The sequence below is a fragment of the Inquilinus sp. 2KB_23 genome (assembly GCF_052115705.1).
GTDB lineage: Bacteria > Pseudomonadota > Alphaproteobacteria > DSM-16000 > Inquilinaceae > Inquilinus > Inquilinus ginsengisoli_A.
Genome location: NZ_JBFRHF010000001.1, coordinates 399,659 through 454,994, shown reverse-complemented (window position 1 = coordinate 454,994; position 55,336 = coordinate 399,659). Strand labels below are relative to the sequence as shown.

The window sequence follows — 55,336 nt, the reverse complement described above, 5'->3', positions numbered from 1 at the left end:
TTCAGCTCGTCGATGATGCGACCGGGCCGCGGCGACATCACGATCAGCCGGGTCGCCAGGAACAGCGCTTCCTCGATGCTGTGGGTGATCAGGAACAGGCTCTTGCCGGTGCGGTGCCACAAATCCAGCAGCAGCTCCTGCATCCGTTCCCGCGTCAGGGCGTCGAGCGCGCCCAGCGGTTCGTCCAGCAGCAGCACCTGCGGATCCGCCGCCAGCGCCCGGGCCAGGCCGACGCGCTGGCGCATGCCGCCCGACAGCTCCCACAGCCGCTGCCGTTCGAAGCCTTCCAGCCCGACCAGCCTCAGGATGCGCCGGGCCCGGTCGTCGCGCTCGGCCGGGGCAATCCCGCGCAGCCGCAGCGCAAAGCCGACATTGCCCAGCACGTCAAGCCAGGGGAACAGGGCGTCGTCCTGAAAGACGACGCCCCGCTCCACCCCAGGTCCGGTCACACGAACGCCGCCGAGTGTGACCGTCCCTGCCTCGGGGGCCAGGAAGCCCGCCATCAGGTTCAGCAGTGTGGTCTTGCCGCATCCCGACTGGCCGAGGGCGACGACGAATTCGCCCGGCTCGATCGCGAGGGAGATCCGGTCCAGCGCACGGATGTCGCCATCCGCCGCGGGATAGGTCACCGAAACGGCATTCACTGCCAGAACCGACATGGCGGGCCTCTCTGCGCCCTGTGTTCAGTTCGTCGTCGCAGCCGCGGCGACGAAACGGGCATCGACATAGGGCGCGTAGTCGGTCAACGCCTGGTCGATTTTACCCTGTTCCTGCAGAAACGTCGCGGTGGCCGTGATCGCCTTGGCCGTGCCGCCACCCAGGAGGTTGGGGCCGGCCTGCTCGGCCGCCACCGGGAAGACGCTGCCCTCCAACAGGGCCGGGATCTCCTCCGGCTTCGCCCCGGTCAGCCGCGCGATCTTGGCGACCTCGTCCGAATTCGCGGTCCACGCCTTGGGGTTGGCGCGGTAGGCCGCGTATTCCTTCAGCGTGACGTCGGCGAAGGCCTGCACGACCTCGGGATGCGCGTCGATCAGGTCGTTGCGGGCGATCCAGGCGTCGAAGGTCGGGGCGCCCCAGCCGGCCACCTCGGTCGAGGTGACCAGGACCTTGCCGTTTTCCTTCAGCTTGCCCAGCGCCGGATCCCAGACATAGGCGGCGTCGATGTCGCCGCGCTGCCAGGCCGCGGCGATCTCCGGCGGGCGCAGGTTCAGGATCTTGACCGACGCCGGGTCGATGCCCCAGTGCTTCAGCGCCGCCAGCAGGCTGTAATGGGTGGTCGAGACGAAGGGCACGGCGATGGTCTTGCCGGCCAAGTCCGCCGGCTTGTCGATGCCGGCGCCGTTGCGCACCACCAGCGCCTCGGCGGCGCCGATCTCGGATGCGATCAGGATGGTGCGGATCGGCAGCTGCTGGCTGGCGGCCGCGGCCAGCGGGCTGGACCCGACATAGCCGATCTGGACCGAGCCCGAGGCGATGGCGGCGATGACGTCGGCGCCGCTGTCGAATTTGCGCCAGGCGATGGTGCGGCCGGTGGCCTTCTCATAGAGGCCGTCGACCTGGGCCACCTTCGACGGTTCGACCGTGGTCTGGTAGGCGATGGTCAGCGGCTCGTCGGCACGGGCGTAGCCGCTGATGACGATGGTGGCGGCACCGGCCAGAAGGGACCATCGCAGGATCTGGATCAGCATGGGAAATGTCCTGGGGCGAGGCGGAAGGCGCACGCTCGGGCCGGTCGCGCAATGCGCGGTTCAGACGGCCGGGGCGCCGGGATGGGAAAGGTGGAAGTCCGGGTCAGGCCGCGCTGCGACAGCGGGGCCGACGGGCGCACCGGGCGACGGGCCGGCTGCCGGGATCGCAGGACAGAGACATGGACGTCGACTCCTCGAGACCACGAACCCGGTGGTGTCGCTTAGCGTTTGATGACGCGGCGCAAGCTGCACGGAAACTTGCCGCGGACGGTCCCCAAGACGGGCTCGACAGGACAGAGGTTTTCACAGCTGAGCAGATCAAGTCAATAAGATTAACATCAACACGCGCTGTTGGTGAATTTAAGAACATAATAAATTAGTATTTACCCGTCCCGATTCCCCTTTCCCGCCGGTACGGCTATGGTCCGGCCATGCCGAAATCCCTCCGCCCTCCGGCGCCGCTCGCCCTGCTCGCCGTCTCCGGCCTCGACCGCCCGGTGGCGCTGCGCCGCAATGCGCGGGCGCGGCGGCTGTCGCTGCGGCTCGACGCGGCGCTGGGCGAGGTGGTGGTGGTCGCACCGCTGCGGGTGTCGACCCAGCTGATCACCGATTTCGTCACCCGCCATGTCGACTGGGTGCGCCACCGCCGCGCCGCCATGCCGGTCCGCACCCCGTTCCTGCCGGGCACCGAGATCCCGATCCTCGGCACCCCGCATCGGATCATCCATGATCCGGCGGCCGGCCGCTCAGCCCGAGTCGTGAACGGTGAGCTGCGGGTCGGCGGCCCGGCCGAACATGTCGGCCCGCGCGTGCTGGCCTGGCTGAAGGCGGAGGCGCGGCGCCAACTGCTGGCCCGCAGCCGGGCGACGGCGCTGCAGCTGGGCGTCAACGTCACCGCCGTGACCGTGCGCGACACCCGCAGCCGCTGGGGCAGCTGCGCCTCCAGCGGCCGCATCAGCTATTCCTGGCGCCTGCTGCTGGCACCCGAGCCGGTGCTCGACTACGTCGTGGCGCATGAGGTCGCGCATCTCGTCGAGATGAACCATTCGGCCCGGTTCTGGGCGGTGGTCGACCGGCTGCACCCCGACTCCGACCGCTGCCGCGCCTGGCTGAAGGCCAAGGGGCAGGACCTGCACCTCTATGGGTGAGCAGGCCGCGGAGAACCGCATCCGGCCGGCCGGGGGCGCCCAGCCCTCGGCCGCCATCGCCGTGGTGCTGACGCTCTTGACCGGCTTCGGGCCGATGTCGACCGACCTGTATTTGCCGTCGCTGCCGGCGCTGGTCACCGCCTTCGGCAGCGATATCGCCACGGTGCAGCTGACGCTCAGCGTCTTCCTGGTCGGCTTCGCCGCGGCGCAGCTCATCTACGGCCCGCTGTCCGACCGCATCGGCCGGCGGCCGGCGATCCTGGCGGGCATCACCATCTTCACCGGCGCCAGCATCGCCTGCGCGCTGGCGACCTCGATCGAGATGCTGATCCTGTGCCGCTTCCTGCAGGCGCTCGGCGCCTGCMGCGGCCCGGTGCTGGGCCGCGCCGTGGTGCGCGACCTGTACGGTCCCGGGCGGTCGGCCCGGATCCTGGCCTACATGTCGATGGCGATGGCGCTGGCGCCGGCGATCGGGCCGATGATCGGCGGCGTGCTGCAGCAGGCCTTCGGCTGGCCGGCGACGTTCTGGCTGCTGGTCGGCTTCGGCGCCGTGATGCTGGTCTCGGTGCTGGCCCTGCTGGGCGAAAGCAACCGCCACCGCGACCCGCTGGCCACCAGCCCGGCCCGGCTGGTGCGCAACTACGGTGCCCTGCTGCGCCACCGCCGCTATGTCGGCTATGTCCTGATCGTCGCCTGCAGCTACAGCGCGATCTTCACCTTTATCTCTGGCTCGTCCTTCGTGCTGTCCGGCATGCTCGGCCTGTCGCCGCCGGTCTACGGCGCTTGCTTCGGCATCGTCTGCGTCGGCTACATCTGCGGCACCTTCGGCGCCGGCCGGCTGACGCTGCGCCTCGGCATCGACCGCATGATCGCGGCCGGGACGCTGGTGATGCTGGCCGGCGCCGCGCTGATGACCGGCCTGGCCGCCGCCGGGGTGTTCACCGTCTGGGCGGTGGTCGGGCCGTTCTTCCTGGTCATGGCCGGCATCGGCCTGACCTTCCCCAACGCCATCGCCGGGGCGATCGGGCCGTTCCCGACCATGGCCGGCACCGCCTCGGCGCTGATGGGCTTCATCCAGATGACGCTGGCGGCGCTGGTCGGCATCGCCATCGGCCAAGCCACCAGCCCGGCGACCGGCGGCCTGCCGATGGCGCTGGCGGTGCTGCTGACGTCGCTGGGCGCCCTGGCGGCGTTCCGGCTGCTGGTCAGGCCTTCGAGCGGACGGCCAGCCGGAACGGCCTGATGTCGATCTCCCGCCATACCCCGCCGGTGACATAGGGATCGGCGGCGATGATGGCGTCGAGAGCGGCCCGGTCCGGCACCTCGTAGATGATGCTGGAGCCGATCATCCGGCCGTCGTCGTCCAGGATCGCGCCGCCGACGACGACCACGCCCTCCTCCGTGTACCGGCGGGCGCCGGCCATATGGGCCTCGCGCACCGCCAGCCGCCGGGCCGGCGCCTCGGCGTCGCTGCCGTCCTTCGCGGTCACCAGGAACTGCATGGCTCTCCTCCCATGTCGAGCCCGCGAGTATAGCGGCGTTCGGCCCGGTCGCAACCGGACCGGCGATCTGCTAGGCAGGGACAGCAATTCGGGTGGAGGATTCCATGAAGGTCGAAGGTCTGGCGGCGGTGGTCACCGGGGCGGGGTCGGGCATGGGGGCGGAGACCGCCCGCGCCCTGGCCGCGGCGGGCGCGAAGGTGGCGCTGCTCGACCTCAACCGCGACGCGGCGGCGGCGGTGGCGGCCGAGATCGGCGGCCTCGCCATCGGCTGCGATGTCGGCGACGGCGAATCGGTCGCGGCGGCGCTGGACCAGGCCCGCGCGGCGCACGGCACGGCGCGGATCGCGGTGGCCTGCGCCGGCATCGCCCCGGGCGCCCGGCTGCTGGGCCGCGACGGGCCGCACGACCCGGCGCTGTTCGAAAAGGTGATCCGGGTCAACCTGCTCGGCACCTTCCACCTGCTGCGCCTGTCGGCGGCGGCGATGGCGGCGGAGGAGCCGCTGCCGGAGGCGGCCAGCGCCTCGGGCGAGCGCGGCCTGATCATCGCCACCGCCTCGGTCGCGGCCTATGAGGGCCAGGTCGGCCAGGTCGCCTATTCCGCCTCCAAGGGCGGGGTGGTCGGGCTGACCCTGCCGGCGGCGCGCGAGCTGGCCAAGAGCGGCATCCGGGTGATGACCGTGGCGCCGGGGCTGATCGGCACCCCGATGATCGCGGCCATGCCGCAGCAGGTGCAGGACAGCCTGGTCGCCACCACCCTGTTCCCGCATCGCCTGGGCCGGCCGGACGAGTTCGCCCAGCTGGTGCTGCACATCGCCGCCAACGAGATGCTGAACGGGTCGGTCATCCGCCTCGACGGCGCCGTCCGCCTGGCGCCGCGATGAGCCCGGCCGACGACGATATCCCGGCCTTCGGCGCCCCGCCGTCGATCGAGGACCTGATCGTGCTGGCGGAGGAGGGCTTCGAGCGGGTCCCGGCGCGGCTGCGCGCCATGGTCCGCGGCGTCGCCATCCAGGTCGTCGACTTCCCGGACGATGACACGCTGGACGAGATGGAGATCGAAAGCCCGTACGACCTGCTCGGCCTCTACACCGGCACGCCGTTCGGGCAGAAGACCCTGGCGGTGGCGACGCGGCCGGACATGATCTTCCTCTACCGCCGCCCGATCCTCGACTATTGGTGCGACACCGGCGAGGACCTCGGCCATGTCGTCCGCCACGTGCTGATCCACGAGATCGGCCACCATTTCGGCTTCTCCGACGCCGACATGGAGGCGCTGGAGCAGGAAGCGGACGAGGGCGAGGCCGAGGAGCGATAGGACGTAGGTTGGGTTCACGTCGGCGAACCCAACATCGCCGAGCCGGAGCCAGTGTGGGTTCGCAAGAGCGAACCCAACCTACACGGCTCACCCCTCCAAGAGGTGTCCCAGCGCGCGTAGCGGCCGCAGGCGGTCGCAGATGATCTTGGTGATGGCCAGCATCGGCACCGCCAGGATGGCGCCGGGCACGCCCCACATCCAGTACCAGAAGATCAGGGCCAGGATCACCGCCACCGGGTTGATGGTGAAGCGCCGGGCCAGCACCATCGGCGTGAACCATTCGCCCTCGGCGACATGGATGGCGAGGTACAGCGCCGCCGGCAGCACCGCCAGCCAGGCCGGCCCTTCGGCGATCAGCCCGACCGCCAGGAACAGCAGCACGCCGAACAGCGGCCCCAGGATCGGCACGAAGTTCAGGCAGAAGGCGACGACGCCCCACAGCACCGGCGCCGGCACGCCGCAGGCCCACAACACCAGCGCGGTGGCGGCGCCGACCAGGGCGTTGATCACGGTCACGGTCAGCAGATAGGCCGACAGGTCGCGCTCGATCTGCTGCGAGATCGACACCGCCTCCCGCTTTTCCAGGAAGTTCGGCAGGATCTCGACGAAGCGGCGCAGGAAGGTTTCGCCGAACACCAGAAGGTAGAACAGGATCAGCAGCGTCTCGAACAGATGCGAGGCGATGGTGCTGGTGCCGGCGAAGATCGTGCTGACGATGGCGGTCGGGTTCTCCAGCAGCGACCCGGCATTGCCGAACCGCACGCCCATCTGCTCCAGCCGCTGCTGCAGGTCGTGCAGCGGGTCGGCCAGGAAGGCGAATTTCGCCTGGATCGCCGGCCATTCGGTCGACAGGTTGCCGGCCCAGGTCGCGGCCGGGCTGGTCAGCAGCGTGCCGAGGCCGACGAAGATCAGCAGCAGCAGCAGGATGGCCGCCAGCGCGCCGATCGCCTTCGGCACCCGCACCCGCTCCAGCAGCCGGACCAGCGGCTGCAGCAGCAGCTTCAGCACCAGGGCCAGCACCACCGGCAGCACGATGTCGCGGGCGATCGACAGGCAGGCCAGCACCGCCAGCAGGCACAGGATGCCGAGGAAGACGGTCTTCGGGTCGTCCGGCAGCGGCATTTCCGGCAGGTGGCCGTTGCCATTGCCGTTGTGGTGCTCGGAGCCCTTGGGCTCGGACGGGGCGGCGAGGTCAATGCTCATCGGGCGATCCTGCGGCGAAACCGGCGGCGGCGATACTGGCTAGCCCGCCAGGGCCGCCGCGGCCCTAACCCGCAGCACCGGCAGAAGTTCGTCATCGAACCATGGGTGGCGCTTCAGCCAGCCGGTGTTGCGCCAGCTGGGATGCGGCAGCGGCAGGAATTCCGGCAGGTAATCGCGCCAGGCGGCCACGGTCCCGGTCATGGTCGGCTGCCGGCGGGCGCCGAGGTAGAAGGCCTGGGCCTGGGCGCCGATCAGCAGCGTCAGCCGGATGCCGGGCATCAGCGGCCGCAGCCGGGGATGCCAGGTCTCGGCGCAGATCTTCGGCGCCGGATAGTCGCCGCCCTTGGGATCGGTGCCCGGGAAGCACAGCCCCATCGACACCAGCGCCACCCGGCTGGCGTCGTAGAAGGTGGCGCCGTCGAAGCCCAGCCAGTGCCGCAGCCGGTCGCCGCTGGGGTCGGTCCAGGACCGGCCGCTGGCATGCACCCGCGCGCCCGGCGCCTGGCCGACCACCAGCAGCCGCGCGGTCGCGCTGGCATGCAGCACCGGGTGCGGCTCGTGCGGCAGCGTGCCGGCGCAGATCCGGCAGGCCCGCGCCGCCGCCAGCACCGCGTCCATGCCCTGCAATCCCGTTTCCATCATGGTTGCGGTCTACCCCGCCCGGCCGGCGGCGCCAAGCGGCTGCGGCGTCAGGTCCCGATCCCGCCGGCCGGCGGTGTCCGATAATGGCGTTGCCTTCCGAATGATGATCATCGTCTTTATAGGATCGGGGCGAGATTTGCCGGGGTGTGACAGCAGATGCGGCTGACCAGGGAGCAGGCGGCACGGAACCGCGAGGCGATCGTCGAGACGGCGGCACGGGTGTTCCGCGCCCGCGGCATCGACGGCGTCGGGCTGGCCGATCTGATGAAGGAGGCCGGCTTCACCCATGGCGGCTTCTACAACCATTTCGAATCGAAGGAGGCGCTGGCGGCCGAGGCGTGCGGTGCCGCCTTCGCCCGCTCGGTCGGCGGCCTGCGGGCGGTGCTTGAGGCGGCGGGGCCGGAGGCCGGGCGGCTTCTGGCCGATACCCTGCAGGGCTACCTGTCGCCGGCGCATCGCGACGCCGGCGACGGCGGCTGCCCCACCGCGGCGATGGTGGCGGATGCGGCGCGCCAGGGCGAACCGGTCCAGGCCGCCTTCGCCGACGGCATCGAGGGCTACCTGGCGCTGCTGGCCGGGACCTTCGCCGCCGGCAGCTCGGACGCGGCCGTCCGCGCCGCGGCGCGGGAGCGCGCCGTCGCCGTGCTCAGCGGCATCATCGGCGCCCTGGTCCTGTCGCGGGCGGTGGCCCGGGCAAACCCGGCGCTGTCGGACGAGATCCTGGCGGTCGGCCGGCGGCGCCTGTCCGACTGAGCGCGGGCCGCGGCTCCCTGTCAGGTGCCGATCGGTCCGCCATCGGCCTTGCGGATCACGATCACCGCCGGCCGCGGCGGCACGCCGTCACGGAAATCCGGCCAGCGCGTGGTCACCGCGTCCAGCGTTTCGGAATCCTCGCCGGGGTGCTGCACCGACAGGAACAGCGTCCGCCCGTCCGGAGTGAAGCAGGGGCCGCTGCATTCCGAACCGCGCGGCGGCGAATAGAACAGCTTCGGCAGGGCGCGGCCCGGCCCGTCGGTATCGAGGACGTAGAGCGCGTCGTTGAAGCCGGCATCCGGCGGCCCGTCGGTGCAGACATACATCCGGCCGTCCGGGTCGAAGGCGATGTTGTCGGGGTCGGTGAACCAGCCATCGGCCGAGGTGGCGGGGTGGTAGCGCGCCCGGGCCTCGGGCTTCGCCGGGTCGCCGCACAGGATGAAGATGTCCCAGCCATAGCGGGCGGCGGTGTGGTCGATCCTGCCGTCGGCGGCCGGGGGCGTCAGCTCCAGCAGATGGCCCTCGGGGTTCGGCGCCCGGGGGTTGGCGGCGTTCACCTGGTCCGGCGCGATGTCCTCGTTCTCGGTCAGGGCGACATAGATCCGGCCGGTGACCGGGTTGACCGAGAAGCCCTCCGGCGCATCCATTGGGGTCGCGCCGACCAGGTCGGCGGCGAGCCGCGTCTTGATCGCGAGATCGCCCGGGTTGGCGAAGCCGTTCTCGGCGGTCAGCTTGCCCTCGCCCTGCACCAGCGGCAGCCAGTCCAGGGTCAGGTCGGCATTGAACCGGGCGACATGCAGCGTGCCCTCGTCCAGCAGGTCGCGGTTGGCGGCGCGGTCCTGCGGGTTCCAGGGCCTGGCGCTGACGAATTTGTAGAGGTAGTCGAAGTCGTGGTCGTCGGCCATGTACACCACCACGCGGCCGTCGGGCGCCACGACGCAGCTGGCATTCTCATGGGTGAAGCGGCCCAGCGCGGTGCGCTTCACCGGCTGCGCCTCGGGGTCGTAGGGGTCGATCTCCACCACCCAGTCGAAGCGGTGCGCCTCGTTCGGCTCGCGCTCGTAATGGAACCGGTCGTGGAAGCGGCCCCAGCCATAGCCGTCCTCCTCCTTGTCGGCGCCGTAGCGGGCCAGCAGCGCCGCATGCTCGGTCTTGGCCGGGTCGCCGCCGAACCAGCCGTCGAACCCCTCCTCGCAGGACAGCACGGTGCCCCAGGGCGTCACCCCGCCATTGCAGTTGTCGAAGGTGCCCAGGACGGTGCGCCCCTCCGGATCGGCCGCGGTGCGCATCAGCGGATGGCCCGCGGCCGGGCCGGAAATCCGCATCGGCGTCGCCGGGCTGATGCGGCGGGCGTAGCGGCTGCCGGCCACCACCTGCCAGCCGGCGCCGTCGTCCTTCACCTCGATCACCGAGCAGCCGATCGCGGCCATGGTGACCGCGACCTGGGCCTCGGTCATCTTCGCCCCGGCATCGTCCTCGGTCAGGCCGGGCCACATCAGCTGCGGGTTGGGATACTCATGGTTGACGAACAGCAGCCCGTGGTCGGAGCGGCCGGAGCCGATCGGCAGCGGCAGGTAGACCAGCAGGTCGTTGTTGGTGCCGAACTGGCGCGCCGCCGCGGCCGCCGTCAGGTTGGCGGGGTCGAACTCCGGTGCGTCGGGCAGCACCTTGTCGCCCCAGCGGATCAGCACCTTGCGGTCGTAGCCGGCGGCGATGTGGTCGTGGTCGTCCATCACCCGCTTCAGCTCGGGGAAGCCGACGCTGGTTTCGGCCGCCGCGGCGCGCTCGCCGGGCAGGGACAGGGCCACCGCGGCGGCCGCGGACCCCAGCAGCAGGCCGCGGCGCGACAGGGTCGCCCGCACCAGGCCGGACAGGACCGGCGCCTCCACCGCGGCGGTCCGCCGGATGATCCGGCCCTTGTCGGTGGTGGCGTAGCGGTCGGCGGGCAGGCCGGCGAGCCGGCGCCGGGCGCGGAGGCGCTTGGTCATGGCGGGGAGATCCTGGCTGGAGGCGGACGCCGGATCCTCCACGGCGTCGGCGATGGCCGGGTGACGGCGCGATGAAGTTTCGATGACGGTGCGGTGTCGGCCTCAGCGGCCGGGGAATTCGCCCGCCAGCAGCCTCTCCACGAACTCCGGCACCAGCTGCGTCGCCGGGCCGCGGCGGCGGATCGCGAACAGGCCGGAGGCCTGGCCCGGCTCCAGGTTCAGCTCGACCGTCAGGGCGCCGGCGTCCAGCGCCTGGTGGACGAAGGCGGCGGCGGGATAGACGGTGCCCGAGGTGCCGATCGACACGAACAGCCGGCAGGCCGCCAGCGCCGCCTCGATCTCCGCCATCGCCAGCGGCATCTCGCCGAACCACACCACGTCGGGCCGCATCCCGCCGGTGGCGCCGCAGGCGGGGCAGGGGGTGTCGACCGACAGGTCGCCGGCCCAGTCCCGGCCGGCGCCGCAGGCCAGGCAGCGGGCCCGCGCCAGCTGGCCATGCATGTGGATCAGGCCGCGGCTGCCCGCCCGCTCGTGCAAATCGTCGACATTCTGGGTGACCAGCAGCACCGGGCCCGGCCAATCGCGCTCCAGCCGCACCAGCGCCGCATGCGCCGGGTTGGGCTGGATGGCCGAGTCGGCCAGGGTGCGGCGGCGGGCGTTGTAGAAGCCGTGCACCAGGTCGGGATCGCGGTCGAAGGCCTCGGGCGTCGCCACATCCTCCAGCCGCACGCGGGTCCAGACCCCGCCGGTGTCGCGGAAGGTGTCGAGGCCGCTCTCCTTCGAGATGCCGGCCCCGGTCAGGATCACGATGGGATCGCCGGGCTGGATGCGCTGCATGGCGCGATCATGGCGATGGCGGCGCCGGGGCTCAACCGCGATCACGCCCTTGCCATCCCGCCGCGGCCCCCAATCTTTCGGGTATGACCACGACCGCCGCGCTGCCCGTCCCGCTGCCCCTGCCGCCCGACGCCATGGCCGAGCTGGCCGCGGCCAAGGCGGTGCTCGACCAGGACACGCTGACCGCGCGGCTGTCCGCCCTGGCCGGCACGCCGGTCGAGGCGCTGAAGCGCAACCTGCCGGCCCACATCCAGTCCGCACTCGACGGCGCCGTCCGCCGCGCCCTGACGACCGCGCTGAAGGCGGCCCTGCGCAGCGGCCCCGGCCGCGGCGTGCCGCGCGGGCCGGAGGCGTGGCTGCATCGCGGTCTGGCGGCGGCCAGCGGCGCCGCCGGCGGCGCCTTCGGCCTGCCCGGCACGCTGCTGGAACTGCCGGTCTCCACCACCCTGCTGCTGCGTCAGATCGCGGCCGMGGCCGCGGCGGCGGGGGAGGATCCGGCCAGCCCGGAAACGGCGGTCGAATGCCTCAAGGTCTTCGCCTTGGGCCGGCCCGACCCGGCCGACGATGCGGTCGAGACCGGCTATCTCGCCACCCGGATCGCCCTGGCCCGGGTGGTGCCCAACGCCACGGCGGCGGTGATGCCGCGCCTGGTCTCGGCGGTCGCGGCGCGGTTCAGCGGCCCGGTGCTGCTGAAGCTGTCGGCCCAGGCCGCCCCGGTGCTGGGCGCCGCGGCCGGCGCCACGGTCAACCTCGCCTTCCTCGAGCATTTCCGGCGGCTGGCGCGAGCCCATTTCACGGTGCGGCGGCTGGAGCGCACCCACGGCCTCGCCGCGGTGCGGCTGGCCTATGACAGCCTGGGGCTGCCGCCGCGCCCCACGCCGCCCCCGGCGCTGCCGGATAAGATCGAGCCGGTGTGACGCGGTCGCGGACTAGGCAAGGATAGGCCGTCTGGTTGAGGAGAGAGCCCAGGGTTGGCCGGCGCTCGCACTGGAGCAACCGCCTCGTCACTGTCACGCCGGGCAATGACAAGATTGGGGAGCGTAAACAGCAATTTACATTTGTTATATAATCCATACCTGAAATTCGGTATGTAAATTTATGGATTGCGCGCTTCCACGCCGTTGATTCAGCCGGCCCGAGGATCCCATGACCACCGCCACCCTCGCCCTTCCGCTGCTCGACCTCGCCCAGCTCGATGCCGGGCCGGCGGCGCGCCGCGCCTTCCTCGACCGACTGCGCACCGCGGCCCGCGACGTCGGCTTCTTCTATCTCGGCGGCCATGGCGTGCCCGAATCGCTGGTCGACCAGGTGCGGGCGGAATCGCGCCGCTTCTTCGCCCTGCCCGAGGCCGACAAGCTGGCGATCGAGATGGTGAACTCGCCGCATTTCCGCGGCTTCACCCGCGCCGCCTGGGAGCTGACGCGCGGCCAGCCGGACTGGCGCGAGCAGCTCGACATCGGCGCCGAACGGCCGGTGATCCCGCAGGGCCCCGGCGTGCCGGCCTGGCTGCGGCTGCAGGGCCCGAACCAGTGGCCGGCGGCGCAGCCGGAGCTGAAGACCGTGCTGCTGCGCTGGCAGGCGGAGCTGACCCGCATCGCCATCCGCCTGCTCGGCGCCTTCGCCGAGGCGCTGGACCAGCCGGCGGACGCGCTGGAGCCGATCTATGGCGACACCCCGAACCAGCACATCAAGATCATCCGCTACCCCGGCCGCGACGCCACCGGCAGCGACCAGGGCGTCGGCGCCCACAAGGATTCCGGGTTCCTGACCCTGCTGCTGCAGGACCAGCAGCGCGGCCTGCAGGTCGAGGGCGAGGACGGGCGCTGGATCGACGCCGAGCCGGTGCCGGGCACCTTCGTGGTCAATATCGGCGAGCTGTTGGAGCTGGCGACCAACGGCTACCTCCGCGCCACGGTGCACCGGGTGATCACGCCGCCGGCCGGGGCCGACCGGCTGTCGGTCGCCTTCTTCCTCGGCGCCCGGCTGGACGCGACGGTGCCGCTGCTCGACTTGCCGCCGGCCCTGGCGGCCGAGGCGCGGGGCCCGGCCAGCGACCCGCAGAACCCGCTGTTCCACGATGTCGGGCCGAACTACCTGAAGGGCCGCCTGCGCTCGCACCCCGACGTGGCCAAGCGCCACTATGCCGACATCCTGGCCGCCCAAGCCGCGACCACCGCCTGACACGCCGCGCCCCCCAAACTTAGAGAAACCCCATGCTTCGCCTCATGACCGCCCGCCTCGCGCGGGCGGCCGCCGCTGCCGCCTTGCCTGTTCTCCTGGCCGGCGCCGCCCTGGCCCAGGACGCGCCGCTGCGCGTCGCCGCCGACGCCGTGCCCCATGCCGAGATCCTGGCCTTCGTCCAGCAACAGGCGCCCGACCTGAAGCTGGAGATCATCGAGCTCAGCACCGCGGTCAACCCGAACGAGCTGCTGGCGCATGGCGACATCGACGCCAACTACTTCCAGCACGTGCCCTATCTGCGCTCGCAGGAACAGGCGCTGGGCCAGAGCTTCGCGGTGGCCGCCACCGTGCATGTCGAGCCGCTGGGCGTCTATTCCCGCCGGCACAAGAGCTTCGCCGAGGTGCCGGACAGCGGCACGGTGGCGGTGCCGAACAACGTCACCAACCTCAGCCGCGCCCTCTACCTGCTGCAGGACCAGAAGCTGATCACGCTGAAGGACGGCTTCGCCGAGCCCGACAAGCAGCTGGCGACGCCGAACGACATCGCCGGCAACCCCAAGCACCTCAAGGTGCTGGGGGTCGAATCGGCGCTGCTGCCGCGCGCGCTCGACGACGTCGACCTGGCGGTGATCAACGGCAACTACGCGCTCGAGGCCGGGCTGACCCCGGCCAAGGACGCGCTGGGGCTGGAGAAGGCCGAGGGCAACCCCTACGGCAACATCCTGGTGACCACGCCGAAGCTGGCGGACGACCCGCGTATCAAGCGCCTGGCCGCGGTGCTGACCTCGCCCGCGGTGGCGAAGTTCATCCGCGACCGCTACCACGGGTCGGTGATTCCGGTGAATGACTGAAGAGCGGCCCCTCTTTCCAAACGCCATCCCCGCTTTCGCGATGCGAAAGCGGGGATGGCGAAGTGGGGAATCCGCAATCCGCCCTATCTCGGCATCAAATTGCGCAGCTGGTCGGCCCCCGGATTGCTCTTCTGGCCGAGGAAGATGGTGCGGGCCGCGGTGCCGAAGCCGTAATAGGCGTCGTTCCGGCCCTGGTCCTCGCTGATGACGGTGCCGTCCAGCGTGCCGCCGGCGAACAGGCCCTTGTTCTGCGAGAAGGCGTACATGTCGGCGTTGGTGTTGAGGCCGGTGGAGGCCCCGACGCCGGCACCCAGGGTGAACAGCGCCCCCGTCAGGTCGGCGCCGACGGTGAAGTTGCTCTGCTCCACCGCCTTCAGGCCCTTTTCGGTCATGATCGTCAGCACCAGCTGCGACACCTGCCCGCCGATCTGCAGCCCGAAGCTGCCGCCGCCGATGCCGTAGAAGGCCGGATAGCTCCAGTTGCCGTCCGCCAGGCGGACCAGCATCAGGGCATTGCCGCCGCGGCCGCCGAAGATGAAGCCGCCACGCAGCAGCGACGGGGAGATTAGCACCGCCTTGGCGCCGCGGATGTAGCGCGGCATCGCCGACAGCTCCTGCGCCGACAGCAGGTCTTGCAGCGCGCCCCGGCTTTCATCCACCAGCAGCTGGGCGTCGCTCTGGGTCGAGGTGCTCGAGCCGCAGGCGGACAGGGTGCCGGATAGGGCCAACCCGGCCGCCGATGCGCCGGTCAGGCGGAAAAACATGCGGCGGTCGATCATGGAGGCTCCCCTCAGATTCCAGATGAAGAATCATGGCCCAGCACTAAACAATCAATACATCTTTTCTGTTCCGGATGGCAGATTTTGGGTGACGATTCGCCAAGATTTACCCCTTGAGGATGACCGGATCAGGTCGAGCCGGGTCAGCGACAGCGTGTCGACCGCCAGGCGCAGCGCGCGTTCGCCGTCGAGATCGAGCGCCAGCGCCACCGCGGCGCGGATGGTGCCGGCATGGGCGACGGCCACGATGTCGCGGCCGGGATGGGCGGCGCCGAGGCCGCGGATCGCCGGCTGCACCCGGGCCATCACCGCGTCGAAGCTTTCGCCGCCCGGCGGGGCGTGGGCGGCCGGATGCGACCAGAACGGGTCGTGGCGGGGCAGCCCGGCATAGACCTCGCGGCTGGGCCGGCCCTGCCAGTCGCCGAAGCTCTGCTCGATCAGCTCCGGCACCGTGACCGGCACGATCGTCTCCCCCATCGCCCCCAGCAGGGCCGCGGCGGTTTCGGCCGTGCGGCGCAGCGGCGAGTGCAGCCACACCGCGCGGCGCGGCAGCCGGGCGGCCAGGGCCGCGATCGCCGCCGTGTCGCCGGTGTCGGCCGCGAGGTCGAGCCGGCCGTAGAGCAGCTTGTCCGGGTTGACCGCCGGAGCGTGGCGGATCCACCACCAGCGGGTGGTGCTCATGACGCCGCCGCGGCGCACAGCACCGCGACCTCGGCCAGCTGTTGCGCCGCGCCCAGCACGTCGCCGGTGTGGCCGCCGATGCGCCGCCGCGCCAGCCCGGCCAGCGCCCAGGCCGGCAAGGCCGCCAGGACCAGGGCGGCCAGGCCATGGCCCAGCCCGAGCAGCAGCAGGGCGAAGCAGGCGGCGAGGCCGAGGGCGACGGCCAGGGCTTCGGACGGCGCCCGCCCGGCCCCGGCGCCCAGCCCGTCGGTCCGGGCCGGCGGCAGCCAGGCCAGCAGCGCCGGACAGGTCGCCCGCGACACCGCCCCGGCCGCGGCCAGCGCCGCGACGCCGGCCCAGGGCGATGCGATGGCCGCCAGGGCCGCCGCGCGCAGCCCGACCGACAGCACCAGGGCCAGGGTGCCGTAGCTGCCGATCCGGCTGTCGCGCATGATCTCGAGGGTGCGGTCGCGGTCGCGCCCGCCGCCGAAGCCGTCGGCGACATCGGCCAGCCCGTCCTCGTGCAGCGCCCCGGTCAGCAGCGCCTGGGCCGCCAGCGCCAGCAGCGCCGCGACCAGATGGGGGGCGCCAAGTCCCAGCGCCAGCGCCCAGGCCAGCCCGGCGGCGAGGCCGATGCCGGCGCCGACCAGCGGGAACACCCGCATCGACCGCGCCAGCGCATCGGCCGGCGCCGCATCCGGCCAGCGCACCGGCAGCCGGGTCAGGAACCCGGTGGCGACGCGGAGCTCGCGCAGGAGATCGTCCATATCGAGCGGGTTAACCGGTTGTCTCGTGGCGGGCAAGAGCGCTCACCCGAACGATCGTGGCGTGATTGAGAACCGTCGCGTCGCCTCTCCCGACACCCTCCCCGTCATTGCGAGCGCAGCGAAGCAATCCATGCCAGGCGGCGCCATGGATTGCTTCGTCGGCTTCGCCTCCTCGCAATGACGACTGAGGGGTGGAAGAGGCAATGCAAAAGCAGCTCAACCGCCTGTCTCAAACCAAGCGGCGGATCGCCTGCTTCCGCCACACCAGCCGGTAGTAGGCCGCCTGGCCCAGGGCCATCACGCCGAAGGCGATGGGATAGGCGATCCAGATGCCGTTGATGCCGATGCTGTGGCTGAGCCACCACGCCACCGGCACCTCGACGCCGAGGATGGCGAAGAGCGAGATCGCCATCGGCGCCAGCACCGTGCCGCTGGCCCGCATCACCCCGGCCACCACGGCGGCAAGGCCGAACATGATGTAGCTCCACAGCGTGATGTGCAGCAGGGTCTGCGCCAGCTCGATCACCGGGCCGCTGGTCAGGAAGAAGCCCATCAGCGTGCGCGAGAACAGGTAGGCGACCGCCACCAGCCCGCCGGTGACGGCGAGGTTGAGCAGGATGCCGGTGCGGGTGATGGCGCCAAGCCGGTCGACCCGGCCGGCGCCGATCGCCTGGGCGCCGAAGATCGAGGCGGTGATGGCGATCGAGATCGCCGGGAACTGGACGTAGCTGACCACCTGGTTGACCGCGCCATAGGCGGCGGTGGCGTCGGAGCCGAAGCCGTTGACGAAGGACAGCACCGCGACCTCGGCCACCGACACCAGCACCAGCTGAACGCCAGAGGGCAGGCCGATGCGCAGCACGGCCCGCAGGATCTTCGGATCGATCCAGAGATGGCGCAGCAGGGCGGCATCGGGCGCCAGCGCATGGCCGCGGCGGCGCAGATGGACCGCCAGCCAGGCCAGGGCGACCAGGAAGGAGACGATCGCGGCATAGGCGCCGCTGAGCACGCCCATCTGCGGCAGCCCGCCCCAGCCGCGGATCAGCGCCGGCGTCAGCAGCAGCCCGATCCCGGTCTGCAGCAGCAGGACGAACAGCGGCGTGACCGTGTCGCCGACGCCGCGCATCATCGACGTCATCAGGATGAAGACGAACAGCCCCGGCATGGCGATCAGCATGATCCGGGCATAGGCGGTGGAATCGGCCAGGATGTCGGGCGGCGTTCCCACCACGGCCAGCAACGACCGGGTGAAGGCGCCGCCGAACAGGGCGACGGCGAGCCCGGCCAGGATGGTCACCGACAGCGTCGTGCCGGCGATCGCCTTGACCTTCTCCGGGTCCCGGGCGCCCCAGGCCTGGCCGATCAGCACCGAGGCACCGCCGCCGAGGCCGATGATGAAGGAGATGAAGAAGAACAGGATCGGGAAGAAGGCCGAGACCGCGGCCAGCGCCCCGACCCCGATCATCTGGCCGAGATAGATGCCGTTGATGGTGCCGGACAGGGCCTGGAGGATGTTGCTGAGCATCATCGGCCCGAGGAACAGCAGGAACGCCTTCCACAGCACCGGCGCCGGGGCCGCGACGGGCAAGGTCGGGACCGGGCGTTGGATCGCTTCGGACATGATGCTCCCCCTCGTTCAGGCCGGCCGCGACACGGCGAAGGCGGCCGCCGCCAGCCGCCGCGCATGGTCGCGGATGTCGGCGGGCCAGGCCCCGTTCAGCGCGTCGAATCGGTCCCGATCATGCGCGAACAGGGCGCGCGACGCCTCCTCGAAACCGGGCAGGTCGCCGGCCATCGCCGCCATGAAGCGGTAGGCCGCCTCCTGCGCCAGGCGCAGCCGGTCCCGTCCCTCGCCGCCGCGCCGGGCCTCCTCGACCAGGCGGCGCAGCGTCACCGAGGCGCCGCCGGGCTGCTGCGACAGCCAGTCCCAATGCCGCGGCAGCAGCGTGACCTCGCGGGCGACGACGCCGAGCCGGGGGCGGCCGGGGCCGCGCGGCGCGGCCGGCGCCGGGACCTCCGGGACGGCCGGCGCCAGGCGGGCCAGCATCTCGGCCTCGCTGCCGCGCAGGTCGATCTCCACCGGCCGGCTGGTGCCGTCGTCGAACACCAGCACCGGCGCCGCCTCGCCGCCCTCGACGGCGCGCTTCACCGCCAGCGCCACCTCGGCCAGCGGGCCGGAGGCGATGCGGCGCGGCCCGGCGAAGGCGGTGCAGGTCGATGGCTCGGAGTTCGCGGTCATGATGCCTTCCTGGCGACACGGCTGGAGCCGCGCCTTATACCCGGGTGAAATTGGCGCGTCAATTACACCCGGGCAAAATACGCATACCAACTTCGAGAAGCATCGCTCCCCGCCCAGAATTCGGCGATATCCCCCCGATCCTGGGGGGTTGAGGCGACTCCCCCAAATCCGGACACTGTAAGAGTACGCGGCACTGCTGTCCGATGGGCAACGATCCCCCGGAAGCGGCCCTCTTGCGGAGGGGCACGTCGCGGCCAGCAGCATACGGCCCGAGGCGATTTCTCGTCATCGTGGACGCGGCACAGGCGGGCGGAACAGCCCGGCTGGATCAAGAAACAGGCCTGTCGGGCGATGGAACCACATGGTTCATCACCGACAAGCATATCCCGAGCGATGGACGCGGTCCGGCCACCACAGGGGACCATCCTGACCACGATACGATCGAGGGGCCGGTCGACGCACGGCTGAAACTCCGGCCGCTGCACCTGCCTCTCAACGGAGCCGGCCCGCTTCCGGTGACGTCGTCACTTTGGCCCGAATTCGCCTCACGCAATCGACGAGGCCGCCAAGCCAACCAAGCATCGGCGCGGCTGCCCGTTCTCACAGGAGATTCAAGTGGCTAATTTCTATGGCAACAGCGGCAACAACCTGTTTTTCGGAACGTCGTTCGCCGACAACATGTATGGCTATGACGGCAACGATACGCTGTATGGCTTCGACGGCAACGACTTCCTGCAAGGTGGCAACGGCGCCGACTGGCTGGATGGTGGCAATGGCATCGACACCGTCGACTACAACGGTGCGGCCGGCGTGTATGTCGACCTGGCCAGCGGCTACGGCTACTATGGCGAGGCCGCCGGCGACCGGCTGTTCAACATCGAAAACGTCCAGGGCACCGGCGGCTACGGCGACACCCTGTACGGCTCCGCCGTCGCCAACGTTCTCTCCGGCTACGGCGGCAACGACTATCTCTACGGTCGCGACGGCAACGACACGCTCTATGGCATGACCGGCAACGACTTCCTGCAAGGCGGCAACGGCGCCGACTGGCTGGACGGCGGCGACGGCGTCGACACCGTCGACTACAACGGCACGACCGGAGTGTATGTGAACCTGGCCACCGGCTACGGCTACTACGGCGAGGCCGCGGGCGACCGGCTGTTCAATATCGAGAACGTCCAGGGCACCGGCGGCTACGGCGACACCCTGATCGGGTCGGCCGCCGACAACGTCCTGTCCGGCTACGGCGGCGACGACTTCCTGCAGGGTGGGGCCGGGGCGGACACGCTCTATGGCGGGTCCGGCACCGACACCGCCGACTACAACGGCACGACCGGAGTGTATGTGAACCTGGCCACCGGCTACGGCTACTACGGCGAGGCCGCGGGCGACCGGCTCTACGACATCGAGAACGTCCAGGGCACCGGCGGCTACGGCGACTCCCTGATCGGGTCGGCCGCCAACAACGTCCTGTCCGGATATGGCGGCGACGACTTCCTGCAGGGTGGGGCCGGGGCGGACACGCTCTATGGCGGGTCCGGCATCGACACCGCCGACTACAACGGCACGGCCGGGGTCTATATCGACCTGGCCAGCGGCTACGGCTATTACGGCGAGGCTGCGGGCGACCGGCTCTACGACATCGAGAACGTCCAGGGCACCGGCGGCTATGCCGACTACCTTTACGGGTCGGCCGTCGCCAACGTCCTCTCCGGCTATGGCGGCAACGACTATCTCTACGGCCGCGACGGCAACGACACGCTCAACGGCATGGACGGCAACGACTTCCTCCAGGGCGGCAACGGGGCGGACACGCTGAACGGCGGCACCGGCATCGACACCATCGACTACAACGGCGCCGCCGGGGTCTATGTCAACCTAGCCACCGGCCAAGGCTTCTACGGCGAGGCCGCGGGCGACGTCATCAGCGGGGTCGAGAACGTCCAGGGCACCACCGGCTACGGCGACACCCTGATCGGATCGGCCGACGCCAATGTCCTGTCCGGCTACGGCGGCGCCGATGGCCTCTACGGCGGCGACGGCAACGACACGCTCAACGGCATGGACGGCGACGACTTCCTGCAGGGCGGCAACGGGGCGGACACGCTGAATGGCGGGGCCGGCATCGACACCATCGACTACAACGGCGCCGCCGGCGTCTCCGTCAACCTGACCACCGGCGTCGGCGTCGGCGGCGAGGCCCAGGGCGATGTCATCTCGGGCGTCGAGAACGTCCAGGGCACCTCCGGCTACAACGACGTCCTGATCGGGTCGGCCGATGCCAACATCCTCTCCGGCTATGGCGGCGGCGACACCCTCGACGGCCAGGCCGGCAACGACACGCTCAATGGCATGGACGGCAACGATATCCTGCGCGGTGGCGTCGGGGCGGACCACATCGACGGCGGCGCCGGCATCGACACCGCGATGTACAGCGAGAGCGCCAGCGCCGTCCTCATCAACCTGGCCGCCGGCACCGCCGCCGGTGGCAATGCCACGGGCGACGTGCTGGTCTCGGTCGAGAACCTCTACGGCAGCAGCTTCAACGATGCGCTGCTCGGCGACGGCGGCGCGAACACCCTGGTCGGCAACGCCGGCAACGACGTGCTGGCAGGGCTCGGCGGCCAGGACATCCTGGCGGGCGGCGCCGGGGCGGACCGCTTCGTCTACGGCAGCGTCGGCCAGAGCCTGGTAGCCAGCGCCGACCGGATCACTGACTTCTCCCATGCCCAGGGTGACCGGATCGACCTGGTCGGGATCGACGCCAACACCACGGTCGCCGGCGACCAGGCCTTCAACTTCATCGGCGCCGGTGCCTTCACCCACCATGCCGGCGAGTTGCATGCGACCGTGTCCGGCGGCTTCACCGTCGTCAGTGGGGACGTCAATGGAGACGCGGTGGCCGACTTCGCCATCGTCCTGACCGGCGCCATGGCGCTGGTCGCGGCGGACTTCATGCTCTAGCCGTTCGCTCCTCAGTACAGCAAATAATCCCAAGGGTCTTCTTGGAATGCTCAATCCAAAGCAGAACTCAGGGCAGAATATCCAAATCAATCCTTGCCGCCACTGAAAGACCACAAACTTCACTATAATAACTCATGCTCGTCCGCTGCGCTTAAGGCAGCGGACGAGCCTTACATATTCATATATGGCTGAATCATTATGTTGAATGAAGGCATTCTCGATGATTTGATCGGCCGGGCTTATGATGCCGCAGTCGGCCATGGCGACTGGGAGGCCGTTCTCGACCTCCTCTCGCAAGTCCTCGATGGCCGGAGAATGGCGGTTCATCGGTTCTGTCCAGCGCAACACCTCTTCCGCACAGCCTCGGCCGAAGCCGGCCCCCGGGACGACCGACGGTCCGGACCGTCGGCATGGCCGAAACTGCCGGCCTGGTCGGTCTTCATCGATGGCGTGCCGATGCCGGAGACGGCTGGCGCCTGGATGGATTTCCACACTGATTTCCTGAAGCCGCAGGGCCTGCACAGCAGCCTGTGCCTGGTCAGGGCCGACCGGCAGGAGCCCGCCGTCGCCGTCGCGATCTGGCGGCCGCGCCAGGGATTCGGCTGGGGCGAGGAGCAGGCGCGCTTCCTGCGCTATGTCGCCCCGCATCTCGGCCGGGCGCTCGACATCGAGCGGCGTCTCGCCGCCGCGGAGGCGCAGCGCGTGGCCGCCAGCCTGTCGCAGGCGGCGGCGACCCTGACCCGCCGGGAGAAGGACTGCCTGGCCTTGGTGGCCCGCGGCGCCTCGAACAAGGAGGCCGCCCGCCGGCTGGGCCTGTCGGTCTACACGGTCGAGGACCACGTCAAATCCCTGATCCGCAAGCTGCAGGCCTCCAGCCGGACCGAGGCCGTGGCCACCGCGCTGGGCCTCGGCCTGCTCGCCGGCTAGGAGCCGTCGCCGTCCGTGACCCGGCTGGCCAGCAATTCGCCCGAGCGTTCGAGCACGGGATAGGCGGCGGCGGACACGATGTGGCCGTTGACCCGCTTCATGTCGCGCAGCAGGTCGAGATGCATCGCGCTGGTCTCCGCCGTGTCGCGCCGGCCGGTGCGCAGCCGCTCGAAATGCGACTGGGTCGCCGCCGCCTCGAGGTCGCGGAACGTCACCTTCTCCTCGACCAGCATCCGCGCCGCGCGGCGGTCGTCGGTCATGAACAGCGAGGCGGCGGTGCGCAAATTGGTGGCCAGGCGGTCCATCATCGACAGCAGTTCGGCCTCGCCCTCCTTGGAGAATTCGAGGCCCCGCTTCAGCCGCTTGGCCGCATGCGGCAGCAGGTTGCCCTCCACCACGTCGCCCGCCTGCTCCATGTTCATGGCGAAGTGCAGGATCTCGCCCAGCCGGCGGTGGTCGGCCGGGCTGAGCGCATCGGGGTCGAGCGAGGTGAGGTAGCCCTTGATCGCGGTGTTGAGATGGTCGAGCACGTCGTCCATCCGCTTGGTCTCGGCGATCACCTTGCGGTCGCCCTTCTGCAGCGCGTCGCGGGCGCCGTGCAGCATCGCCTCCAGCACGTCGGCCAGGCGCATCGCCTCGCGCGCGGCACCCCCCAAGGCGACGATCGGCGTCTCCCGCGCGGCGGCGTCGAGATACAGCGGCCGCGACGGGTCAGAGGGGTCGACGCGCCGCGGCAGCAGGCGCTGCAGCAGCTTCGCGTAGGGCGTCAGCAGCGGGAAGAACACCACCGCCAGAGCCAGGTTGAACAGGGTGTGGAAATCGGCCACGGCGCGGGCGTTGTCGGGCTCGATCCGGACCATCAGCTCGCCGAGCGGCCCCAGCGCCGCCAGCGCCAGCAGCACGCCGAGCGTGCGGTTGAGCAGGTTGCCGATCGGCAGCCGCTTGGCCGCCGGGTCCTCGCTGGACACGCCCTCGATCACCGGGTTGATCGCGGTGCCGAGATTGGCGCCCAGCACCAGGGCGAAGGCGGCCTCGGGCGGCACCACGCCGTTGGCGGCCAGCGACATGATCAGCAGCACCACGGCGACGCTGGAATGCGCCGCCCAGGTGAAGGCGGCGGCCAGCAGCACGTCCAGCACCGGCGTGGTCGAGACCGCGCCGAGCAGCATGCGCAGGCTGGGCGCGTCCTCATAGGGCGTCATCAGCGCCAGCAGCTGGTGCAGCGCCAGCAGCATCAGGCCGAGGCCGATGAAGACCCGGCCGAGATCATGCGACTGGGTGGAGGAATCGCGGCGGAACAGCAGGAAGCCGATCAGGATCAGGGCCGGCGAGGCCGCGGCGACGTCGAAGGACAGCACCTGGACGATCAGCGTGGTGCCGACATTGGCGCCGAGCATCACCGCCAGCGCCGGTACCAGGTCGACCAGCCCGCCGGCGGCGAAGCCGGAGACCATCAGCCCGGTCGCCGTGCTGCTCTGCAGCACCGCAGTCACGCCGATGCCGGCGAAGAAGGCACGAAACCGGTTCTTGAGCGCGGTGCCGAGGATGGCGCGCAGCTTCGGGCCGAAGGTGCGCTGGATTCCCGTCTGCACCATGTGCGTGCCCCACAGCAGCAGGGCGATGGACCCGGCGAGATCGATCAAGGTGACGGGAAAGCTCATTCTCGGGACGGTCCTTCACGGTCGGGCATGATGATGGGTCGCCACCTCCCGCGTCTTGACCTAGGCTTCGGTCGGGCCTGCCGAACGAGTCGATCGTTCCCGATTTACCCGGGGGGATCAAGGCCCGCCTGGAATTCGGGGTCAGGGGGGACAGTGGCGGGCAAATCCAAGGCGATCCGCATCCAGCAAGGGGCCCTGCCCTACCGCTTCCGGCCGGACGGATCGCTCGAGATCCTGCTCGTCACCTCGCGCCAGACGCGGCGCTGGATCATCCCCAAGGGCTGGCCGATCAAGGGGCTGAAGCCGGCCAAGTCCGCCGCCCGCGAGGCCTATGAGGAGGCCGGGGTGCGCGGCGCCGTGGCCGCCAAGTCGATCGGCAGCTTCGTCTACGACAAATGGCTGGAGGACGGGGTCAGCGTGCCCTGCGAGGTCCGCGTCTTCCCGCTGCAGGTCGAACGGCAGCACAAGAGCTGGCCCGAGCGCGACCAGCGCGAGACGCGCTGGCTGGACCCGGACGCGGCGCTGGCGCTGCTGGACGACCCCGGGCTGCGCGACGTGGTCGCCACCTTCGCCGCCCGACTGGCGGCGCGGAAGGCGGCGGAATAGGCGCGTCGCATCTTCCCTCCCTCGTCATTGCAAGCGCAGCGAAGCAATCCATGCCAGGCGGGTCCATGGATTGCTTCGTCGGCTTCGCCTCCCCCGCAATGACGGAAAGGGAGCACCGCCCATCCCGCCCCGCATCGGTTTTGACGCCACGGCGCTTTGGTGGCAGGGTCCGCGCTCCCGCAACCGGAAGCCCGCCATGTCCCAGCTTCAGCCGCCCGACACGCTCGACGAAATGCGCGCTTTGCTGCGCCATCTGCCCGGCCCCGACCTGGAGGCGGGCACCGCAGTGCGCGAGCGCGACCGGCAGCTGACCAAGCCGCCGGGGTCGCTCGGCCGGCTGGAGGACCTGACCGAATGGATGGCGGTATGGCAGGGCAAGGCCCCGCCGCAGCTGCGCCGGCCGCGGGTGGCGGTGTTCGCCGGCAACCACGGCGTCGCCGTGGCCCAGGGCGTGTCGGCCTATCCGGTCGCGGTCACCGCCCAGATGGTGCAGAACTTCGTCGCCGGCGGCGCCGCGGTGAACCAGCTGTGCCAGGTCGCGGACAGCGACCTCCGGGTCTATGAGCTGGACCTCGACCGCCCGACCGCCGACTTCACCATCGCCCCGGCGATGACCGAGGCCGACTGCGCCCGCGCCATGGCCTACGGCATGATGGCGGTGGAGCCGGGGCTGGACCTGCTGTGCCTGGGCGAGATGGGGATCGGCAACACCACCTCCGGCGCCGCCCTGGCCACCGCGCTGTTCGGCGGCGACCCGGCCGATTGGGTCGGGCCCGGCACCGGGGTCGACGCCGCGGGAGTCAGGCGCAAGGCCGAGGTGGTGGCCCAGGGCCTGGCCGTCCATCGCGCGGCGCTGACCGACCCGTTCGAGATCCTGCGTCATTTCGGCGGGCTGGAGCTGGCGGCGATCGTCGGCGCGGTGCTGGCGGCGCGGATGGCGCGGATCCCGGTGCTGCTGGACGGCTACACCTGCACCGCCGCCGCGGCGGTGCTGTGGGCGGCCGACCGCCATGCGCTCGACCATTGCCAGATCGCCCATGTCTCGGCCGAGCCGGGGCATCGCCGGCTGCTGGACAAGCTGGGCCGCACCGCGCTGCTGGACCTCGGCATGCGGCTGGGCGAGGGCTCCGGCGCCGCCCTGGCGATCGGCCTGGTTCGCGGCGCCCTGGCCTGCCACGAGGGCATGGCCACCTTCGCCCAGGCCGGGGTGAGCAACAAGGACTGATCCCTTGAGCCCTCCGATCCCGAAGGACCCGGCCTTCCGGGCTCGCATCCAGGCCAGCTTCGACAAGCAGGGGCTGATGCGCACCCTCGGCGCATCGATCCTGCGCATCGAGCCAGGAGCGGTCGGGATCGCGCTGCCGGCGAGCCCCGCCGTGTCGCAGCAGCATGGCTTCGTCCATGCCGGCGCGGTGGCGGCCATCGCGGACACCGCCGCGGGCTATGCCGCGCTGACCCTGATGCCGCCGGGGGCCGGGGTGCTGACCACCGAGTTCAAGATCAACCTGGTGGCGCCCGCGGCCGGCGAGCGCATCCTGGCCCGCGGCCGCGTCATCAAGGCCGGGCGCACCCTGACCCTGGCGCAGGCGGAGGTCTTCGCCGAGACCGCGGGGCAGGAGAAGCTGGTCGCCTTCCTGACCGCCACCCTGATGGCGATCGAAGGCCGCGACGGGATGGCGGATTAGCCCCGCATGGACTCAGGCGCGCCGGGGCCGGTAAGCTGCCGGCAGCGCGAACCAGGCGGGGGCCTCTCTTGAGCAGCGACCGCGTGACCCGCAGGCTGGTCGCCATCCTGGCGATCGACATGGTCGGCTATTCCCGCCATGTCGGGGCCGACGAGGCCGGCACCATCGCCCGCCAGAGGGCCCATCGCCGCGACCTGATCGACCCGGTGCTGCAAGCCTATGGCGGCCGCATCGTCAAGACCACCGGCGACGGGCTGCTGGTCGAGTTCGGCAGCGTGGTCGACGCGCTGGACAGCGCCGTGCGGATCCAGCGCGCGGTCCTGGAGGCCGAGGCCGGGCTGCCCGCCGAGCGCCGCATCCAGTACCGCGCCGGCATCAATCTCGGCGACATCGTGATCGACGGCGACGACATCCTGGGCGACGGCGTCAACATCGCCGCCCGGCTGGAGGGCATGGCCGAGCCCGGCGGCATCTCGATCACCGCCAGCGTGTTCGACCAGGTCATCGGCAAGCTCGACCTCGCCTTCGACGACCTCGGCCAGCAGCAGCTGAAGAACATCCGCAAACCGGTGCGGGTGTACCGCGTCCGGCTGGAGGCGGCGGACGATGCCGGAAGCGGCGCATCCGGCGGCGCCGCGGCCGCCGCCAAGCCGTCGATCGCGGTGCTGCCGTTCCAGGACATGAGCGCCGACCGCGACCAGGAGTACTTCGCCGACGGCATCGCCGAGGACATCATCACCGGCCTGTCGAAGCACAACGGCTTCTTGGTCATCGCCCGCAACTCGTCCTTCACCTACAAGGGCCGGCCGGTCGATGTGAAGCAGGTGGCCGCCGAGCTGGGCGTCCGCTACGTGCTGGAGGGCAGCGTGCGCAAGGGCGGCAGCCGGGTGCGCATCACCGGCCAGCTGATCGACGCCGCCACCGGCGCCCATGTCTGGGCCGAGCGCTACGACCGCGAGATCCACGACCTGTTCGCGGTGCAGGACGAGATCACCGACAGCATCGTCGGCGTGGTGGCGCCGGAGCTGATCGGCGCCGAGATGCAGCGCGCCCGGCGGCAGGACCCCGCCAGCATGGACGCCTGGGACTGCGTGATGCGCGCCGGCTGGCACGCCTGGCGCCTGACCGCGGCGGACGGCGCCCAGGCCCGCACCTTCGCCGCCCAGGCCATCGCGCTGGATCCCGGCATCGCCCGGGCCCGGGTGGTGCACGCCATGTGCGACGTGTGGGACGTGCTGTTCGGGCGCAGCGCCGACCCCGCCCGGTCGCTGGGCGACGCCGATGCGATGGCGCGCCAAGCGGTCGACCTGGACCCACGCGACGCCGAGGCCCAGACCGTGCTGGGCATGGTCGCCCTGTTCCTGCGCCGCTTCGACGAATCGCAGCGGCGGCTGGAGACGGCGCTGGCGCTGAACCCCAACCTGGCCTTCGCCCATATGCTGGGCGGCGGCTACTACGCCCTGGCGGGCGACAGCGAGACGGCCCGGCATACGCTGCAGACCGCGCTGCGGCTGAGTCCGCGCGACCCGGCCAACCACTGGGTCCACGCCTTCCTCGGCCTCGCCGCCTTCGCCGCGGGCGATGACGACGGCGCGGCGGAATGGGCGCGCCAGGCGATCCACCTGTACCCGGCCTTCCCGGTGGCCCACCGGCTGCTGGCGGCCAGCCTGTCGGCGCTGGGCCAGGCCGACAAGGCCAAGGCAGCACTGGCCGGGCTGCTGGCGGTGGCGCCCGGCGCCACAATCGCCAACACCCGCGCCGGCGTGCCGTGGAAGCAGCCCGAGGTGATGGAGCGCTACCTCGACGCCCTGCGCCGCGCGGGGCTGCCGGACTAGGGCCGGGCCGCGGCGCGGGACGGGATCACCGGCAGTTCACTGCCAGCGCTGTTCCTTCAGCTTCATCGGACCTGACGGCCCGACGATCGTGCCATCCAGGGCAAATTCGTAGCGCCTGTCCTTGGCCCGGAACCCTGCTTTGGTCGGGTCGTTGAGCCGCGTACCGCCCGACTTGTGGCCGTTCACGACGGCGCCGAGTTTCAACTCGTCGAGGTAGCCATAGACCGTGACCTTGTCGTGGGTCTTATGCAGCAGGCTGGCGACCTGGCCGGCAAAACTTTGATTGACGTTGATGGTGTCACCATCGGCCAGCGTCAGGCCGGCGCTGAAGCAGGCAAAAATCTTCAGTTTCATCAAGACGTTAGGCAATTTGCTTTTTACCAGAAATTCATGAAACTGATCTGGCTTCATATCCCCTAAACGGCTGGTCTGTATTTCGTTTGCTGCGCTCTTCTCGTCCTTTGAATTATAACCGTGAGCTGAAATATAGAGAACATCACCTTCTTTTATTTTTGGTATGCCAGCCGCCGTGATTTTTTGATATCTTTTCCGCTCCAGGCTTTTGGTAGAAACAAAATTTTCTACCCCTTCCCTCAAGTCGTTGCTCAACACCAAGATGTGATGCATCGGCTCGTTCGTGACGGCTTTCGGCACAGCAACCTCGCTTCGCTGATCTGACCTCCGGATGGGGGTGAGATGCTAAGCGGACTCGGTTCCAATTCGATGTCGAGGCGGGACATTCACGTTGCAGCAGTAACACTGCCGCAATCAATCCGGATCCGCCGAGTTCGCGGGCGCGAACCCGGCGGACGCGGACCGGCCGTCTATTTCTTGCCGGCCCGCCAGGCGCGGACCTTGTCGGTCAGGCCGTCATGGTCGCCCAGCGGGCGCTGCGGCACGTCATCCCACCAGTCGTCGCGCATCGGCTTCCGCTCCGGGTTGCGCGGATAGACGATGCGGTTCTCGGCCTTCGGGGTCTCGCCGACCACGAGCAGCCGCACCTCCGCGTCGGTGTTGTTGAGGAAGCTGTGGCTCTGGCCGGTGCCGGCCGGGAAGCCGACGGCGTCGCCCGGCTTCAGCCGGTGCAGCACCCCGTCCAGCCACACATCGGGCGTACCCTCGATGACATAGACGAACTCCTCCTCCAGGCTCTCGGCATGGGGGTAGGAGGTGCGGCGCCCCGGCAGCAGCCGCTCGTGGTGGATGCCCAGCCGCCCGAGCCCGAAATGCCGGGCGAAGGGCGCGCCGATGGCCATCAGTTCGTCGTCGCCCTTGTAATGTCGGTCGTCCGGCCCCTCGATCTCGGTCCAATGCGTGATGTTGGACGGACGGTCCGTCGATGCCATGGCTGCTTCCCCCTAGAGAACGAACATCGAACGAGACTAGCCGAACCCGGCCGACGGTGCCATGTCGCTGACACAGTCGCAGCCGAGCCTCGGGACATGGACCGACATTTCACACGCCGCCGCACTTTGCTCGCCCTGCTGCCCGCCGGCCTGCTGGCCGCCTGCGCCGGGCCGTTCGGCGGGCCGCCGCCGCCCCGGATCCGCATCGTCGACCTGCGACCGCTGGACGCCACCCTGTTCGAGCAGCGCTGGGAGATCGAGCTGGGGCTGGAGGAGCAGGCCGGCACCGGGCTGCAGGTCGACGCCATGACCGCCACGGTGGAGATGAACGGGCGCGAGTTCGGCAGCGGCCGCAGCGACCGCCCCTTCCTGCTGCCGGCCCTGGGCGAGCGGCGGGTGACGCTGCCGCTGCGCGGCTCCGCCCTCGGCCTGGTCGACCAGCTGGCCACCATCGGCCGCCGCGGCGAGCTGAAATGGAGCGTCGAGGGCGTGATCCTGAGCGCCGGCCGCCAGATCCCCTATCGCGACGACGGCACGGTGTTCTCGCTGCGGGATTCGCTGATGGACTCTTTGCTTCCGTTCTAAAGCCCCACGCCGACGACGCCCTGCAACCGCGTCAGCGCCTCGGCCAGCTCGGCCCGGCCGGCCGCGGCGGCGAGGCTGATTCGCAGCCCCTGCGGCGCCTCCCGCGTCACCGCGAACAGGTCGGACGCCACCACCTCCACCCCCGCCGCCAGGCAGGACGCGGCCGCGCCCGCCCCGTCGGCCAGCGGCAGCCAGAGATGCGGGCTGGGCGGGCCGTCGGGCGCGACGAAGCCGGGTAGCGCCCGCCGGGCCTGGGCGTGCCGGGCGGCGATCTCGGCCCGCTGCCAGGCCAGGCGCCGGGCGGCGGTGCCGTCCTCGATCCAGCGGCAGGCGACCTCGCCCATCAGCGGCGCCAGCGGCCAGCTGGTGGCGTGGATCTGGTCGGCCAAAGCGTGCACCGGCTCGCTGGCGCCGGCGATCAGGCCGAAGCGCAGCCCCGCCGCCACGCTCTTGGACAGGCTGGTGACCAGCACGCCCCGCTCCGGCAGCAGCGCGACCAGCGGCGGCCGGTCGGTCAACGCGCCATAGACATCGTCCTCGACCAGCCACAGCCCGTGCCGGCGGGCGACCGCGGCGATCTCGGCCTGCCGCGCCGGCCCCATCACCGTCCCGGTCGGGTTCTGCAGATTCGGCACCAGCACCGCGACCGTGGCCCCGGTGGCGCGGACGGCGCGGTCGAGCGCGTCGGGCAGCATGCCCTCGCCATCCATGGCGACGCCGTGCAGCGGCAGGCGCAGCCAGCGCGCCGCCGCCTTCAGCCCGGGGAAGGCCAGGTCCTCGACCAGCACCGGGGCGCCGGGCGGGCACAGCTGCAGCAGCGCCGCCGCCAGCGCCGCCTGCGCCCCGGCGCAGGGCACCACATCGGCCGGGCGCAGATGCAGGCCGCGGGCGGCGAGCCAGGTGGCGCCGGCGACCCGCGCCCGCTGCAGCAGCGCCGGCGGGTGATAGGCCAGCGCCGCGTCGATCCGGCCCTCGGCGGCGATGGCGGCCAGCGCCGCCGCCAGGTCGGTGGCGTCGGGGTCGATCGCCGGCACGTTGGTCGACAGGTCGATCACATCGGGACGGCCGCCAGCCCCGGCCTTCAGGCCGAACAGCGCGGCCTCGCGGCTGGCGGCCAGGACATAGGTGCCGCGCCCGACCTCGCCCGACACCAGGTGGCGCCGCGCCGCCTCGCGATAGGCCTGGGTCACGGTGCTGACGTTCAGCTTGAGGTGCCAGGCCAGGTCGCGATGGGTCGGCAGCCGCTCGCCCGGCCGCAGGCTGCCGGTGGCGATGGCGTCGGCGATCGCCTCGACGATGGCGAGGTAACGCACCGGGCTGCGCCCCTCCAAGCTCGGGCTCCACATTCTTGTCTGCCACACAATGTCTTCGTTGACCCACACAATCACGGCAGCCGATGCTGGACGTCAATCCTGAGTTCGACCCGGCCTGAGTTCAATCCGGAGCGCCGACCATGTTCGACCTGACCGCCCTCGAGGACGCCGCCCGCCTGGTGCACACGGCCATGCTGCCGACCCCGCAGCTGGCCTGGCCGCTGCTGGCTGCCCGCACCGGCTGCGAGGTCTGGGTCAAGCACGAGAACCACACCCCGATCGGCGCCTACAAGGCGCGCAACGGCCTGGTCTTCATCGACGCGCTGCGCCGCCGCCGGCCCGACATCCGCGGCGTCGTCACCGCAACGCGCGGCAATCACGGCCAGAGCCTGCCCTTCGCCGCCCGCGGCACCGGCCTGGCCGTCACCGTGGTGGTGCCGCAGGGCAATTCGGTGGAGAAGAACGCCGCCATGCGCGCCTTCGGGGCAGAGCTGGTGGAGCATGGCCGCGACTTCGACGAGGCCTACGGCCACGCCAGGCATTTGGCCGGGGAGCGCGGGCTGGAGATGGCGCCGGCCTTCCACCCCGACCTGATGCGCGGCGCCGCCACCTATGCGCTGGAGCTGTTCCGGGCGGTGGCCGATCTCGACACCGTCTATGCGCCGATCGGCATGGGGTCGGGGATCTCGGGCCTGATCCGCACCCGCGACCTGTTGGGCCTGAAGACCCGGATCGTCGGCGTGGTCTCGACCGAGGCGCCGGCGATGGCGCTGTCGCTCGAGGCCGGGCGGGTGGTGACGACCGAGACCGCCAACACCTTCGCCGACGGCATGGCCTGCCGGGTGCCCGACCCCGAGGCCTTCGCCATCATCCGGGCCGGTGCCGAGCGCATCGTGCGGGTGACCGACGACGAGATCGCCGCCGCCCTGCGCGCCTATTGGACCGACACCCACAACTTGGCCGAGGGCGCCGGCGCCGCGCCGCTGGCCGCGCTGCTGCAGGAGCGCGAGCGGATGCGCGGCAAGCGGGTCGGGCTGATCCTGACCGGCGGCAACATCGACCTGGCCCTGGCCCGGCGGGTGATCTCCGAGGCTTGAGCCGCCAGCCCGGCGGGCGGTCAGGCGGCCCGGGGCGGCACGTTGCCGAGCAGCGGGCCGAGGCCCTCCGCCATGGTCAGATGGGCGATGACGGCGTCGCGCAGCCGGGGATAGGGCAGGTCCGCCAGCATCGCCGTCTGCACCGCGGCCATGATCTCGCCGGCCTCGGAGCCGATGGCGGTGAAGCCGAGGATGCGGTCGTCGTCGCCGGCCACCAGCACCTTCATGAAGCCATCGGTCTCGTCGGTCGCCTCGGTGCGCAGCACCGCGGCCATCGGCAGCCGGGCGACGCGCGTGGCGATGCCCTGGCGCTGGGCCTCGCGCTCGTTCAGCCCGACCCGGGCGAGCGGCGGGTCGGTGAACACGCAGTAGGGCACCAGCCGGTCGCCGGTGCTGCGCCGCCCGCCGGCGAGGTTGTCCCGGATGATCCGGAAGTCGTCGACCGAGACATGGGTGAATTGCGGGCTGCCGGCGCATTCGCCCATCGCCCAGACGCCGGCCGCGCTGGTCTCCAGCCGGTCGTTGACGGCGATGAAGCCGCGGCCGTCGAGCCGGATGCCGGCCTCCTCCAGCCCGATCCCGGGGGTGTTGGGCACCCGCCCCGCCGCGACCAGGATGTCGCTGCCGGTGATGGTCTCCTCCCCGGCGGCGGTGCGCACGGTGACCGCGACCTCCTGGCCGGACCGGCCGCGCACGGCCAGCGCCTCGGCCCCCACCAGGAAGCGGATGCCCTCGCCACTGAGGATCCGGTGCATCTCCTGGGCGACGTCGGGGTCCTCGCGGCTCATCAGCTGCGGCCCGGATTCGATCACCGTCACCTGGCTGCCGAAGCGGCGATAGGCCTGGGCCATTTCGAGGCCGACATAGCCGCCGCCGAGTACGACCAGATGCGCCGGCAGGCGGTCGAGCTCCAGCGCCTCGATATGGGTCAGCGGCCCTGCCGCCTCGAGCCCCGGCACGGCGGGGATCAGCGCATGGCTGCCGAGGTTGAGGAACACCCGGTCGGCCGCCAGCAGGCGCGTGCCGCCGTCGTTCAGCTGCACCTCGACCGTCTTCGCCGCCACCAGGCGCCCCGACCCCATGATCAGCTCGGCGCCGCTGGTCTTGTAGGCGTTCAGGTGAAAGGCGATCTCGCGCTCGACCATGTCGCGCTTGCGCTGGCGGACCTTGGCCATGTCGGTCGCGACCGGGCCGGTGATGGTGCCGAACTGCCCCGCATGCTGCGCCAGATGCGCCACCCGCGCGCTCCACATCTCGTTCTTGCTGGGCAGGCACGCCACGGCGGGGCAGGAGCCGCCGACCCAGCGCCGCTCGACCACCGCGACGCGCTGGCCGGAGCGCGCGAGATGCCAGGCCAGCAACTTGCCGCCCTGTCCGCTGCCGAGGACCAGGGCGTCAAACCGTTCCGACTGCGTCATGACGATCCTCCGTGTAGGGGTGCTTGATGCTCATTCCCCGTCGCCTGTGGAAGCCCCCGTCTGGTGATATGCTTTATTCCTGGAAGGAATGAAGATGAACCGACTGGCCGCCATGGAAGCCTTCATCCGCGTCGTCGACGCCGGCTCGTTCTCGGGCGCGGCCCGGCAGCTGTGCGTCGGCCAGCCGGCCGTGTCCAAGACCATCGCGCAGCTCGAGGACCGGCTGGGCGTGCGGCTGCTGCTGCGCTCGACCCACCGGCTGACGCCGACCGACGCGGGCCGGACCTTCTACCAGCGCGCCAAGCGCGCGATCGAGGAGGCCGACGAGGCTGAGCACGCCGCGCGCGGCGCCGCCGCGACGCTGTCGGGCCGCCTGCGCGTCTGCGGCGCCGTGACCTTCGCCCGGCTGCATGTGATCCCGCGGCTGTCACTGTTCCTGGCGGAGCACCCGGCCCTCGATGTCGACGTCGTGCTCGACGACCGGCAGATCGACATGATCGAGGCCGGGGTGGACTTGGCGCTGCGGATGGGCCGGCTGGACGATTCCACCCTGACGGCGCGGCGGATCGGGCAGTGCCGGCGCTGCGTGATCGGCACCCCCGCCTATTTCAAAGCGGCCGGCGTGCCCCAGGCCCCGGTCGACCTGGCGGCGCACCAGGCGGTCATCCACGACCAGCCCGGGGCCGGCGCGGCCTGGACCTTCCGCTGGGGCAGCGTCGAACGCTCCGTCACCTTGCGCGGCCGGCTTCGCGCCAACGCGGCGGAGGGCGTGCGCGAGGGGGTGCTGGGCGGGCTGGGCCTGGCCATCGCCTCGGAATGGATGTTCGCGCCGGAGCTGGCCTCCGGCGCCGTGGTGCCGGTGATGCAGGACTGGTCGCTGCCGCCGCTCGACCTGTGGGCGGTGTTCCCCAGCGGGCGGCAGGCCAGCGCCAAGGCCCGCGCCTTCGCCGACTTCGTCGAGGCACAGCTGTCGGGCGGGGCGACCCGCTGAACGGCCGAAGCAGGCCCCGGCGCCTCAGTGCTTCAGCAGGCGTGGCCGCTCCGCCGCCGGATCCGGCGGCCCGGCCGCCTGCTGCACCTGGGCGAGATCCCCGGCCCGGACGCCGAAGGACACTTCGAAGCCATCGGGCGTCGTCAGGGTGAGGATCAGGATCCCCGCCACATCGCCCTGCTCTAGCCGCAGCCCATCGGCAGGGTAGACGATCCGCAGGGAGTCATCCCGATGCCGCGCCCGAAGGGCCTGGCCGGCCATGCGGGGCAGGGTCATGACCAGCTTCGGCACGCAATCCGCCGGCAGGCTGAGGCTGGCGGGCCGCCCCTCGATGTCGACGACGCGGATGCGGATGCGGGAGCCGTCGGGCGCGATCTCGAAGGTGGTGAGATCGGCCGCTTCGATGTCAGTGCCCATGGCAGATCGACCACCATTCCTTCGCCGGAAAGACCGCCTTTGCGGCTGTCTTGCATCGATGACGATCGGGTCTTCGGGTTACGGCGCGATGTCCGGGCCAGGGAATCTGGTTACAGCAGCAAGGGAACGTCCCTATTCCCCCTGCTGCAGCAGCGAGCCGCGGTCGCGGGCGCGGTGGAAGCCGTAGGTGAAGGCGGCGCAGCCGATGGCAAGCCACAGCAGGTTCAGCCCGGCCGCTGCGAGGAAATGGCCGGCGTCGAAGCCCTGGCCGTGCAGCAGCCCGCGCATGCCCTCGAACACATGGGCCGGCGGCGTCGCCAGCGCCACCCATTGCAGCCAGCCGGGCAGCACCGCCACCGGATAGTAGATCGCGCTGATCGGCGAGATGGCGAAGACGATGGCCCAGGCCAGCCCTTCCGCCCCCATGCCGTAGCGCAGAATCAGGGCCAGCACCACCAGGGCGATGGCCCAACCGGTGACGATCAAATTGACGAAGAAGGCCAGCAGCGGCAGGCCGAGGCTGAAGATGTTCCAATGGTACAGGAGGATCGCCAGCAGCGCCGCCGGCACCACCCCGGCCAGGGTGCGGATCAGGCTCATCGCCATCAGCGACACCGCCCATTCCCAGGGCCGCAGCGGACTGACGAAGAGATGGCCGAGGTTGCGGCTCCACATCTCCTCCAGGAACGAGATCGACATGCCGAGCTGGGCCCGGAACAGGAGGTCCCACAGCAGCACCGCCGAGAGCAGCACCCCGGCCGCCTGGGCCTGCCAGTTCATGGTCGGCGCCAGGCTTTCGGTGATCAGCCCCCACACCACCATCTGCACCGTCGGCCAATAGGCCAGCTCGATCAGCCGCGGCACCGAGCCGCGCAGGATGTAGAGATGGCGCAGCATCACCGCGAGGATGCGGCCCGCGGCCGAGCCGCGCTGAGGAGCGGACGCAGCGGTCAGGCTCATTGCGCCGCCGCCTCCAGCGGTGCGCGGCCGCTGCGGGCGATGTCCAGGAACACCTCCTCCAGGTCGCTGCGGCCATAGCGGGCGATCAGCTCGTCGGGCGATCCCTGGTCGACGATCCTGCCCTCGCGCATCATCAGGACGGAATCGCAGAGCCGCTCGACCTCGCCCATGTTGTGGCTGGCCAGCAGGATGGTCGCCCCCCGCTCCGCCCGATAGCGCTCCAGCATGCCGCGCACCCAGTCGCCGGTGTCGGGGTCGAGCGACGCGGTGGGTTCGTCCAGCAGCAGAAGTTCGGGCGCGTTGACCAGCGCCTTGGCCAGCGCCACCCGGGTCTTCTGCCCGGCCGACAATTTACCGGACGGCCGGTCAATGAATCCGGTCAGGTCCAGCATCTCCGCCAGCTCCGCGATCCGGCCGCGGCGGTCGCGCACGCCGTACAGCCGGGCGTAGACCGCCAGGTTCTCCTTCACCGTCAGCCGATGCGGCAGATCGACATAGGGGCTGGAGAAGTTCATCCGGGGCAGGACGGAATAGCGGTCCCGTGCCATGTCGTGGCCCAGCACGGTGATGCTGCCGCCGCTGGGCAGCAGCAGGCCGAGCAGCATCGAGATCGTGGTGGTCTTGCCGGCGCCGTTGCCGCCCAGCAGGGCGACGGTGGCGCCGCGCGGCACGGCGAAGGAAATCCCGTCGACCGCGGGCGCGGCACCGGGACTGAAGCGCTTGGTCAGGCGGTCGGCTATGATGGCGGCGTCGGAGAGCATGGAGCGAGCATGGACGGCCATCCGCAAAATGACCAGGGGGCCCCGATGGGCCTGGCGGCGGATCACGGCCAGGGGGCGGTGACCCGCCCGCTGCCGGAGGCGCCGGACGCCCTGCCCGGGCGGCGGATGCAGGCGCGGATCAGCCAGATCACCCTGATCAAGATCCGCTGGGTCGCGGTGGCCGGGCAGGCCGCCAGCCTGCTGCTGGTGCATTACGGCCTGGGCTACACCCTGCCGCTGTGGCCGGCGCTGGCGATCGTCGCGATCTCGGTCGCGCTGAACACCGCCGCCTTCATCCAGGGCAAGTGGCGGCTGCGGCTGATGGAGCGCGATGCCGCGCTGTATCTCGGCTACGACCTGGCCCAGCTGGTGGCGCTCTTGTTCCTCACCGGCGGGCTGATGAACCCCTTCGTGGTGCTGATGCTGGCGCCGCTGACGGTCTCGGCCACGCTGCTGAGCTACCGCAGCACCGCGACGCTGACCGGCCTGGCGCTGGGCGGCATCAGCCTGCTGGCCTTCTGGCACTATCCGATGCCCGGCGGCATGGCGCCGAACGCGTCGCCCTATCACCTGGCCATCTGGATCGCGATGGCGATCGCCATCACCTTCATCGCCCATTACGTCTGGCAGGTCGCGGCCGATGCCCGCCAGGTGTCGGACGCGCTGGGCGCCACCCAGATGGCGCTGGAGCGCGAGCAGCGGATCTCCCTGCTCGGCGGCCTCGCCGCCGCGGCGGCGCACCAGCTGGGCACGCCGCTGGGCACCATCACCCTGATCGCGCGCGAGATGCGGCGCGACGCGCCGGCGGACAGCCCGATGGCCGAGGACCTGGCGCTGCTGGAGCAGGAGGTCGGCCGCTGCCGGGACATCCTGACCGAGCTGGCGCGGCGGCCGGAGCCGGATGACGGCGACCCGTTCCGGCTGATGAGCCTGCCGGCGCTGGCCGGGGCCGCGGCCGAGACCTACCTGCACGCCGAGAACCGCCGCCTGGCGGTCACCGCCGGCGACGGCCCGCCGGGCCAGACGCTGGTGCTGCGGCGGACGCCGGAGCTGATCCACGGCCTGGGCAATTTGATCCAGAACGCCCTGCAATTCGCCCGCAGCCGGGTCGAAATCTCGGCCGAATACGGGCCGAAGACGGTGGTGCTGAAGATCGTCGACGACGGGCCCGGCTTCCCGCCCGCCCTGCTCGGCCGCCTCGGCGAACCCTATGTTTCCGGCCGCGGCGAGGACAGCGACCACATGGGCCTGGGCATCTTCATCGCCGCCACGCTGCTCGAACACAGCGGGGCACACCTGTCCTTCTCGAATGGCCCGCAAGGCGGCGCGGTTATTGCAGTTGCGTGGCCGAGGCATAAATTTGAGAGGAAAGAGAGGACTTGGTCATGACCACCACCCCCGCGACCCTTACCGCCGAGCAGCCGGCGCCCCTGCCGGCGCGCGACGCGGCGAGGAGCCTGCTGATCGTCGACGACGACATCGCCTTCCGCACCCGTCTGGCCCGTGCCATGGAGAAGCGTGGCTTCGAGGTGGTGACCGCCGACGGCCTGGCCACCGGCATCGACCTGGCCCGCCGCGTCGCCCCCGCCTTCGCGGTGCTGGACCTGCGGCTGGGCGACGGCAACGGCCTGGACATCGTGCCGGTGCTGCATGAGGCGCGGCCGGAGAGCCGGGTGATCATGCTGACCGGCTACGGCAACATCGCCACGGCGGTGGCCGCGGTGAAGGCCGGCGCGGTCGACTACCTGGCCAAGCCCACCGATGCCGACCAGATCGAGGCGGCGTTGCTGAACCCGGGCGAGAGCCTGCCGCCGCCGCCGGAAAACCCGATGTCGGCCGACCGCGTGCGGTGGGAGCACATCCAGCGCGTGTTCGAGCAGTGCGACCGCAACGTGTCGGAGACGGCGCGCCGGCTGAAGATGCACCGCCGCACCCTGCAGCGCATCCTGAACAAGCACGCCCCGAGGGCCTGACCGCCCCGGGGCCGGCTGCGGGCTCAGCCTGCTGCCGGCTTCGGCAGCCGGGCCGTCGCCTCGATCTCGACCCGCATGTGCGGCTGCACCATCTGGGCGAAGATCGTGGTGTTGGCCGGCCGGGCGGCCTCGCAGTTGCGGCGGATGATCGGCAGGATGCGCTCGAACTCCGCCTGGCTGGCGACGTAGATCACCACCCGCACCAGGTCCTCCAGCCCCGCCCCGGCCTGGCCGAGCGCCCAGGCGATGTTGCGGAAGCAGTTCTCGCACTGGGTTTCGACATCCTCCGGGAAGGTGAAGGCCGCCGCGTCGAAGCCGGTGGTGCCGGACACCAGGACCCAGCCGTCGACCACCACGGCGCGGGCATAGGCCGCCTTATCCTCATAGGGCGATCCGGTGAAGATGCGCTCTCCGATCATGGTCTCGATCCTTTTCGCTGGTGATGGAGTCTCAGAGCCGCAGCGTGCCGTCGGCGACGGTGACGCAGCGTCCGTGCACTTGCACGCCCTCGGGTCCCAGCCGGACCGTGATCCGGCTGGGACGGCCGAGCGCGTGGCCCTGTTCGATGGTGACCTCGCCGACCGCCGGCGCCAGGCCGCGCTGGGCGAGGTGCCAGGCCAGGGGGCCGGCGGCGCTGCCGGTCGCGGGGTCCTCGGTGATGCCGACGGTCGGGTTGAAGAAGCGGGCCTGGGCCGCGGCCGCCGGGTCGATCGGGTCGAGGCTGTAGAGGTAGCAGCCCTGGGCCACGACCAGGCGGAGGGCGGCCAGCAACCGGGCGGCGTCGGGCCGGGCGGCGGCGACGGCGGCGCGGTCGCAGGCCTGCACCAGCAGATGCGACGCCCCGGTCGAGACCACCCGCGCCCCCAGCAGCTGGTCGCCGTCGCCGAGGCCGAGCGCCGCCGCCAGCGCCGCAAGGTCGGGATGCTCCGCCAGCGCCTGGGGCGCCGCCTGGGTCAGGCCGATGGTGGCGAGCACCCCGCCTTCCGCCCGCACCGCGACCGGCAGCACCCGACCGCCGAGCTGCTGGTGCAGCGCCAGCCCGTCGCCGAGCGGGCCGAGCCGACCCGATTCCGCCAGCCACCACCACGCGCCGAGCGAATTGTGGCCGGCGCCGACCACCTCGTCGCCCGTCGGGGTGAAGGAGCGCAGCCGCCAATCCGCGCCGGATGCCGTCGGCGCCAGCAGGAAGGTGGTCTCGGACTGGTTGAACTCGCGGGCGATCCGGCGCATCGCCGCCTCGTCCAGCGCATCGGCCTCCGGCACCAAGGCGAGCGGGTTGCCCGACAGCGGTTGGTCGGCGAAGACATCGACCAGATGGAACGGCATGGTGCGGCGCGAGGCGGTCATGGTGGCCCGGGGAATTGAGGTTGCTTCAGGTGTCGAAGCCATGATCCCCTGGATCGGCCGATCGCCCTAGGGAGATCTCCTCAACTGCTATTGAGATAATCTCACAAGCATGACCCAGCCCTCGCTCAACGCGCTGCAGGCGGCCGAGGCCGTGGGGCGCCTCGGCTCGCTGTCCCGCGCCGCCGAGGCGCTGGGCGTGACGCCGAGCGCGATCAGCCACCGGCTGCGCGGGCTGGAGGCGCAGCTGGGCGTCGCCCTGTTCGACCGCGGCGAGCGCGGCCTGGTGCCGACCGCCGCCGGCCGGCGGCTGCTGCCGGCGCTGGGCGACGCCTTCCAGCGCATCGCCGCGGCGGTGGCGGAGACCACGGCGCAGGACCGCAGCACCGTGACCGTCACCTGCGGCCTGGCCTTCGCCGCCAAATGGCTGGTGCCGCGGCTGGTCGGGCTGGCGGCGCAGCATCCGGATCTGGAGGTCCGGCTGGTCACCACCAGCCGGCTGGTCGAGTTCGACCGCGAGGATGTCGACCTCGGCATCCGCTTCGGCCGCGGCCGCTGGCCCGGCCTGCGGGCCGAGCCGGTGGCGCCGCAGCCGCTGGTGCCGGTCTGCGCCCCGGCGATCGCCGCCGACCTGCTCGACCCCTTCCACACGGCCAGGGTGCCGCTGATCGAGGATGAGCAGAGCCTGTTCGGCTGGGACGACTGGTTCGCGGCCGGCGGCCCGGCGGCGCTGGCCGACCATCCCCGCCGGCGCTTCCCCGACGCCTCGCTGGCGGTCGAGGCCGCCTTGGCCGGGCACGGGCTGTGGCTGGGCTGGCCGCTGGTGGTGGAGGACGCGCTGCAGGCCGGCCGCCTGGTCCGCCCCTTCCCCGGCACCATCGACGCCGGGCTGGGCTTCTGGTTGGTGTCGACCCCGGCGCGCTGGCGTCGCCCCCAGGTGGTGCGGTTCCGCCGCTGGATCGCGGGTTCGGTCGAGGCCCCCCGGCCCTAGGCCGCCACCCGCGCGGCGCGGCGCACCGCCTGGGGCGGCTGGCCGAAGGCGCGCAGGAAGGCGCGGCGCATCCGTTCGCGGTCGGCGAAGCCGGTCTCGGCCGCGATCACATCCATCGAATGGCGACCCTGCTCCATCATCACCCGCGCGGCTTCGACCCGCAGGTTCTCGATCGCCTTGGCCGGGGACTGCCCGGTCTCCGCCCGGAAGGCGCGGCTGAACTGGCGCGGGCTGAGATGGGCCGCCTGGGCCAGATCCTTCACCGACAGGACGCTGCGCAGGTTGCGCCGGGCATGGTCGAGGGCGCGCTGCACCCGGTCCGATTTCGGTTCCAGCTCCAAAAGCGCCGAGAACTGCGACTGGCCGCCGGCGCGGCGGTGGTAGACCACCAGCTTGCGGGCGATCGAGCGCGCCATCTCCGGCCCCAGGTCCCGCTCCACCAGGGCGAGGGCCAGGTCGACGCCGGCGGTCATGCCCGCCGAGGTCCACACCGACCCGTCGCTGATGAAGATGCGGTCCTCCTCGACCTTCACCTTGGGGAAGCGGGCCTGGAGGTCGCGGGCGAAGGCCCAGTGGGTGGTGGCGCGGCGGCCGTCGAGGATGCCGGCCTCGGCCAGCACGAAGGCGCCGGTGCAGGGCGCCGCCAGCCGCCGCGACGTTCCCAGCGACCGCTGCACGAAGTCCAGCAGCCGCGGCGTCGACGGCTCGACAATGGTGCCGGCGCCGATCATGACGGTGTCGAATTCGGCCGTGCCGAAGGCCTCGGTGTCGACGCTGAAGCCGGCCGAGGCCCGCACCGGCCCGCCATGCTCCGACAGCAGGCGGATGCTGTAGACCGGCGCCTCGGACGACAGGTTCGCCATCTCGAACACCGTGATGGCGCTGAAGCTCATCACCTGGAAGTCGGGGAAGACGACGAAGCCGACGCTGTGCATGACGCTCTCCGGAGGCATGTCCCAAAACGTTGTATATATGACATTCCGGTCGGGCGCCATCAGCCACACCTCTAGGCCATCGCATTCGCCTGCTGCGGCGGGCACCGAGAGGGAACCGACATCATGACCACCATCGCGGACAAGGGCACGGCGCTGATCACCGGCGCATCATCGGGCATCGGCGCGATCTATGCCGACCGGCTGGCGCGCCGCGGCCACGACCTGATCCTGGTCGCACGCAACCAGGAGCGCCTCGACGCCCTGGCGCAGCGCCTCCGGGACCAGACCGGCCGGACGGTCCGCACCGTCGCCGCCGATCTCGGCGACGCCGCCGGCCTGGCGCGGGTCGAGGCGCTGCTGCGCGAGGACGCCAGCATCACCACGCTGGTCAACAATGCCGGCTTCGGCGCGACCGCGCCGCTGCTGGCGTCGGACATCGGCCGGATGGTCGAGATGATCGCCATCAACGTCACCGCGCCAACCCGGCTGGTCCATGCCCTGGCCCCAGGGCTGGTCGCCCGCGGCGGCGGCACGATCATCAACATCTCCTCGATCGCCGCGGTCTCGCCGGAGATCCTGAACGGCGTCTATTCCGGCACCAAGGCCTTCGTCCTGGCCTTCAGCCAGTCCCTGCACCACGAGCTGGCCGACAAGCAGGTGCGGGTCCAGGCGGTGCTGCCCGGCGCCACGGCCACCGAGTTCTGGGGCATCGCCGGGGTGCCGCTGGAGCATCTGCCGGGTGAGATCGTGATGCCGGCCGAGGCCATGGTCGACGCGGCGCTGGCCGGCCTCGACCAGGGCGAGCTGGTCACCATCCCGGCGCTGCCGGAGCTGGCCGACTGGCAGGCCTACGACGCCGCCCGCCTGGCGCTGAAGCCGAACCTGTCGCGCCAGGCCCCGGCCGCCCGCTATGGCGTGCGCAGCGGCGCCGCGGGATAGGCGCCAGGATTCGGCGACCCATGGCAGTCCGGCGACAAGACTATCGTCGCCGGACTGTCATGCAATCCTATGCGATGCGTTGACGATACCTTCCGTGGCGGCCTAGCGTTCCAGACTTCCCGGCCAAACCTGGAACAAGCAAGAAGCGGAGCGGAAGACAAGGTGACCGAAACAACCGTCCCGGCGGCCTATGCCGTCAATTCCGCGGCCTCGACCACCAAGCAGGCCTGGCTCGAATCCCATGAGGAGGGCTACCACAAGGGACTGAAGTCCCGGCAGGTGCAGATGATCGCCATCGGCGGCGCCATCGGCACCGGGCTTTTCCTGGGCGCCGGCGGGCGGCTGCAGATCGCGGGGCCGGCCCTGGCCCTGGTCTACCTGGTCTGCGGTTTCTTTTCCTTCCTGATTCTGCGGGCGCTGGGCGAGCTGGTGATGCACCGCCCGACCTCCGGCAGCTTCGTGTCCTACACCCGCGAGTTCCTGGGCGAGCGCGCCGCCTTCGTCGCCGGCTGGATGTTCTTCCTGAACTGGGCGATGACCGGCATCGTCGATACCACCGCCGCGGCCCTGTACATGCAGTACTGGTCGATGTTCTCCGACGTGCCGCAATGGCTGTTCGCGCTGGTCGCCATCGGCCTGATCACGGTGATGAACCTGGTCGGGGTGAAGTGGTTCGGCGAGATGGAGTTCTGGTTCTCGCTGGTCAAGGTCGCGGCGCTGGCGCTGTTCCTGATCATCGGCGTCGTCATCCTGGGCGGCGGCACCGAGGTCGCCGGCCATGCCACCGGGCTGCAGCTGGTGTCCGCCAATGGCGGCATCTTCCCGCACGGGCTGCTGCCCGCCGTCATCATCGTCCAGGGCGTGGTCTTCGCCTATGCCGGGATCGAGCTGATCGGCACTGCCGCGGGCGAGACCGAGGACGCGCGCAAGATCCTGCCGCGGGCGATCAACAGCGTGATCTGGCGCATCGCGCTGTTCTATGTCGGCTCGGTCGCCCTCTTGGTGCTGCTGCTGCCCTGGACCGCCTACAAGGCCGGCGAGAGCCCCTTCGTCACCTTCTTCACCGCGCTGGGCGTGCCGGGCATCGGCACCATCATGAACATCGTGGTGCTGACCGCCGCGCTGTCCAGCCTGAACTCCGGCCTCTACTCCACCGGTCGGGTGCTGCGGTCGATGGCGATGGGCGGGTCGGCCCCCGAATTCGTCGGCAAGATGAACGCCCACAAGGTGCCCTATGGCGGCATCCTGGTGACGGTCGCGATCTACTGCATCGGCGTGGTGCTGAACTACCTGGTGCCGTCGCAGGTGTTCGAGATCGTGCTGAACATCGCCTCGCTCGGCATCGTCAGCACCTGGGCCTTCATCCTGGTGTGCCAGCTGATGCTGCGCCGGGCAGTGGCGCGGGGCGAGGCCGAGCGGGCGGCGTTCCGCATGCCGGCCGCCCCGGCCAGCACCTGGATCACCCTGGCCTTCCTGTTCGGCGTGCTGGTGCTGATGGCCTTCGACTATCCCGTAGGGACGCTGACCATCTCGTCGCTGCCGGTGATCGCCATCGTGCTGGCGGTCGGCTGGCGGCTGGCCCGCGACAAGGTCAGGGCGATGACACCGACCATCCCGTCCGTCGTCCTGACCCAGCGGGTGCTGGAGGATGGCGAAGAGCTGCCGTAGCCGAGGCTGCCCCTGCCGCATGGCAGGGACCTGATGGGGGCTTGACCTTCCAGTTGCTGGAATCCCCATCTCCCCTCCATGAGCACCACAGCCTCCGTCCGACTGGACATCACCGGCATGACTTGCGCGGCCTGCGCCGGCCGTGTCGAACGCGCCCTGTCCCGCACGCCCGGCGTGCTGAAGGCCAGCGTCAACCTGGCGCTGGAGCGGGCCGACATCGCCCTGGCCCCGGACGGGCCGGACCGCATAGCACTGGCCGAGGCGGTGCGCGACGCCGGCTACGACGTGCGCCCCGCGGCTGCCCCCGGTGAGGAGGCCGAGGGCCGGCCCTGGATCGAGACCGCGACCCTGGCCGCGGCGGTGCTGCTGACCCTGCCCCTGGTCCTGAACATGACGGCGATGGCGCTGGGCCTGGCCTGGCACCTGACGCCGTGGACCGAGCTGGCGCTGGCGACCCCGGTGCAGTTCTGGGCCGGCGCCCGCTTCTACCGCGGCGCCTGGGCCTCGCTGCGCCACCGCAGCCCCGGCATGGACGTGCTGGTCGCCCTGGGCACCAGCGCCGCCTGGGGCTTCAGCGCGGTGCAGGTGGCGCTGCATGGCGACATGGCGATGGGCCAGCTGTACTTCGAAGCCTCGGCGGTGGTGATCACCCTGGTGCTGCTGGGCAAGCGGCTGGAGGCGCGGGCCAAGCGCGGCGCCAGCGCCGCCCTGCGCGCGCTGATGGCGCTGCGCCCCGAGACCGCGCGGGTGCTGACCGCGGACGGCCCCGTGGAGCGGCCGGTCGATGAGCTGCGCCCCGGCGACCGCATCCTGGTCCGCCCCGGCGAGCGCTTCCCGGTCGACGCCACGGTCGAGGCCGGCGAGAGCGAGGCCGACGAATCCCTGGTGACCGGCGAAAGCCTGCCGGTGGCCAAGCGCCCCGGCGACACGGTCGCCGCCGGCGCGCTGAACGGCACCGGCGCCCTGACCCTGGCGGCGACGGCGGTGGGCGAGGATTCGACCATCGCCCGCATCGTCCGGCTGGTCGAGGCGGCACAGTCGGGCAAGGCGCCGATCCAGAAGCTGGTCGACCGGGTCAGCGCCGTGTTCGTGCCGATCGTGCTGGTCCTCGCCGTCGCCACCTTCGCCGGCTGGCTGCTGGCGGGCGGCGGCATCGACCAGGCGCTGGGCGCCGCGGTGGCGGTGCTGGTGATCGCCTGCCCCTGCGCCATGGGCCTGGCGACGCCGGCCGCCATCGTCACCGGCACCGGCGCCGCCGCCCGCGCCGGCATCCTGATCCGCGACATCGAGACCATCGAGCGGGCGCCGCGCATCGACACCGTGGTGTTCGACAAGACCGGCACCCTGACCGAGGGCCGGCCCGCGGTGACCGACATCGTCGCCCCCGGCGGTGATGAGACGTCGGTGCTGGCCCTGGCCGCCGCGGTGCAGGCCGGCAGCGAGCACCCGCTGGCCCGCGCCGTGGAGGCCGAGGCCATGCGGCAGGGCGTCACCGTCCCGGCCGCGACCGGCATCACCGCCCGGCCCGGCCGCGGCGTGTCCGGCACCGTCGGCGGCCGGAGCGTCATCATCGGCAATGCCGCGCTGATGCAGGAGAGCGGCGCCGCCCTGCCCGAGGCCCTGGCGCAGGCGCTGGCCGAGCGCGAGGCCGCCGGCCGCACCGTCATGCTGGTGGCGATCGCCGGCGAGGTGCGCGGCGCCATCGCCGTCGCCGACCCGGTGCGTGCCGGCGCGGCCGAGGCGGTGGCACGGCTGACCGCCCTGGGCATCGCTACCCGGATGCTGAGCGGCGACGCCCGCGCCGTGGCCGACAGCGTCGCCGCCCGGATCGGCGTCACCGAGGTCGAGGCGCCGGTGCGGCCGGAGGACAAGGTCGCCACCATCGCCCGGCTGCGCCGCGGCGGCGCCCGGGTGGCGATGGTCGGCGACGGCATCAACGACGCCCCGGCCCTGGCCGAGGCCGATCTGGGCATCGCCATGGGCGGCGGCACCGATGTGGCGATGGCGGCGGCGGCGATCACGCTGATGCGCCCGGACCCGCGCCTGGTGGCCGACGCCCTGGCGATCAGCCGGGCGACCTGGAACAAGGTGCGGCAGAACCTGTTCTGGGCCTTCGCCTACAACGTGATCGGGCTGCCGCTGGCGGCGCTGGGCCTGCTGAACCCGGCGCTGGCCGGCGCCGCGATGGCGCTGAGCAGCATCAGCGTCGTCGCCAACGCGCTGCTGCTGCGGCGCTGGCGGCCGCGGGCGTGATGGGCCTGGACCGTATCGGAGCTTGCGCACCGGGCATCGGATTTGGTCCACTGCACCGGCGAGGGAGACGAGGGCCATGAACATCGGCGAAGCGGCGCGGCGCTCGGGCCTGCCGGCCAAGACCATCCGCTATTACGAGGAGATCGGGCTGGTCCACCCGGACCGGCGCGACAACAACTACCGCGACTACGGCGCCCACGCGCTGGAGGTGCTGCGCTTCCTGCGCCGGTCGCGTGAGTTCGGCTTCACCATCGAACAGTGCCGGTCGCTGCTGACGCTGTACGAGGACCCCACGCGCTGCTCGTCCGAGGTCAAGCACCTGGCATCGACCCGCATCGTCGAGATCGACGACAAGATCCGCGAGCTGGAGGCCCTGCGCGAGAGCCTGGGCAAGCTGGTCCATCAATGCCCCGGCGACCGTGACCCATCCTGTCCGATCATTGACGAGCTGGCCGGCACCCCCTTGGCGCACGCGGCCATCGCCGCGATGCGATGATCGCACGCCGCGCGCTGTTCCTGGTCAATCCCAAGGCCAGCCGGGCCGGGACCGGCCTCGACGCGGTGATCAAGACCCTGACCGATGGCGGGATCGAGCCGGTGCGGCCGATCCACGAGGATGTCGACACCCTGATCCGGCGCCACGCCGCGGCGGTCGACTGCGTCATCGTCGGTGGCGGCGACGGCACCCTGAACCACGCCGCGGCGGCGCTGATGGAGACCGGGCTGCCGCTGGGCGTGCTGCCGCTGGGAACCGCCAACGACCTGGCCCGGACCCTGAACCTGCCGGCCGACCCGGTGGCGGCGGCGCAGGTCATCGTCGATGGCTGGCTGCGCAGCATCGACCTGGGCGAGGTCAATGGCCGCCCGTTCTTCAACGTCGCCAGCCTGGGCATGAGCGTGGACCTGGCCAAGTCGCTGGACGGCGGCACCAAGAAGCGCTGGGGCCGCTTCGGCTATGCCCTGGCGGCGCTGCGGCTGGCGCGGCGGCTGGAGCGGTTCACCGCCGAGATCGAGGTCGACGGCCGCGTCATCCGCGGCAAGACCATCCAGATCGCGGTCGGCAATGGCCGCTACTACGGCGGCGGCATGACCATTTCCGAGGATGCCGCGCCCGATGACGGCATGCTCGACGTCTATTCGATCGAGGTCGACCACTGGATGTGGCTGGCGGCGATGTACCCCTCGTTCCGCGCCGGACGGCACGGCAAATGGGACGAGGTCCAGGCCTTCCGCTGCCGCGAGGTGCTGGTCCGCACCCGCCGGCCGCGCGACGTCAACACCGACGGCGAGGTCACCACCCAGACCCCGGCGCGGTTCCGGGTGCTGCCGAAGGTGATCCGGGTCTACGCCCCGCCGGCCAGCGCCGCGGTCACGCCCGGGTCGAAACCGGCCGCGGCGGGCTGACCGCGAGCAGCAGGGCGCTGCCCAGCGCCGCCGCGATCAGCGACCCCGCCAGCACGCCCAGCTTGGTCGCGGTCTGCAGCCCCGGGTCGTCGAAGGCCAGGGCGCCGATGAACAGACTCATGGTGAAACCGATGCCGGCCAGCACCGAGACGCCGGCGAGATGGGCGGTGGTCGCCCCCGCCGGCACCGCGGCGAAGCCCAGCCGGATCGCCGCCCAGGCGGTGACGCCGACGCCGAGCGACTTGCCCACCACCAGCCCGGCGGCGATGCCCAGCGGCACCGGCTCCAGCAGGCTGCCCAGGGTGGCCCCGGCGAAGGAGACGCCGGCATTGGCGAAGCCGAAGATCGGCACCACCAGGAAGGCGACGACGTCGTGCAGGCTGTGCTCCAGCCGCAGCAGCGGTGGCTCGTCCTCATCCTCCGCGGTGCGGTCGAGCGGCACCAGGAAGGCCAGCACCACCCCGGCCAGGGTGGCGTGCAGGCCGGATTTCAGCACGAACAGCCAGACCACGGCGCCGACCACGAGATAGGCCCACACCGCCTGCACCCGCAGCCAGTTGAAGACGCACAGCACGGCCACGCCGCCGGCCGCCCAGGCCAGGTAGGGCAGCGAGATCTCGCCGGTGTAGAACAGGGCGATGATCACCACCGCGGCGACGTCGTCGATGATCGCGAGCGCGGTGAGGAAGACCTTGAGCGACACCGGCACCCGGCTGCCGAGCAGCGACAGCACGCCCAGCGCGAAGGCGATGTCGGTGGCGGCCGGGATCGCCCAGCCGCGCAGCGCCGTGGGGTCGCCGATGTTGATGATGGCGTAGATGATGGCCGGCAGGATGACGCCGCCCAGCGCGGCGATGCCGGGCAGCATCAGCGTCTCGCGCGACGACAGCTCGCCCTGCACGATCTCGCGCTTGATCTCCAGCCCGACCAGCAGGAAGAACACCGCCATCAGCCCGTCATTGACCCAGTGCAGCAGGGTCTTCTCGAGGCCGAGGCTGCCGAAGTGCAGGCCGATCGGCAGGTCCAGCAGCTGCTGGTAGGCGCCGGCCAGCGGCGAGTTGGCGGCGGCCACGGCCAGGGCCGCGACCACCATCAGCACGATGCCGCCCGCCGCCTCGATCTCGAGGAAGGAGCGGATCGCCGAGATCGGCTTGTGCACCAGCCAGGTCTTCACGGGGTCCGGCATCGGCTCCTGTCCGGGCAGCGGTGTGTCGAGGCCGCCAGGGTGGGCGATCGGACCGCCGGGCTCAACCGGAATCGGGTTGCGGATGCAAGGCAAGCAGGTGATCGCGTCGCCAGCCCGCTTTCGCGGGAATGACGGTCGGAGCGGAAAGAAACGGCCGAAGCCGCTATCTGCGCACCAAGAGCTCGTGGATCGCGATGCCGCCATTCGGTAATATCATTAAATATTACATAAAATTGCATTCTATATTCAAGAATCATCAATTGACTCGCGATCATTACACAATTACTTTCATTATGAGTGTGATTCATCGTCAAATTTACCTTTTAAATCAAATAACAATGGAGGATAAAAATGCCTGCTTACTTCGTGTTTGTGCAAGCATCAAGCCCCGGACATGAATTCATCATCCAGCTCGATGACCAAACAAAAATACAGAAAGCCCGTGATATCCTGTCGGGCAAGGAAACGGAACAAATTCACGTTCACGGGCGGATCGTCAAACGGACGGCGCCGTACAATCCGAAATTCAGCTTCTACCTCGATCCCAGCACGATCGATTTCTTCTCTCAGGCGATCGAGGTCTGCGACGCGAACATGGTCTATGTCGAAGACCATATCGACGAGGCCTGCGGCGCCTTCCTGCCGGGCTGCCACTGGTGTCCCTGGGACTCCCGGCTGGAGCGCGAGATCACGCCGTAACCGGCCTTCGGCGACTTTCACCTTGGCGGCGGAGGTCTACTCCGCCGCCATCGCCCCGGCGCCTGACACCGCCGGCATCAGCCAGCCATCCTCGACCCGGAGATGCAGCCGCGCCCCCTCCTCCGGCGGCGGGCCGCGATGGGCGACGCGCAGCACCCGGTCGGGGTCGGCATCCGGCCGGCAATGCAGGATGGTGACAGCGCCTTCGAACACCGCGCGGTCGAGCCGGGCCGGGATGCCCGCCGCCGGATCGAGCGCCAGGCCCTCGGCCCGCAGGCAGGCGGTTTGCGCCGGCGTGCGCCCCCCCGGGCCGCTGCGCAGCCGCACCGCATGGCCCCACAACTCGGCGGCGCACAGGCCGGTCCCGGCGCCGCCGCGCCATTCGACCGGCACCACCATGCCGCGGCCGACGAAATCCGCCACCATGGCCGTCGCCGGCTCGGCGTAGAGGCGGCGCGGCGCCGCCACCTGCTGCAGCCTGCCGTGGTCCATCACCGCGATGCGGTCGGCCAGCGCCATCGCCTCGGACTGGTCGTGGGTGACGTAGACCACGGTGGCGCCGAGCTGGCGGTGCAGCCGGCGGAACTCCGCCTGCAGCGCATCGCGCAGATGCACGTCGAGATTGGCCAGCGGCTCGTCCATCAGCACCAGCGACGGCGCCATCGCCAGGCAGCGGGCCAAAGCGACGCGCTGGCGCTGGCCGCCAGACAGGGTGTCGGGCCGCGCCTCGGCCCGGTCGGACAGGCCGACCGCTGCCAGCGCCTGGTCGGTGCGGTGGGTGCGGTCCGCCGCGGCCAGGCGGCGGATGCGCAGGGCATAGTCGACATTCTCCCGCACATTCATGTGCGGCCACAGCGCGTAGGACTGGAACACCATGCCGATGCCGCGCTCCTCCGCCGGCACCGCCGGCCCAGCCCCGGCCACCGTCCGGCCGCCGATGCGGATCACGCCGCGGTCCGGCGCGTCGAAGCCGGCCAGCAGGCGCAGCAGGGTGGTCTTGCCGCAGCCGGACGGGCCGAGCAGCGCCAGGAACTCGCCTTCGGCCACGGCGAGGTCGACGCCGTCGACCGCCATCCGCGCGCCGAAGCGCTTGCCGATTCCGGTGATGTCTACGGCAGCCATGGCAGCGATCCCCTGGGCAGGCGGCGGGCGAACAGGCTGGCGAGGCCGGCGAGGCCGAGCGTGACGATCACGGTCAGCACCGCGACGGCGGAGGCGGCGGTCGACGCCCCCTCGGCCTGCAGCGAGAACACGATGACGCCGACCGTCTCGCTGCCGCGCGACCACAGCAGGGCCGACACCGTCAGCTCGTTGAAGGCGGTCAGGAACACCAGGATGGCGGCGGTGGCGACCGCGGGCGCCACCATCGGCAGCATGATGCCGGCCAGGCGGCGCGGCCCGCCGGCGCCGGCGATCCGCGCCGCTTCCTCCGGCGCCGGGTCGGCCTGGGCGATCGCCGCCGCGATCGGGCGCAGCGCCAGGGCCAGGAACCGCCCGAGATAGGCGACCAGGATGATCCCCAGCGTGCCGTACAGGCTGACCCCGATCAACGGCAGCGGCCGCAGCAGCAGCATGATCACCGCGATCGCGGTCAAGACGCCGGGCAGCGCATAGGGCAGGTCGGCGACGGCGTCGAGCCAGCGCATCGCCCGCCAGCGCCGCGCCTCGGCGTAATAGGCCAGCACCAGCCCGGCCGCCGCCGTGGCCAGCGCCGCCGACCCGGCCAGGATGGCGCTGTTCAGGAAGGCGCGCTGGGTCGCGTCGTGCTGGAACAGGATATAGGCGAACTGGTCCAGGGTGGCCGTGGCGAAGGTCAGATCCACCCCCAGCGCCGGCACCAGGGCCGAGGCCAGCAGGGCCAGCAGCGGCGCCACCGCCAGCACGGCGAGGATCAGCCACAGCGCCGCCTCGACCCAGGGCCAGGCGCGGCCGAGCGGCAGCACCGGACCGGTCGGGCCGGTGCGCACCAGCACCGGTGCCCGCCGCGCCGCCCAGCGCTGCAGCCCGAGGCCGATCGCCGCCAGGATCGCCAGCACCAGCGCCAGCGCCGCGACCTCGCCCAGCACCGAGGGGCCGAAGCCGCTGAGCCGCTGGTAGATCAGGGTGGTCAGCACGCTGTAGCGGCCGGGGATGCCGAGCAAAGCGGGCACGCCGAAATTGCCGATCGCCGAGACGAAGGCCAGGGCGGCGCCGGCCAGGAAGGCCGGGCGCAGCAGCGGCAGCAGGATGCCGGTCAGGATGCGGGGTCCCCGGGCGCCGGCGGCGCGCGCGGCCTCGACCAGGTCGCAGGGCAGGCTTCGAATGGCGGCGGTGACGGCGAGGAAGACCAGCGCCGCATGCTCCAGCCCCATGATCCAGATCACGCCGCCGCCGGAATAGAGCGGATGGTTCGGCCACGGGCCGGTGACGGCGTCGAGCATTGCGCGGGCCGGCGTGCCGGCGTCGAGCAGCCGGATCCAGGCCAGGGCCGCGATCTGCGGCGGGATCAGCATCGGCAGCAGGCACAACAGCGCCATCGGCCCGCGGCGGCGCACATCGGTCAGCCCGATCGCCAGCGCCAAGCCGCCGCCGACCAGCACCGAGACGATGGTGGAACCGAGGCTGGCGACCAGCGTGTTCTGCAGCGCCCGCAGCGTCGCCCGGCCGCCGAGCATGGTCAGCGCCGCCTCCGGCTGCGCCAGCCCCTCGGCAAACAGGCGCAACAGCGGCAGGGCGCAGAACAGCAGGACATAGGCCCCGGCCGCGGCCGCCAGGGCGGGGTCGCCCCAGCGGCGGGGGCGGAACTCTATGGAGGTGGCTGCCAGGGAATCGGTCACGGGCGCGCTGGAACTACGATCGACGATCTCGGAACCTCCGCGTTTAACCCGTCAGGGCGACGACGCCTACGCCTCTTTGCTGTCATTGCCCGGCTTGACCGGGCAATCCAGGGGCCACCAAGAGCCGCTCTGGCCGCCCCTGGATGCCACGGTCAAACCGTGGCATGACAACTGAAAGAGCCAGTCAGGCCGCCCTCACCCCCCGAAGGCGTCGGAGAACTTGCGCTTGTTCTCGTCCACGCCTTTGGACAGCACCTCGTTCGAGACCGGCATCAGCTTCAGCGCCGACGCCGCCGGACGGCCCGGCGGCAGGGCGACGCCCGGTTTGCCGGGGATGTAGCCCTGCTTGGCCATGTAGGCCTGGCCGTCATCCGACAGCAGCCAGTTGACGAAGGTCTTGGCGTCGGCCACGTCGTCCGCCGTCTTCAGGATCGCCACCGGCTCGGTCACCACCGACACGCCGTCGGCCGGGTAGACGAAATCGACGGGCGAGCCCTTGGCCTTGGCGTTCAGCGCCATGAAGTCGACGATGATGCCATACGACTTCTGGCCGGTGGCGACCGCGTCCATCACCGTGCCGTTGCCCTGGCCGGCCACGGCACCGTTGGCCGCCAGCTTGTCGAGATAGTCCCAGCCCAGGCCGGACTGCGCCGCCACGGTGCCGACATGGATCACCGCGGCGCCGGAATAGAGCGGGCTGGCCATGATCACCTGGTCCTTGGCGGACGCGCCCAGCAGGTCCTTCCAGGAGGTTGGCGCCGGCACACCCGACTTGGTGTTCCAGGCGATCCCGGTCGGGATCAGCTTGGTGCCGAAGAACATCTTGTCGGGATCGGCGAAGCCGTCGGGGAAGCCGTCGGGGAAGCCGGCCAGCGGCGCGTCGGTGTAGGCCAGCAGCCGGTTGTCATCCTTCAACTGCTGCATCGCCACCGCATCGGCGATGAACACCACGTCCGGCTGCGGCGCGCCGGCGGCGAATTCGGCCTGCAGCTTGTTCAGCACCTCGGTGGTGCCGGAGCGGAAGAATTCGACCTTCACCTCCGGATGCGCCTTGTTGAATTCGGCGACCAGCGCCGTCATCGCCTCGTTCGGGGTCGAGGTGTAGATCATCAGCGACCCCGGCGCGGCCAACGCCGCGGTCGAGAGGGTGACGGTCAGGGCGGCGGACGCGGCAGCGGCGAGGAGAAGGCGGCGGAGCATGTGCGTCGATCCCAAGTATTTTAGACAATGGATTGGGTGCTAGCAGGTTCCGGTTGCAGTTTCGTGACCGGATCGGCCGTCCAGGGCCCGCCCGGGCCGTCCGGCGGGACGAAACGCACCGGCAGCCCGTTGCCGACGCCCTTGGCCTCGAACGCCAGGCCCAGCCGGTCGCGCAGCACCCGCATGATGCCGGCATGCGCCACCACCAGCAATGGCGACGGCCCTGCCGCCAGCAGCGGCTCCAGCGCCACCCAGGCCCGGTCGCGGAACCCCTCCCAGCTTTCGCCGCCCTCGGGGACCATGAAATAGTCCGGGCGGTCGGCCACCAGCCGGCCCTCCCAGGCGCCCCAGCGGCGCTCGACCAGGCCGGCATCAGTGGTGACCGGCAGGCCCAGCGCCTGGGCCACGATCTCGGCGGTCCGCAGCGCCCGCCGCAGCGGGCTGGCGACGATGCGGCGGATGCCGGCGCCGGCCAGCAGGGCGGCGGCGTCGCGCGCCTGGGCCTCGCCGAGATCGGTCAGCGGGCTGTCCAGGGCGCCGGCGATCACCCGCTCATGGTTGGCGGCGCTCTGGCCGTGGCGGAGGAACAGGAAGGGCGGCATCGGTCAGATTTCCACCGTGTCGGGATTCGCGAGATCGGCGGGGGCGATGCGGGCCGGGGCGAAGGCCTTGGCCCAGACGTCGCGGTGGCGGGCGTCGCCGAAGGCCGGGATCACGATCTCCGCGCCGACTGCCCGCGACAGCTCGGCGTTCTGCGACAGGCGCGGATGCACCGGCCAGCGCAGCGCGATCGCCCGTCCCTCCTCCAC

General features: G+C 71.1%; 55 protein-coding genes (2 of these 55 cut by a window edge). 26 read left to right on the top strand and 29 right to left on the bottom strand.

Annotation, left to right across the window (positions count from 1 at the left end; genetic code table 11):
* Together tauB and tauA are read right to left on the bottom strand one after the other, a co-directional pair.
* Nucleotides 1–659, bottom strand: partial view of a taurine ABC transporter ATP-binding subunit gene (tauB, locus tag AB4112_RS01990; RefSeq protein WP_309800498.1) — the 5' portion only. 121 nt of this gene lie to the left of the window's left edge; 659 of the gene's 780 nt are visible here — the first part of the coding sequence; the start codon lies at nt 657–659; the stop codon falls past the left edge of the window.
* A 24-nt stretch (nt 660–683) separates the two neighbouring features.
* Nucleotides 684–1,688 carry a taurine ABC transporter substrate-binding protein gene (tauA, locus tag AB4112_RS01985; protein WP_441716852.1) on the bottom strand — a complete coding sequence of 335 codons (1,005 nt, stop codon included), beginning with the start codon at nt 1,686–1,688 and terminating at the stop codon, nt 684–686.
* A 431-nt stretch (nt 1,689–2,119) separates the two neighbouring features.
* Between tauA and AB4112_RS01980 the strand changes: the two genes are divergently transcribed.
* On the top strand, nt 2,120–2,836 hold the full coding sequence (locus tag AB4112_RS01980; RefSeq protein WP_441716850.1) for a M48 family metallopeptidase: 717 nt from the start codon (nt 2,120–2,122) through the stop codon (nt 2,834–2,836).
* Nucleotides 2,829–4,079, top strand: coding sequence for a multidrug effflux MFS transporter (locus tag AB4112_RS01975; RefSeq protein WP_441716848.1), 1,251 nt, complete (start codon nt 2,829–2,831; stop codon nt 4,077–4,079). Before AB4112_RS01980 ends, AB4112_RS01975 begins: the two co-directional genes overlap by 8 nt.
* On the opposite strand, the gene AB4112_RS01970 is transcribed toward AB4112_RS01975, so the two are convergent.
* Entirely contained in the window at nt 4,042–4,338 is a 297-nt protein-coding gene (locus AB4112_RS01970; protein WP_309800490.1) for a YciI family protein, read from the bottom strand. The genes AB4112_RS01975 and AB4112_RS01970 overlap by 38 nt on opposite strands.
* Before the next feature lie 104 nt (nt 4,339–4,442).
* Between AB4112_RS01970 and AB4112_RS01965 the strand changes: the two genes are divergently transcribed.
* Together AB4112_RS01965 and AB4112_RS01960 are read left to right on the top strand one after the other, a co-directional pair.
* A complete protein-coding gene (locus tag AB4112_RS01965) occupies nt 4,443–5,219 on the top strand; it encodes an SDR family NAD(P)-dependent oxidoreductase (protein ID WP_309800488.1) in 777 nt (258 codons plus the stop codon).
* The gene (locus AB4112_RS01960) at nt 5,216–5,653 is read left to right on the top strand and encodes a metallopeptidase family protein (protein ID WP_309800486.1); all 438 of its coding nucleotides are present in this window, start codon (nt 5,216–5,218) and stop codon (nt 5,651–5,653) included. Before AB4112_RS01965 ends, AB4112_RS01960 begins: the two co-directional genes overlap by 4 nt.
* Before the next feature lie 87 nt (nt 5,654–5,740).
* Here the strand turns inward: AB4112_RS01960 and AB4112_RS01955 are convergent, their stop codons facing one another.
* Both AB4112_RS01955 and AB4112_RS01950 read right to left on the bottom strand, forming a co-directional pair.
* The gene (locus AB4112_RS01955) at nt 5,741–6,856 is read right to left on the bottom strand and encodes an AI-2E family transporter (protein ID WP_309800485.1); all 1,116 of its coding nucleotides are present in this window, start codon (nt 6,854–6,856) and stop codon (nt 5,741–5,743) included.
* Between the two features lie 39 nt (nt 6,857–6,895).
* On the bottom strand, nt 6,896–7,474 hold the full coding sequence (locus AB4112_RS01950; RefSeq protein WP_441716845.1) for a uracil-DNA glycosylase family protein: 579 nt from the start codon (nt 7,472–7,474) through the stop codon (nt 6,896–6,898).
* 180 nt (nt 7,475–7,654) lie between these two features.
* Between AB4112_RS01950 and AB4112_RS01945 the strand changes: the two genes are divergently transcribed.
* Nucleotides 7,655–8,251, top strand: a complete 597-nt coding sequence (locus tag AB4112_RS01945) for a TetR/AcrR family transcriptional regulator (protein WP_441716843.1) — start codon at nt 7,655–7,657, stop codon at nt 8,249–8,251.
* Nucleotides 8,252–8,271: 20 nt separating this feature from the next.
* On the opposite strand, the gene AB4112_RS01940 is transcribed toward AB4112_RS01945, so the two are convergent.
* Nucleotides 8,272–10,239 carry a PhoX family protein gene (locus tag AB4112_RS01940; protein WP_441716842.1) on the bottom strand — a complete coding sequence of 656 codons (1,968 nt, stop codon included), beginning with the start codon at nt 10,237–10,239 and terminating at the stop codon, nt 8,272–8,274.
* Nucleotides 10,240–10,341: 102 nt separating this feature from the next.
* The gene (locus tag AB4112_RS01935; RefSeq protein WP_441716840.1) at nt 10,342–11,076 is read right to left on the bottom strand and encodes an NAD-dependent deacylase; all 735 of its coding nucleotides are present in this window, start codon (nt 11,074–11,076) and stop codon (nt 10,342–10,344) included.
* An 83-nt stretch (nt 11,077–11,159) separates the two neighbouring features.
* On the opposite strand from AB4112_RS01935, the gene AB4112_RS01930 reads away from it, so the two are divergent.
* From AB4112_RS01930 to AB4112_RS01920, 3 genes are all read left to right on the top strand, one after another.
* Nucleotides 11,160–11,993, top strand: a complete 834-nt coding sequence (locus AB4112_RS01930) for an EcsC family protein (RefSeq protein ID WP_441716838.1) — start codon at nt 11,160–11,162, stop codon at nt 11,991–11,993.
* A gap of 229 nt (nt 11,994–12,222) precedes the next feature.
* Entirely contained in the window at nt 12,223–13,257 is a 1,035-nt protein-coding gene (locus AB4112_RS01925) for an isopenicillin N synthase family dioxygenase (RefSeq protein WP_441716836.1), read from the top strand.
* A gap of 32 nt (nt 13,258–13,289) precedes the next feature.
* Complete coding sequence (locus AB4112_RS01920; RefSeq protein WP_441716834.1) at nt 13,290–14,108, top strand: MetQ/NlpA family ABC transporter substrate-binding protein; 819 nt, start codon at nt 13,290–13,292, stop codon at nt 14,106–14,108.
* Between the two features lie 83 nt (nt 14,109–14,191).
* Here the strand turns inward: AB4112_RS01920 and AB4112_RS01915 are convergent, their stop codons facing one another.
* From AB4112_RS01915 to AB4112_RS01895, 5 genes are all read right to left on the bottom strand, one after another.
* A complete protein-coding gene (locus tag AB4112_RS01915; RefSeq protein WP_309800470.1) occupies nt 14,192–14,887 on the bottom strand; it encodes a lipid-binding SYLF domain-containing protein in 696 nt (231 codons plus the stop codon).
* Between the two features lie 51 nt (nt 14,888–14,938).
* The gene (locus AB4112_RS01910; RefSeq protein WP_309800468.1) at nt 14,939–15,568 is read right to left on the bottom strand and encodes a histidine phosphatase family protein; all 630 of its coding nucleotides are present in this window, start codon (nt 15,566–15,568) and stop codon (nt 14,939–14,941) included.
* Nucleotides 15,565–16,314: an adenosylcobinamide-GDP ribazoletransferase gene (gene cobS, locus AB4112_RS01905; RefSeq protein WP_441716832.1), complete on the bottom strand. Its 750-nt coding sequence runs from the start codon at nt 16,312–16,314 to the stop codon at nt 15,565–15,567. Before cobS ends, AB4112_RS01910 begins: the two co-directional genes overlap by 4 nt.
* A 229-nt stretch (nt 16,315–16,543) precedes the next feature.
* On the bottom strand, nt 16,544–17,935 hold the full coding sequence (locus AB4112_RS01900; RefSeq protein WP_309800464.1) for an MATE family efflux transporter: 1,392 nt from the start codon (nt 17,933–17,935) through the stop codon (nt 16,544–16,546).
* Nucleotides 17,936–17,950: 15 nt separating this feature from the next.
* On the bottom strand, nt 17,951–18,553 hold the full coding sequence (locus tag AB4112_RS01895) for a DUF2239 family protein (protein WP_309800462.1): 603 nt from the start codon (nt 18,551–18,553) through the stop codon (nt 17,951–17,953).
* A 615-nt stretch (nt 18,554–19,168) separates the two neighbouring features.
* On the opposite strand from AB4112_RS01895, the gene AB4112_RS01890 reads away from it, so the two are divergent.
* Nucleotides 19,169–21,517, top strand: coding sequence for a calcium-binding protein (locus AB4112_RS01890; protein WP_309800461.1), 2,349 nt, complete (start codon nt 19,169–19,171; stop codon nt 21,515–21,517).
* 480 nt (nt 21,518–21,997) lie between these two features.
* Entirely contained in the window at nt 21,998–22,444 is a 447-nt protein-coding gene (locus AB4112_RS01885) for a response regulator transcription factor (RefSeq protein WP_309800457.1), read from the top strand.
* Here the strand turns inward: AB4112_RS01885 and AB4112_RS01880 are convergent.
* The gene (locus AB4112_RS01880) at nt 22,441–24,105 is read right to left on the bottom strand and encodes a Na/Pi cotransporter family protein (protein WP_309800454.1); all 1,665 of its coding nucleotides are present in this window, start codon (nt 24,103–24,105) and stop codon (nt 22,441–22,443) included. The genes AB4112_RS01885 and AB4112_RS01880 overlap by 4 nt on opposite strands.
* Nucleotides 24,106–24,258: 153 nt before the next feature.
* On the opposite strand from AB4112_RS01880, the gene AB4112_RS01875 reads away from it, so the two are divergent.
* The 4 genes from AB4112_RS01875 (at nt 24,259) to AB4112_RS01860 (ending at nt 28,231) form a co-directional block, all read left to right on the top strand.
* On the top strand, nt 24,259–24,711 hold the full coding sequence (locus tag AB4112_RS01875) for an NUDIX hydrolase (protein ID WP_309800452.1): 453 nt from the start codon (nt 24,259–24,261) through the stop codon (nt 24,709–24,711).
* A gap of 196 nt (nt 24,712–24,907) precedes the next feature.
* Complete coding sequence (gene cobT, locus AB4112_RS01870) at nt 24,908–25,936, top strand: nicotinate-nucleotide--dimethylbenzimidazole phosphoribosyltransferase (protein ID WP_309800450.1); 1,029 nt, start codon at nt 24,908–24,910, stop codon at nt 25,934–25,936.
* Nucleotides 25,937–25,940: 4 nt separating this feature from the next.
* A complete protein-coding gene (locus AB4112_RS01865; protein ID WP_309800448.1) occupies nt 25,941–26,396 on the top strand; it encodes a PaaI family thioesterase in 456 nt (151 codons plus the stop codon).
* Between the two features lie 68 nt (nt 26,397–26,464).
* Complete coding sequence (locus tag AB4112_RS01860) at nt 26,465–28,231, top strand: tetratricopeptide repeat protein (protein WP_441716827.1); 1,767 nt, start codon at nt 26,465–26,467, stop codon at nt 28,229–28,231.
* Nucleotides 28,232–28,267: 36 nt separating this feature from the next.
* Here AB4112_RS01860 and AB4112_RS01855 read toward each other — a convergent pair whose 3' ends face one another.
* Complete coding sequence (locus AB4112_RS01855) at nt 28,268–28,885, bottom strand: hypothetical protein (protein ID WP_309800443.1); 618 nt, start codon at nt 28,883–28,885, stop codon at nt 28,268–28,270.
* A 170-nt stretch (nt 28,886–29,055) separates the two neighbouring features.
* Complete coding sequence (locus AB4112_RS01850; RefSeq protein ID WP_441716825.1) at nt 29,056–29,577, bottom strand: cupin domain-containing protein; 522 nt, start codon at nt 29,575–29,577, stop codon at nt 29,056–29,058.
* Between the two features lie 96 nt (nt 29,578–29,673).
* Between AB4112_RS01850 and AB4112_RS01845 the strand changes: the two genes are divergently transcribed.
* Nucleotides 29,674–30,162, top strand: coding sequence for an LEA type 2 family protein (locus AB4112_RS01845; protein WP_441716823.1), 489 nt, complete (start codon nt 29,674–29,676; stop codon nt 30,160–30,162).
* On the opposite strand, the gene AB4112_RS01840 is transcribed toward AB4112_RS01845, so the two are convergent.
* Entirely contained in the window at nt 30,159–31,493 is a 1,335-nt protein-coding gene (locus AB4112_RS01840) for an aminotransferase-like domain-containing protein (protein WP_441716821.1), read from the bottom strand. The genes AB4112_RS01845 and AB4112_RS01840 overlap by 4 nt on opposite strands.
* Nucleotides 31,494–31,615: 122 nt before the next feature.
* Here AB4112_RS01840 and AB4112_RS01835 point away from each other — a divergent pair, with 122 nt between their 5' ends.
* Nucleotides 31,616–32,572 carry a threonine dehydratase gene (locus AB4112_RS01835; protein WP_441716820.1) on the top strand — a complete coding sequence of 319 codons (957 nt, stop codon included), beginning with the start codon at nt 31,616–31,618 and terminating at the stop codon, nt 32,570–32,572.
* A 20-nt stretch (nt 32,573–32,592) separates the two neighbouring features.
* On the opposite strand, the gene AB4112_RS01830 is transcribed toward AB4112_RS01835, so the two are convergent.
* The gene (locus AB4112_RS01830; RefSeq protein WP_441716818.1) at nt 32,593–33,990 is read right to left on the bottom strand and encodes a mercuric reductase; all 1,398 of its coding nucleotides are present in this window, start codon (nt 33,988–33,990) and stop codon (nt 32,593–32,595) included.
* 94 nt (nt 33,991–34,084) lie between these two features.
* Between AB4112_RS01830 and AB4112_RS01825 the strand changes: the two genes are divergently transcribed.
* On the top strand, nt 34,085–34,981 hold the full coding sequence (locus AB4112_RS01825) for a LysR family transcriptional regulator (protein WP_441716816.1): 897 nt from the start codon (nt 34,085–34,087) through the stop codon (nt 34,979–34,981).
* 24 nt (nt 34,982–35,005) lie between these two features.
* On the opposite strand, the gene AB4112_RS01820 is transcribed toward AB4112_RS01825, so the two are convergent.
* From AB4112_RS01820 to AB4112_RS01810, 3 genes are all read right to left on the bottom strand, one after another.
* On the bottom strand, nt 35,006–35,398 hold the full coding sequence (locus tag AB4112_RS01820; protein WP_309800429.1) for a hypothetical protein: 393 nt from the start codon (nt 35,396–35,398) through the stop codon (nt 35,006–35,008).
* A gap of 132 nt (nt 35,399–35,530) precedes the next feature.
* Nucleotides 35,531–36,358 carry an ABC transporter permease gene (locus AB4112_RS01815; protein ID WP_441716814.1) on the bottom strand — a complete coding sequence of 276 codons (828 nt, stop codon included), beginning with the start codon at nt 36,356–36,358 and terminating at the stop codon, nt 35,531–35,533.
* A complete protein-coding gene (locus tag AB4112_RS01810; protein WP_441716812.1) occupies nt 36,355–37,119 on the bottom strand; it encodes an ABC transporter ATP-binding protein in 765 nt (254 codons plus the stop codon). Before AB4112_RS01810 ends, AB4112_RS01815 begins: the two co-directional genes overlap by 4 nt.
* A 9-nt stretch (nt 37,120–37,128) precedes the next feature.
* Here AB4112_RS01810 and AB4112_RS01805 point away from each other — a divergent pair, with 9 nt between their 5' ends.
* Both AB4112_RS01805 and AB4112_RS01800 read left to right on the top strand, forming a co-directional pair.
* Nucleotides 37,129–38,508 (top strand): ActS/PrrB/RegB family redox-sensitive histidine kinase, encoded by a 1,380-nt coding sequence (locus AB4112_RS01805; RefSeq protein ID WP_441716810.1) that lies wholly within the window; start codon nt 37,129–37,131, stop codon nt 38,506–38,508.
* The gene (locus tag AB4112_RS01800) at nt 38,505–39,092 is read left to right on the top strand and encodes an ActR/PrrA/RegA family redox response regulator transcription factor (RefSeq protein WP_309800422.1); all 588 of its coding nucleotides are present in this window, start codon (nt 38,505–38,507) and stop codon (nt 39,090–39,092) included. Before AB4112_RS01805 ends, AB4112_RS01800 begins: the two co-directional genes overlap by 4 nt.
* 23 nt (nt 39,093–39,115) lie before the next feature.
* Here AB4112_RS01800 and AB4112_RS01795 read toward each other — a convergent pair whose 3' ends face one another.
* Both AB4112_RS01795 and AB4112_RS01790 read right to left on the bottom strand, forming a co-directional pair.
* Nucleotides 39,116–39,511 (bottom strand): RidA family protein, encoded by a 396-nt coding sequence (locus AB4112_RS01795; RefSeq protein ID WP_309800419.1) that lies wholly within the window; start codon nt 39,509–39,511, stop codon nt 39,116–39,118.
* 31 nt (nt 39,512–39,542) lie between these two features.
* Nucleotides 39,543–40,439: a PhzF family phenazine biosynthesis protein gene (locus tag AB4112_RS01790; protein WP_441716807.1), complete on the bottom strand. Its 897-nt coding sequence runs from the start codon at nt 40,437–40,439 to the stop codon at nt 39,543–39,545.
* A 109-nt stretch (nt 40,440–40,548) separates the two neighbouring features.
* Here AB4112_RS01790 and AB4112_RS01785 point away from each other — a divergent pair, with 109 nt between their 5' ends.
* Nucleotides 40,549–41,427: a LysR substrate-binding domain-containing protein gene (locus tag AB4112_RS01785; protein WP_441716805.1), complete on the top strand. Its 879-nt coding sequence runs from the start codon at nt 40,549–40,551 to the stop codon at nt 41,425–41,427.
* On the opposite strand, the gene AB4112_RS01780 is transcribed toward AB4112_RS01785, so the two are convergent.
* The gene (locus AB4112_RS01780) at nt 41,424–42,362 is read right to left on the bottom strand and encodes a GlxA family transcriptional regulator (RefSeq protein ID WP_441716803.1); all 939 of its coding nucleotides are present in this window, start codon (nt 42,360–42,362) and stop codon (nt 41,424–41,426) included. The two genes, AB4112_RS01785 and AB4112_RS01780, sit on opposite strands and share 4 nt — an antisense overlap.
* Nucleotides 42,363–42,485: 123 nt before the next feature.
* On the opposite strand from AB4112_RS01780, the gene AB4112_RS01775 reads away from it, so the two are divergent.
* From AB4112_RS01775 to AB4112_RS01755, 5 genes are all read left to right on the top strand, one after another.
* Nucleotides 42,486–43,301 carry an SDR family NAD(P)-dependent oxidoreductase gene (locus tag AB4112_RS01775; protein WP_441716801.1) on the top strand — a complete coding sequence of 272 codons (816 nt, stop codon included), beginning with the start codon at nt 42,486–42,488 and terminating at the stop codon, nt 43,299–43,301.
* Between the two features lie 162 nt (nt 43,302–43,463).
* Nucleotides 43,464–44,969, top strand: coding sequence for an amino acid permease (locus tag AB4112_RS01770; RefSeq protein WP_441716799.1), 1,506 nt, complete (start codon nt 43,464–43,466; stop codon nt 44,967–44,969).
* A 78-nt stretch (nt 44,970–45,047) separates the two neighbouring features.
* Nucleotides 45,048–47,222, top strand: a complete 2,175-nt coding sequence (locus AB4112_RS01765) for a heavy metal translocating P-type ATPase (RefSeq protein WP_441716797.1) — start codon at nt 45,048–45,050, stop codon at nt 47,220–47,222.
* A 76-nt stretch (nt 47,223–47,298) separates the two neighbouring features.
* Nucleotides 47,299–47,718, top strand: a complete 420-nt coding sequence (gene cueR, locus AB4112_RS01760; protein ID WP_309800407.1) for a Cu(I)-responsive transcriptional regulator — start codon at nt 47,299–47,301, stop codon at nt 47,716–47,718.
* Nucleotides 47,715–48,626, top strand: coding sequence for a lipid kinase (locus AB4112_RS01755; RefSeq protein WP_309800405.1), 912 nt, complete (start codon nt 47,715–47,717; stop codon nt 48,624–48,626). The genes cueR and AB4112_RS01755 overlap by 4 nt, the downstream gene beginning before the upstream one ends.
* On the opposite strand, the gene nhaA is transcribed toward AB4112_RS01755, so the two are convergent.
* On the bottom strand, nt 48,592–49,812 hold the full coding sequence (gene nhaA, locus AB4112_RS01750; protein ID WP_309800401.1) for a Na+/H+ antiporter NhaA: 1,221 nt from the start codon (nt 49,810–49,812) through the stop codon (nt 48,592–48,594). The two genes, AB4112_RS01755 and nhaA, sit on opposite strands and share 35 nt — an antisense overlap.
* A 351-nt stretch (nt 49,813–50,163) precedes the next feature.
* Here nhaA and AB4112_RS01745 point away from each other — a divergent pair, with 351 nt between their 5' ends.
* Nucleotides 50,164–50,511, top strand: coding sequence for a BP74-related protein (locus tag AB4112_RS01745; RefSeq protein WP_441716794.1), 348 nt, complete (start codon nt 50,164–50,166; stop codon nt 50,509–50,511).
* A 36-nt stretch (nt 50,512–50,547) separates the two neighbouring features.
* Here the strand turns inward: AB4112_RS01745 and AB4112_RS01740 are convergent, their stop codons facing one another.
* The 5 genes from AB4112_RS01740 to AB4112_RS01720 form a co-directional block, all read right to left on the bottom strand.
* Nucleotides 50,548–51,633: an ABC transporter ATP-binding protein gene (locus tag AB4112_RS01740; protein ID WP_441716792.1), complete on the bottom strand. Its 1,086-nt coding sequence runs from the start codon at nt 51,631–51,633 to the stop codon at nt 50,548–50,550.
* Nucleotides 51,621–53,327: an ABC transporter permease gene (locus tag AB4112_RS01735; protein ID WP_441716791.1), complete on the bottom strand. Its 1,707-nt coding sequence runs from the start codon at nt 53,325–53,327 to the stop codon at nt 51,621–51,623. The genes AB4112_RS01740 and AB4112_RS01735 overlap by 13 nt, the downstream gene beginning before the upstream one ends.
* A gap of 195 nt (nt 53,328–53,522) precedes the next feature.
* The gene (locus AB4112_RS01730) at nt 53,523–54,527 is read right to left on the bottom strand and encodes an ABC transporter substrate-binding protein (protein WP_441716789.1); all 1,005 of its coding nucleotides are present in this window, start codon (nt 54,525–54,527) and stop codon (nt 53,523–53,525) included.
* A gap of 20 nt (nt 54,528–54,547) precedes the next feature.
* Entirely contained in the window at nt 54,548–55,129 is a 582-nt protein-coding gene (locus AB4112_RS01725; RefSeq protein WP_441716788.1) for a histidine phosphatase family protein, read from the bottom strand.
* 3 nt (nt 55,130–55,132) lie between these two features.
* Nucleotides 55,133–55,336 carry the 3' end of an MBL fold metallo-hydrolase gene (locus tag AB4112_RS01720; protein WP_309800390.1) on the bottom strand. The gene runs 909 nt beyond the window's last position, so the window shows 204 of its 1,113 coding nt (coding positions 910–1,113); its start codon lies off the right edge, out of view; the stop codon is at nt 55,133–55,135.

Coding starts and splice junctions, on each gene's coding strand:
- tauA (WP_441716852.1), bottom strand. CDS start 1,688: ATGCTGATCCAGATCCTGCGATGGTCCCTTCTGGCCGGTGCCGCCACC.
- AB4112_RS01980 (WP_441716850.1), top strand. CDS start 2,120: ATGCCGAAATCCCTCCGCCCTCCGGCGCCGCTCGCCCTGCTCGCCGTC.
- AB4112_RS01970 (WP_309800490.1), bottom strand. CDS start 4,338: ATGCAGTTCCTGGTGACCGCGAAGGACGGCAGCGACGCCGAGGCGCCG.
- AB4112_RS01965 (WP_309800488.1), top strand. CDS start 4,443: ATGAAGGTCGAAGGTCTGGCGGCGGTGGTCACCGGGGCGGGGTCGGGC.
- AB4112_RS01960 (WP_309800486.1), top strand. CDS start 5,216: ATGAGCCCGGCCGACGACGATATCCCGGCCTTCGGCGCCCCGCCGTCG.
- AB4112_RS01955 (WP_309800485.1), bottom strand. CDS start 6,856: ATGAGCATTGACCTCGCCGCCCCGTCCGAGCCCAAGGGCTCCGAGCAC.
- AB4112_RS01950 (WP_441716845.1), bottom strand. CDS start 7,474: ATGGACGCGGTGCTGGCGGCGGCGCGGGCCTGCCGGATCTGCGCCGGC.
- AB4112_RS01945 (WP_441716843.1), top strand. CDS start 7,655: ATGCGGCTGACCAGGGAGCAGGCGGCACGGAACCGCGAGGCGATCGTC.
- AB4112_RS01940 (WP_441716842.1), bottom strand. CDS start 10,239: ATGACCAAGCGCCTCCGCGCCCGGCGCCGGCTCGCCGGCCTGCCCGCC.
- AB4112_RS01935 (WP_441716840.1), bottom strand. CDS start 11,076: ATGCAGCGCATCCAGCCCGGCGATCCCATCGTGATCCTGACCGGGGCC.
- AB4112_RS01925 (WP_441716836.1), top strand. CDS start 12,223: ATGACCACCGCCACCCTCGCCCTTCCGCTGCTCGACCTCGCCCAGCTC.
- AB4112_RS01920 (WP_441716834.1), top strand. CDS start 13,290: ATGCTTCGCCTCATGACCGCCCGCCTCGCGCGGGCGGCCGCCGCTGCC.
- AB4112_RS01915 (WP_309800470.1), bottom strand. CDS start 14,887: ATGATCGACCGCCGCATGTTTTTCCGCCTGACCGGCGCATCGGCGGCC.
- AB4112_RS01910 (WP_309800468.1), bottom strand. CDS start 15,568: ATGAGCACCACCCGCTGGTGGTGGATCCGCCACGCTCCGGCGGTCAAC.
- cobS (WP_441716832.1), bottom strand. CDS start 16,314: ATGGACGATCTCCTGCGCGAGCTCCGCGTCGCCACCGGGTTCCTGACC.
- AB4112_RS01900 (WP_309800464.1), bottom strand. CDS start 17,935: ATGTCCGAAGCGATCCAACGCCCGGTCCCGACCTTGCCCGTCGCGGCC.
- AB4112_RS01895 (WP_309800462.1), bottom strand. CDS start 18,553: ATGACCGCGAACTCCGAGCCATCGACCTGCACCGCCTTCGCCGGGCCG.
- AB4112_RS01885 (WP_309800457.1), top strand. CDS start 21,998: ATGGATTTCCACACTGATTTCCTGAAGCCGCAGGGCCTGCACAGCAGC.
- AB4112_RS01880 (WP_309800454.1), bottom strand. CDS start 24,105: ATGAGCTTTCCCGTCACCTTGATCGATCTCGCCGGGTCCATCGCCCTG.
- cobT (WP_309800450.1), top strand. CDS start 24,908: ATGTCCCAGCTTCAGCCGCCCGACACGCTCGACGAAATGCGCGCTTTG.
- AB4112_RS01850 (WP_441716825.1), bottom strand. CDS start 29,577: ATGGCATCGACGGACCGTCCGTCCAACATCACGCATTGGACCGAGATC.
- AB4112_RS01845 (WP_441716823.1), top strand. CDS start 29,674: ATGGACCGACATTTCACACGCCGCCGCACTTTGCTCGCCCTGCTGCCC.
- AB4112_RS01835 (WP_441716820.1), top strand. CDS start 31,616: ATGTTCGACCTGACCGCCCTCGAGGACGCCGCCCGCCTGGTGCACACG.
- AB4112_RS01830 (WP_441716818.1), bottom strand. CDS start 33,990: ATGACGCAGTCGGAACGGTTTGACGCCCTGGTCCTCGGCAGCGGACAG.
- AB4112_RS01825 (WP_441716816.1), top strand. CDS start 34,085: ATGAACCGACTGGCCGCCATGGAAGCCTTCATCCGCGTCGTCGACGCC.
- AB4112_RS01820 (WP_309800429.1), bottom strand. CDS start 35,398: ATGGGCACTGACATCGAAGCGGCCGATCTCACCACCTTCGAGATCGCG.
- AB4112_RS01815 (WP_441716814.1), bottom strand. CDS start 36,358: ATGAGCCTGACCGCTGCGTCCGCTCCTCAGCGCGGCTCGGCCGCGGGC.
- AB4112_RS01810 (WP_441716812.1), bottom strand. CDS start 37,119: ATGCTCTCCGACGCCGCCATCATAGCCGACCGCCTGACCAAGCGCTTC.
- AB4112_RS01805 (WP_441716810.1), top strand. CDS start 37,129: ATGGACGGCCATCCGCAAAATGACCAGGGGGCCCCGATGGGCCTGGCG.
- AB4112_RS01800 (WP_309800422.1), top strand. CDS start 38,505: ATGACCACCACCCCCGCGACCCTTACCGCCGAGCAGCCGGCGCCCCTG.
- AB4112_RS01795 (WP_309800419.1), bottom strand. CDS start 39,511: ATGATCGGAGAGCGCATCTTCACCGGATCGCCCTATGAGGATAAGGCG.
- AB4112_RS01790 (WP_441716807.1), bottom strand. CDS start 40,439: ATGACCGCCTCGCGCCGCACCATGCCGTTCCATCTGGTCGATGTCTTC.
- AB4112_RS01785 (WP_441716805.1), top strand. CDS start 40,549: ATGACCCAGCCCTCGCTCAACGCGCTGCAGGCGGCCGAGGCCGTGGGG.
- AB4112_RS01780 (WP_441716803.1), bottom strand. CDS start 42,362: ATGCACAGCGTCGGCTTCGTCGTCTTCCCCGACTTCCAGGTGATGAGC.
- AB4112_RS01775 (WP_441716801.1), top strand. CDS start 42,486: ATGACCACCATCGCGGACAAGGGCACGGCGCTGATCACCGGCGCATCA.
- AB4112_RS01765 (WP_441716797.1), top strand. CDS start 45,048: ATGAGCACCACAGCCTCCGTCCGACTGGACATCACCGGCATGACTTGC.
- cueR (WP_309800407.1), top strand. CDS start 47,299: ATGAACATCGGCGAAGCGGCGCGGCGCTCGGGCCTGCCGGCCAAGACC.
- AB4112_RS01755 (WP_309800405.1), top strand. CDS start 47,715: ATGATCGCACGCCGCGCGCTGTTCCTGGTCAATCCCAAGGCCAGCCGG.
- nhaA (WP_309800401.1), bottom strand. CDS start 49,812: ATGCCGGACCCCGTGAAGACCTGGCTGGTGCACAAGCCGATCTCGGCG.
- AB4112_RS01745 (WP_441716794.1), top strand. CDS start 50,164: ATGCCTGCTTACTTCGTGTTTGTGCAAGCATCAAGCCCCGGACATGAA.
- AB4112_RS01740 (WP_441716792.1), bottom strand. CDS start 51,633: ATGGCTGCCGTAGACATCACCGGAATCGGCAAGCGCTTCGGCGCGCGG.
- AB4112_RS01730 (WP_441716789.1), bottom strand. CDS start 54,527: ATGCTCCGCCGCCTTCTCCTCGCCGCTGCCGCGTCCGCCGCCCTGACC.
- AB4112_RS01725 (WP_441716788.1), bottom strand. CDS start 55,129: ATGCCGCCCTTCCTGTTCCTCCGCCACGGCCAGAGCGCCGCCAACCAT.